General features: G+C 60.8%; 58 protein-coding genes and 3 pseudogenes (1 of these 61 only partly in view). 40 read left to right on the top strand and 21 right to left on the bottom strand.

The window, feature by feature from the left end; translation table 11 throughout:
* Positions 1-57 (bottom strand): annotated as a pseudogene (locus tag NKI17_RS10115) (hypothetical protein) (its annotated part extends 165 nt beyond the left edge of the window); the annotation flags it as partial.
* 113 nt (positions 58-170) lie between these two features.
* Positions 171-374 carry a cyclic nucleotide-binding domain-containing protein gene (locus tag NKI17_RS10120; protein ID WP_352905843.1) on the bottom strand — a complete coding sequence of 68 codons (204 nt, stop codon included), beginning with the start codon at positions 372-374 and terminating at the stop codon, positions 171-173.
* A 161-nt stretch (positions 375-535) separates the two neighbouring features.
* On the opposite strand from NKI17_RS10120, the pseudogene NKI17_RS10125 reads away from it, so the two are divergent.
* The 5 genes and pseudogenes from NKI17_RS10125 to NKI17_RS10145 form a co-directional block, all read left to right on the top strand.
* Positions 536-781: pseudogene (locus NKI17_RS10125) on the top strand (SAM-dependent methyltransferase); the annotation flags it as partial.
* Positions 782-857: 76 nt separating this feature from the next.
* Positions 858-1,154: a DUF718 domain-containing protein gene (locus NKI17_RS10130; RefSeq protein WP_352905844.1), complete on the top strand. Its 297-nt coding sequence runs from the start codon at positions 858-860 to the stop codon at positions 1,152-1,154.
* A 399-nt stretch (positions 1,155-1,553) separates the two neighbouring features.
* Positions 1,554-2,909, top strand: a complete 1,356-nt coding sequence (locus tag NKI17_RS10135; RefSeq protein ID WP_352905845.1) for a selenium-binding family protein — start codon at positions 1,554-1,556, stop codon at positions 2,907-2,909.
* Positions 2,906-3,277 (top strand): 2Fe-2S iron-sulfur cluster-binding protein, encoded by a 372-nt coding sequence (locus NKI17_RS10140; RefSeq protein WP_352449195.1) that lies wholly within the window; start codon positions 2,906-2,908, stop codon positions 3,275-3,277. The genes NKI17_RS10135 and NKI17_RS10140 overlap by 4 nt, the downstream gene beginning before the upstream one ends.
* A gap of 5 nt (positions 3,278-3,282) precedes the next feature.
* Positions 3,283-3,732: a CoA-binding protein gene (locus NKI17_RS10145; RefSeq protein WP_352905877.1), complete on the top strand. Its 450-nt coding sequence runs from the start codon at positions 3,283-3,285 to the stop codon at positions 3,730-3,732.
* Positions 3,733-3,805: 73 nt separating this feature from the next.
* Here NKI17_RS10145 and NKI17_RS10150 read toward each other — a convergent pair whose 3' ends face one another.
* Both NKI17_RS10150 and NKI17_RS10155 read right to left on the bottom strand, forming a co-directional pair.
* A complete protein-coding gene (locus tag NKI17_RS10150; protein ID WP_352905846.1) occupies positions 3,806-5,035 on the bottom strand; it encodes an NAD(P)-binding domain-containing protein in 1,230 nt (409 codons plus the stop codon).
* A 64-nt stretch (positions 5,036-5,099) separates the two neighbouring features.
* Entirely contained in the window at positions 5,100-5,702 is a 603-nt protein-coding gene (locus tag NKI17_RS10155) for an OsmC family protein (RefSeq protein WP_352905847.1), read from the bottom strand.
* Between the two features lie 1,287 nt (positions 5,703-6,989).
* On the opposite strand from NKI17_RS10155, the gene NKI17_RS10160 reads away from it, so the two are divergent.
* From NKI17_RS10160 to NKI17_RS10195, 8 genes are all read left to right on the top strand, one after another.
* Positions 6,990-7,601, top strand: coding sequence for a cupin domain-containing protein (locus NKI17_RS10160; RefSeq protein WP_352905848.1), 612 nt, complete (start codon positions 6,990-6,992; stop codon positions 7,599-7,601).
* Between the two features lie 116 nt (positions 7,602-7,717).
* Positions 7,718-8,656, top strand: coding sequence for an ABC transporter substrate-binding protein (locus NKI17_RS10165; protein ID WP_352905849.1), 939 nt, complete (start codon positions 7,718-7,720; stop codon positions 8,654-8,656).
* Between the two features lie 73 nt (positions 8,657-8,729).
* Positions 8,730-9,527 carry an ATP-binding cassette domain-containing protein gene (locus NKI17_RS10170; RefSeq protein WP_352841876.1) on the top strand — a complete coding sequence of 266 codons (798 nt, stop codon included), beginning with the start codon at positions 8,730-8,732 and terminating at the stop codon, positions 9,525-9,527.
* On the top strand, positions 9,524-10,528 hold the full coding sequence (locus NKI17_RS10175; protein ID WP_352474303.1) for an ABC transporter permease: 1,005 nt from the start codon (positions 9,524-9,526) through the stop codon (positions 10,526-10,528). Before NKI17_RS10170 ends, NKI17_RS10175 begins: the two co-directional genes overlap by 4 nt.
* Positions 10,529-10,532: 4 nt before the next feature.
* Positions 10,533-11,621 carry a phosphotriesterase family protein gene (locus tag NKI17_RS10180; protein ID WP_352905850.1) on the top strand — a complete coding sequence of 363 codons (1,089 nt, stop codon included), beginning with the start codon at positions 10,533-10,535 and terminating at the stop codon, positions 11,619-11,621.
* 27 nt (positions 11,622-11,648) lie between these two features.
* The gene (locus tag NKI17_RS10185; protein ID WP_352685652.1) at positions 11,649-12,419 is read left to right on the top strand and encodes a glutamine amidotransferase; all 771 of its coding nucleotides are present in this window, start codon (positions 11,649-11,651) and stop codon (positions 12,417-12,419) included.
* Positions 12,420-12,422: 3 nt separating this feature from the next.
* On the top strand, positions 12,423-13,331 hold the full coding sequence (locus tag NKI17_RS10190) for a ribokinase (RefSeq protein ID WP_352905851.1): 909 nt from the start codon (positions 12,423-12,425) through the stop codon (positions 13,329-13,331).
* Positions 13,328-14,158 carry a BtpA/SgcQ family protein gene (locus NKI17_RS10195; RefSeq protein WP_352905852.1) on the top strand — a complete coding sequence of 277 codons (831 nt, stop codon included), beginning with the start codon at positions 13,328-13,330 and terminating at the stop codon, positions 14,156-14,158. Before NKI17_RS10190 ends, NKI17_RS10195 begins: the two co-directional genes overlap by 4 nt.
* A 222-nt stretch (positions 14,159-14,380) precedes the next feature.
* Here the strand turns inward: NKI17_RS10195 and NKI17_RS10200 are convergent, their stop codons facing one another.
* From NKI17_RS10200 to NKI17_RS10215, 4 genes are all read right to left on the bottom strand, one after another.
* Positions 14,381-14,581: a PIN domain-containing protein gene (locus NKI17_RS10200; RefSeq protein WP_352679391.1), complete on the bottom strand. Its 201-nt coding sequence runs from the start codon at positions 14,579-14,581 to the stop codon at positions 14,381-14,383.
* Positions 14,578-14,823 (bottom strand): type II toxin-antitoxin system Phd/YefM family antitoxin, encoded by a 246-nt coding sequence (locus NKI17_RS10205; RefSeq protein ID WP_023679222.1) that lies wholly within the window; start codon positions 14,821-14,823, stop codon positions 14,578-14,580. The genes NKI17_RS10200 and NKI17_RS10205 overlap by 4 nt, the downstream gene beginning before the upstream one ends.
* Before the next feature lie 382 nt (positions 14,824-15,205).
* Positions 15,206-15,493, bottom strand: a complete 288-nt coding sequence (locus NKI17_RS10210) for a hypothetical protein (RefSeq protein WP_352905853.1) — start codon at positions 15,491-15,493, stop codon at positions 15,206-15,208.
* Positions 15,494-15,859: 366 nt separating this feature from the next.
* Positions 15,860-16,324: a hypothetical protein gene (locus NKI17_RS10215; RefSeq protein WP_245274788.1), complete on the bottom strand. Its 465-nt coding sequence runs from the start codon at positions 16,322-16,324 to the stop codon at positions 15,860-15,862.
* A gap of 236 nt (positions 16,325-16,560) precedes the next feature.
* Here NKI17_RS10215 and NKI17_RS10220 point away from each other — a divergent pair, with 236 nt between their 5' ends.
* Complete coding sequence (locus NKI17_RS10220) at positions 16,561-16,953, top strand: hypothetical protein (protein WP_031212493.1); 393 nt, start codon at positions 16,561-16,563, stop codon at positions 16,951-16,953.
* Between the two features lie 57 nt (positions 16,954-17,010).
* Here NKI17_RS10220 and NKI17_RS10225 read toward each other — a convergent pair whose 3' ends face one another.
* Positions 17,011-18,552, bottom strand: coding sequence for a caspase family protein (locus NKI17_RS10225; protein WP_352905854.1), 1,542 nt, complete (start codon positions 18,550-18,552; stop codon positions 17,011-17,013).
* 209 nt (positions 18,553-18,761) lie between these two features.
* On the opposite strand from NKI17_RS10225, the gene NKI17_RS10230 reads away from it, so the two are divergent.
* The 3 genes from NKI17_RS10230 to NKI17_RS10240 all read left to right on the top strand — a co-directional run bounded on the left by NKI17_RS10230 (position 18,762) and on the right by NKI17_RS10240 (position 22,415).
* Positions 18,762-20,711 carry an adenylate/guanylate cyclase domain-containing protein gene (locus NKI17_RS10230; RefSeq protein ID WP_156937424.1) on the top strand — a complete coding sequence of 650 codons (1,950 nt, stop codon included), beginning with the start codon at positions 18,762-18,764 and terminating at the stop codon, positions 20,709-20,711.
* Positions 20,712-20,737: 26 nt separating this feature from the next.
* Positions 20,738-21,496, top strand: coding sequence for a hypothetical protein (locus NKI17_RS10235; protein ID WP_352646158.1), 759 nt, complete (start codon positions 20,738-20,740; stop codon positions 21,494-21,496).
* A 457-nt stretch (positions 21,497-21,953) separates the two neighbouring features.
* Complete coding sequence (locus NKI17_RS10240) at positions 21,954-22,415, top strand: phasin (protein WP_352616184.1); 462 nt, start codon at positions 21,954-21,956, stop codon at positions 22,413-22,415.
* Here NKI17_RS10240 and NKI17_RS10245 read toward each other — a convergent pair.
* Positions 22,412-22,729, bottom strand: coding sequence for a hypothetical protein (locus tag NKI17_RS10245; protein ID WP_023679214.1), 318 nt, complete (start codon positions 22,727-22,729; stop codon positions 22,412-22,414). The genes NKI17_RS10240 and NKI17_RS10245 overlap by 4 nt on opposite strands.
* A gap of 367 nt (positions 22,730-23,096) precedes the next feature.
* Between NKI17_RS10245 and NKI17_RS10250 the strand changes: the two genes are divergently transcribed.
* Complete coding sequence (locus NKI17_RS10250; protein WP_352646160.1) at positions 23,097-24,236, top strand: FIST N-terminal domain-containing protein; 1,140 nt, start codon at positions 23,097-23,099, stop codon at positions 24,234-24,236.
* Positions 24,237-24,246: 10 nt separating this feature from the next.
* The gene (locus tag NKI17_RS10255; RefSeq protein ID WP_352646163.1) at positions 24,247-25,587 is read left to right on the top strand and encodes an ATP-binding response regulator; all 1,341 of its coding nucleotides are present in this window, start codon (positions 24,247-24,249) and stop codon (positions 25,585-25,587) included.
* A 714-nt stretch (positions 25,588-26,301) separates the two neighbouring features.
* Here NKI17_RS10255 and NKI17_RS10260 read toward each other — a convergent pair.
* From NKI17_RS10260 to NKI17_RS10270, 3 genes are all read right to left on the bottom strand, one after another.
* Positions 26,302-26,985 carry a response regulator gene (locus NKI17_RS10260; RefSeq protein WP_023679211.1) on the bottom strand — a complete coding sequence of 228 codons (684 nt, stop codon included), beginning with the start codon at positions 26,983-26,985 and terminating at the stop codon, positions 26,302-26,304.
* Positions 26,986-27,720: 735 nt separating this feature from the next.
* Complete coding sequence (gfa, locus tag NKI17_RS10265) at positions 27,721-28,290, bottom strand: S-(hydroxymethyl)glutathione synthase (RefSeq protein WP_352697755.1); 570 nt, start codon at positions 28,288-28,290, stop codon at positions 27,721-27,723.
* 71 nt (positions 28,291-28,361) lie between these two features.
* The gene (locus NKI17_RS10270) at positions 28,362-29,489 is read right to left on the bottom strand and encodes an S-(hydroxymethyl)glutathione dehydrogenase/class III alcohol dehydrogenase (protein WP_352700408.1); all 1,128 of its coding nucleotides are present in this window, start codon (positions 29,487-29,489) and stop codon (positions 28,362-28,364) included.
* A gap of 315 nt (positions 29,490-29,804) precedes the next feature.
* Here NKI17_RS10270 and NKI17_RS10275 point away from each other — a divergent pair, with 315 nt between their 5' ends.
* The 5 genes from NKI17_RS10275 to NKI17_RS10295 all read left to right on the top strand — a co-directional run bounded on the left by NKI17_RS10275 (position 29,805) and on the right by NKI17_RS10295 (position 34,352).
* Positions 29,805-30,980, top strand: a complete 1,176-nt coding sequence (locus tag NKI17_RS10275) for an ABC transporter substrate-binding protein (protein WP_502894470.1) — start codon at positions 29,805-29,807, stop codon at positions 30,978-30,980.
* Between the two features lie 60 nt (positions 30,981-31,040).
* The gene (locus NKI17_RS10280) at positions 31,041-31,967 is read left to right on the top strand and encodes a YVTN family beta-propeller repeat protein (RefSeq protein WP_352874832.1); all 927 of its coding nucleotides are present in this window, start codon (positions 31,041-31,043) and stop codon (positions 31,965-31,967) included.
* Positions 31,968-32,065: 98 nt separating this feature from the next.
* A complete protein-coding gene (locus NKI17_RS10285) occupies positions 32,066-32,854 on the top strand; it encodes a lanthanide ABC transporter ATP-binding protein PedB/LutE (protein WP_031212311.1) in 789 nt (262 codons plus the stop codon).
* Positions 32,855-32,865: 11 nt separating this feature from the next.
* A complete protein-coding gene (locus NKI17_RS10290) occupies positions 32,866-33,726 on the top strand; it encodes a lanthanide ABC transporter permease protein PedC (RefSeq protein WP_352905878.1) in 861 nt (286 codons plus the stop codon).
* Positions 33,726-34,352, top strand: coding sequence for a hypothetical protein (locus NKI17_RS10295; RefSeq protein WP_352646171.1), 627 nt, complete (start codon positions 33,726-33,728; stop codon positions 34,350-34,352). The genes NKI17_RS10290 and NKI17_RS10295 overlap by 1 nt, the downstream gene beginning before the upstream one ends.
* A gap of 27 nt (positions 34,353-34,379) precedes the next feature.
* Here NKI17_RS10295 and NKI17_RS10300 read toward each other — a convergent pair whose 3' ends face one another.
* The 4 genes from NKI17_RS10300 to NKI17_RS10315 form a co-directional block, all read right to left on the bottom strand.
* Positions 34,380-34,580 (bottom strand): hypothetical protein, encoded by a 201-nt coding sequence (locus NKI17_RS10300; protein ID WP_023678847.1) that lies wholly within the window; start codon positions 34,578-34,580, stop codon positions 34,380-34,382.
* A 294-nt stretch (positions 34,581-34,874) separates the two neighbouring features.
* The gene (locus NKI17_RS10305) at positions 34,875-35,690 is read right to left on the bottom strand and encodes an oxidoreductase (RefSeq protein WP_352646173.1); all 816 of its coding nucleotides are present in this window, start codon (positions 35,688-35,690) and stop codon (positions 34,875-34,877) included.
* A gap of 66 nt (positions 35,691-35,756) precedes the next feature.
* Positions 35,757-37,061: a beta-ketoacyl-ACP synthase II gene (gene fabF / locus NKI17_RS10310; RefSeq protein ID WP_352854893.1), complete on the bottom strand. Its 1,305-nt coding sequence runs from the start codon at positions 37,059-37,061 to the stop codon at positions 35,757-35,759.
* Between the two features lie 46 nt (positions 37,062-37,107).
* Positions 37,108-37,686 carry a TetR/AcrR family transcriptional regulator gene (locus NKI17_RS10315; protein WP_352646177.1) on the bottom strand — a complete coding sequence of 193 codons (579 nt, stop codon included), beginning with the start codon at positions 37,684-37,686 and terminating at the stop codon, positions 37,108-37,110.
* A gap of 79 nt (positions 37,687-37,765) precedes the next feature.
* Between NKI17_RS10315 and NKI17_RS10320 the strand changes: the two genes are divergently transcribed.
* Positions 37,766-38,128 (top strand): hypothetical protein, encoded by a 363-nt coding sequence (locus tag NKI17_RS10320; protein ID WP_023678843.1) that lies wholly within the window; start codon positions 37,766-37,768, stop codon positions 38,126-38,128.
* A 111-nt stretch (positions 38,129-38,239) separates the two neighbouring features.
* Entirely contained in the window at positions 38,240-38,698 is a 459-nt protein-coding gene (locus tag NKI17_RS10325; RefSeq protein WP_352646180.1) for a nuclear transport factor 2 family protein, read from the top strand.
* A 203-nt stretch (positions 38,699-38,901) separates the two neighbouring features.
* On the opposite strand, the gene NKI17_RS10330 is transcribed toward NKI17_RS10325, so the two are convergent.
* A complete protein-coding gene (locus NKI17_RS10330) occupies positions 38,902-39,861 on the bottom strand; it encodes a LysR family transcriptional regulator (protein WP_352905855.1) in 960 nt (319 codons plus the stop codon).
* A gap of 123 nt (positions 39,862-39,984) precedes the next feature.
* Between NKI17_RS10330 and NKI17_RS10335 the strand changes: the two genes are divergently transcribed.
* From NKI17_RS10335 to gph, 10 genes are all read left to right on the top strand, one after another.
* Positions 39,985-41,031 (top strand): class 1 fructose-bisphosphatase, encoded by a 1,047-nt coding sequence (locus tag NKI17_RS10335; RefSeq protein ID WP_352905856.1) that lies wholly within the window; start codon positions 39,985-39,987, stop codon positions 41,029-41,031.
* Positions 41,032-41,036: 5 nt separating this feature from the next.
* Positions 41,037-41,909 carry a phosphoribulokinase gene (locus NKI17_RS10340; RefSeq protein WP_023678839.1) on the top strand — a complete coding sequence of 291 codons (873 nt, stop codon included), beginning with the start codon at positions 41,037-41,039 and terminating at the stop codon, positions 41,907-41,909.
* A gap of 10 nt (positions 41,910-41,919) precedes the next feature.
* Complete coding sequence (tkt, locus tag NKI17_RS10345; protein WP_352905857.1) at positions 41,920-43,941, top strand: transketolase; 2,022 nt, start codon at positions 41,920-41,922, stop codon at positions 43,939-43,941.
* Positions 43,942-43,953: 12 nt separating this feature from the next.
* Entirely contained in the window at positions 43,954-45,033 is a 1,080-nt protein-coding gene (fba, locus tag NKI17_RS10350; RefSeq protein ID WP_352905858.1) for a class II fructose-bisphosphate aldolase, read from the top strand.
* A gap of 21 nt (positions 45,034-45,054) precedes the next feature.
* Entirely contained in the window at positions 45,055-46,548 is a 1,494-nt protein-coding gene (locus NKI17_RS10355; RefSeq protein ID WP_084641467.1) for a ribulose-bisphosphate carboxylase large subunit, read from the top strand.
* An 18-nt stretch (positions 46,549-46,566) separates the two neighbouring features.
* A complete protein-coding gene (locus tag NKI17_RS10360) occupies positions 46,567-47,001 on the top strand; it encodes a ribulose bisphosphate carboxylase small subunit (protein ID WP_023678835.1) in 435 nt (144 codons plus the stop codon).
* 7 nt (positions 47,002-47,008) lie between these two features.
* Entirely contained in the window at positions 47,009-47,947 is a 939-nt protein-coding gene (gene cbbX / locus NKI17_RS10365; protein ID WP_023678834.1) for a CbbX protein, read from the top strand.
* A gap of 62 nt (positions 47,948-48,009) precedes the next feature.
* Complete coding sequence (gene rpe, locus NKI17_RS10370) at positions 48,010-48,696, top strand: ribulose-phosphate 3-epimerase (protein WP_023678833.1); 687 nt, start codon at positions 48,010-48,012, stop codon at positions 48,694-48,696.
* A 21-nt stretch (positions 48,697-48,717) separates the two neighbouring features.
* Entirely contained in the window at positions 48,718-49,275 is a 558-nt protein-coding gene (locus NKI17_RS10375; RefSeq protein ID WP_352622115.1) for a thioredoxin family protein, read from the top strand.
* Positions 49,272-49,973 carry a phosphoglycolate phosphatase gene (gene gph, locus NKI17_RS10380; protein ID WP_352646192.1) on the top strand — a complete coding sequence of 234 codons (702 nt, stop codon included), beginning with the start codon at positions 49,272-49,274 and terminating at the stop codon, positions 49,971-49,973. Before NKI17_RS10375 ends, gph begins: the two co-directional genes overlap by 4 nt.
* A 61-nt stretch (positions 49,974-50,034) precedes the next feature.
* Here gph and NKI17_RS10385 read toward each other — a convergent pair whose 3' ends face one another.
* Positions 50,035-50,415 carry a c-type cytochrome gene (locus tag NKI17_RS10385; RefSeq protein ID WP_352578022.1) on the bottom strand — a complete coding sequence of 127 codons (381 nt, stop codon included), beginning with the start codon at positions 50,413-50,415 and terminating at the stop codon, positions 50,035-50,037.
* A gap of 364 nt (positions 50,416-50,779) precedes the next feature.
* On the opposite strand from NKI17_RS10385, the gene NKI17_RS10390 reads away from it, so the two are divergent.
* The 4 genes and pseudogenes from NKI17_RS10390 (at position 50,780) to NKI17_RS10405 (ending at position 53,521) form a co-directional block, all read left to right on the top strand.
* On the top strand, positions 50,780-50,989 hold the full coding sequence (locus NKI17_RS10390; RefSeq protein ID WP_023678830.1) for a hypothetical protein: 210 nt from the start codon (positions 50,780-50,782) through the stop codon (positions 50,987-50,989).
* A 42-nt stretch (positions 50,990-51,031) separates the two neighbouring features.
* Complete coding sequence (locus NKI17_RS10395; protein ID WP_352646194.1) at positions 51,032-52,018, top strand: ABC transporter substrate-binding protein; 987 nt, start codon at positions 51,032-51,034, stop codon at positions 52,016-52,018.
* The gene (locus NKI17_RS10400) at positions 52,015-52,812 is read left to right on the top strand and encodes an ABC transporter permease (RefSeq protein ID WP_352854902.1); all 798 of its coding nucleotides are present in this window, start codon (positions 52,015-52,017) and stop codon (positions 52,810-52,812) included. Before NKI17_RS10395 ends, NKI17_RS10400 begins: the two co-directional genes overlap by 4 nt.
* Positions 52,781-53,521 (top strand): annotated as a pseudogene (locus NKI17_RS10405) (ABC transporter ATP-binding protein). Before NKI17_RS10400 ends, NKI17_RS10405 begins: the two are co-directional and overlap by 32 nt.
* A 102-nt stretch (positions 53,522-53,623) precedes the next feature.
* Here NKI17_RS10405 and NKI17_RS10415 read toward each other — a convergent pair.
* Both NKI17_RS10415 and NKI17_RS10420 read right to left on the bottom strand, forming a co-directional pair.
* Positions 53,624-53,977, bottom strand: coding sequence for a hypothetical protein (locus NKI17_RS10415; protein WP_023678826.1), 354 nt, complete (start codon positions 53,975-53,977; stop codon positions 53,624-53,626).
* A gap of 346 nt (positions 53,978-54,323) precedes the next feature.
* Positions 54,324-54,578 carry a hypothetical protein gene (locus NKI17_RS10420; RefSeq protein WP_352646198.1) on the bottom strand — a complete coding sequence of 85 codons (255 nt, stop codon included), beginning with the start codon at positions 54,576-54,578 and terminating at the stop codon, positions 54,324-54,326.
* Positions 54,579-54,714: the final 136 nt, after the last annotated feature.

Here is a 54,714-nt window from a genome sequence, read left to right on the forward strand (position 1 = left end):
CACCCGGAGCGATGCATAGATGCTGTCGGTCGCCTCGGCCACGGTCGGCTCGCTCACGGGTGTACTCCTTTGGCTATTCGGGCGGCGGCTTAGCACAGATCAGCGGCTTCGCCGATACCGATAATACGGCTAGATGGGCGGCAACAGTGTCCCTTGGGGTCGGTTGTGAATCATGGGTTCCGCCTGAGTCGGAGATCGGGGACTTCGATCTTGCCGGCGAGAACCGCAAACAGCGCGGCCTCTCCACCCTCGTGAATCGCGAACTCTCCGGGGCTGAGGTGAAGATCGGCCGCTGTCCGCGCCAGCCGCTCCAGCTCTGCCGCCGGCAAACCCGAAAACAACGGGATCGCTCCCACTTCATCACTTGTCAGCATGGCCCCTCGCGGGAGCCAGTTAGCGTTGTTTTTTTGTCGTGATCAATAAAAAAGCGAGGCGGAGCCGCGTTTTGGCAGAGAGCGCAACCTCCCCGTTGTTGTACCGTTGTTGTGGGGGAGATCGGCAGCCTCGACGCCATGCCACGCATGCTCGTAGCTCGCTCAAGCCGGACGGCACGTGGATGATCGTCGAGCCCTTCGCGCACGATCATCTGGCTGTTAACCCCGTCGGGCGCGCCTATTATGCCGCCTCCGCCTTTGTGTGCACGCCCGCGTCGCTGGCGCAGGATGTCGGGCTCCGGGGCTGGCGCCCAGGCCGGAGAGGCAAGGCTGAGGGAGGTCGTCACCAGCGGTGGCTTCACCGCTTCCGCCGCACCGCGGAGACGCCGTCCAACATGATACTGGAGCCCCCCGTAGTAGGATGGCTGCCGCAGGAAGATTGCTGCTCAAAAAGGTTGCTGCTCCAATCGATCGGAGGAAGCTATGACCGCCTGCAATGTAGTCCGCTTTCGCACAAAGCCAAGCATAGAAAAGGCCTTCGTCGAAGCGCACAAGACTATCGCGCTCAACGCGACAGGCTTTCGCAAGGGCGCCCTGATCAAGACTGGCGAGCCCACATTCTGCTTTGTCGGCGAGTGGCAGGACATGGACAGCCTCGCCGCCGCGCGGCCGTCGATGATCGGCATTCTCGACACGTTCCGCGATATGCTCGAAGACCTCGGCGGCGACCTCGGCCTTACCGACCCGGTCTCGGGGACAGTCGTTGCTGAGGTAAGCTGAGGCAGGCTCGAGTTAGCGAAGGCCGGCCGAACTCCCAGGCGATCAACCAAAAAAGGCAGAGCAGGTTTTGGCGGATGTAGCCAAGCGACAGAGGTTCGTGCCGGAATTGGTCGGGCGTCTGACGGGCTGTAGCGGCTGAGCCGGAGGCTTGGGTGGCCTCAGCCCGCTGCGTGAGGATTCACCGCGCGCTACGGTTTTTCTCTCTCCGATCACTCCGCCAAAGTTCCCTCGGGATAAGAAGCTGGCGTTGGGTGGTCCCACGGAGGCTCTGTCGCCAAGTTGTACGTCACGTGCGCACTTCACAAGCCACCCCGGCCATAGCGCCAATGCCAAGTATGCACTAACATTCCAGCTTGCCCCTTTGGGGCTGGCCAGTGATCTGTTCAAAGGGAAGTACCCATGACCAATCATTGCTGTGGACCGGGCTATGCTTCTCCAGCCGAGGCGATGACGGCACCTCGCGAAAAGCTGCTCTATACGATTGCCATCTACACCGGCACGGGCATTCAGAAGCCGGACTATCTGTGCACCATTGATGTCGACCCGGAGAGTTCGACCTACAGCCAGGTGATTTCGCGTTTGCAAATGCCGGGTATTGGCGATGAGCTTCATCACTCGGGCTGGAATGCCTGTTCGTCGTGCCACGGCGATGCGAGCATGGAGCGGAAATATCTGATCGTGCCGGGTGTGCGCTCGTCAAATCTGCATATTGTCGATTGCGGTACCGATCCGCGCAGCCCGACACTGTTCAAGGTGATAGACGGCGCTGAAATCAAAGCCAGGACTAACCTGTCGGCGCCACACACGGTGCATTGCCTCGGCTCGGACATCATCGTTTCCATGCTTGGTGACGCCCAGGGCAATGCCCCCGGCGGCTATTTGCAACTCAGCAAGGAGTTCGAGATTGTCGGCCGCTGGGAAAACTCCATGGGCAGGATCAAGTTTGGTTATGATTTCTGGTACCAGCCGCGACACAACGTAATGGTCAGCTCGGAATGGGCCGCGCCCAATACCTTCATGCCTGGCTTTGACCTGGAAGAGGTTGGTCATCTGAAATATGGACGAGAGATCCATTTCTGGGATTTTGAAAAGAAGGAGCCAAAGCAAACATTCTATCTCGGTGAAGATGGCTTGATCCCACTGGAAGTGCGATTCCATCATAACCCCGACAGCAGTCACGGCTTTGTTGGCGCGGCCCTTTCTGCAAATATCATCCATTGGTGGAAGGACGCGGCGGGTGACTGGCAATGGGAAAAAATTGTCGATGTCGGCAATGAGCCGCATCCCGAATGGCCGATACCAATACCGGGCGTGATCTCGGTCATTCTGCTCAGCATGGACGATAGATACCTCTATCTGTGCAACTGGTTGCACGGCGACATTCGTCAGTACGACATCTCGGACCCTCACAACGCCAAGCTTACCGGACAAGTGTGGATGGGCGGACTTCTCGGCCGTGCGCCTGAGGTCAATGGCGTGAAAGTGACTGGCGGGCCTCAGATGATACAGCTCAGCCTCGACGGCAAGCGCCTTTATGTGACGACCTCACTCTTCTCGACGTGGGATAATCAGTTCTATCCGGAAATCCGCACCAATGGCGGATGCATGCTGATGGTCAATTGCGATACGGAAAACGGCGGCATGGAAATCGATCCGCTATTCGTTGTTGATTTTGGTAAGGAACCAAATGGACCAAGCCGCTGTCACGAAACCCGTTATCCCGGGGGTGATTGCACAAGTGACATCTGGGTATGACCTGCTTCACCATCATTCTCGCCAATCAAGGCGGTGCGGCCTTTGACGTCGATCACCGCAAGCCCCTCTTGCAAAGCTTGCGCGAGCAGGGCGTGGATCTGCCGTATGGGTGCAAGTATGGCGGCTGCATAACCTGTGCGGCCAAAATAATCAGCGGCAAAGTCGATCAAAAAGCGCAGCGGGCGCTGAACAACCGCCAGATCAACAATGGCTATATAATCCTCTGCGTCGCCCGCCCTATGAGCGACTGCACGCTGGAGGTCGGCGTTGAGAGCCACGACAAGCTCTATCGCAACCCCTTCCTTGACCCGCTGGCCGCTCATGAATTGAAAGCCGATATTGCGACCCCGTTGGAAGCAAAGAAATGACCCATATGAATCATGATGAGCCCTATTCGGAGGCTTATCTGCAAGACATTCTGAAATCGGTCAAAACCATCGCGATGGTTGGAGCCAGCCCCGATAGAACTAAATTTTCCTATGGGGTACTCAGGGTGCTGCACGAAATCGGCTACGACATGATCCCGGTCAACCCCAGTCCCGGTCTGGATGAGATTCGAGGGCTTAAGGTGTACGCGTCACTAGCGGCCATCGACCGGCCTGTGGATATGGTTGAGGTTTTTCGCCGCTCCGAAGATCTGTTGGAAGTTGCACAGGAGGCCATCGCAATCAATGCCAAGGTTCTGTGGGGTCAGATTGGGGTGCGCGATGACGCTGCCGCCCAGTTGGCGGAGGAAGCGGGCTTGAAAGTGGTGATGAACCGCTGTCCCAAGATTGAGTTGTTCCGCCCCTTCTGGAAGCCAAAGCTGCATTTGGGAATATGACTGCAGGGGCGCAGAATTCGGGGTTGCCGCGGCAACCAACCTGTTCCCTCTGGAGTCTCAGACGTTGATTCTGCTAGCAGATTGAATTTTGCCCGAGGTACGATGCCAGATGATCGCTGAGATCACGCGCGTCGTCGCCAGCGCCGTCGATCAGAGCAGACTTGCGGCGGCGCAGAAACTGCGTCCCCATCAGGTACAGGCCCGGATGTTCCGCTACACCGCCGTCGTGACGGACGTGGCCCTTGCGGTCGAGGACCGGCAGTTCCAGCCAGGAGTAGTCCGGCCGGTAGCCGGTGGCCCAGATGATCGTCCTGATAGCGCCTCCGGCAAGATCGAGGCCGAGCGGCGGGTTGTCCTCGACACGGGTCGGCGGCGGACGATCCGGCGGCCCGACCGTAGCATCCAGGCCGTTGGCGCGCGCCCATTCGTCGATGAGGTCGAGCAGCCGGGCCATCTTGAGATCGGAAAGCGCGCACATGTTGCGCAACGACCCCGCAAACTGGGCCTTGCCGTCTTCGGTGATGCCGGCAAGACGACCGATGAGCCGGACGCCGAGGTCGTCGAGCGCATTGAGGTCGAGGGTGATGCGGTCGGGCGTGCCGGCAAGCTGTAGCGAAGGAACCCGTCGCGCCCGCCTGATGTCGTCCACCTCGTCGTAACGCTCGTCGAGCACGCCGGCGGCGTCCATCCACCATTCCAGGTCCTTGCCGCGATAGACGCGGGGCGCCCGGATGTGCTCGCCCACCGACAGGGTCACTTGACGCCCCGAACGCTGCAGCTCTTGTGCGATCTGGGTGCCGCTCGACGACGCGCCCACCACCATCACGCCACCGTCGGCGACCTGACCCGGATTGCGGTAGGACTGTGCCGTCAGCATGGCGACCGACGGCGGCACGCGGCTGGCGACGTCGGGCAGGCGCGCGATGTTGCACGCGCCCGACGCCAGCACGACGGTCCGACACCGCCACTCGCCGCGGTCCGTGCGCACAAGATATCCCGCCCCGTCGCTGCGAACCGAGGTAACGGTCGTGTGGGTTCTGACCGGAGCCGAGATCGCCTTGGCATAGTTCCCGAGGAAGTCGATCACCTCAGGCATCGTCCGGTAGCCGTCGGGATCGTCGCCGTCATAGCGAAAGCCCGGCAGCCGGCTCTGCCAGTTCGGGGTGAGCAGCCGCAGTGAATCCCATCGCTCGGTGCGCCAGGTATGGGCGATCTCGCCGCGCTCCAGCAGCACATGGTCGATAGAGCGCTCTGCGAGGCAGCGGCTCATCGCGAGCCCCGCGTGCCCTGCGCCGACGATCACGGTGGTGACGGAACTAATCGCGCCCTCACATCAGGAAAGTCTACGGCTCGAAGCGCCCTTCAATTCACCACGACCGTGACGTTCGTCGGATTGGTGACAATGTCATAGACCGCCGACCGCTTCTGCGACTGAGCGACGAGAGCCTCGATGTCCTCGGGCTTGGCGTCGGCGTCGATGTTGACTTCACCGTGATACCGCTGAAGCCGTTGCGGACATCGCTGTCGATGCCGAGTATGCCCGCAATATCCATGTCGCCTTCGATGGTCGCCTTCACCGACTTCAATTGAATGTTCCGGTTCTGGGCGACCGCGGCGATGCCGGCGGTCAGGCAACTGGCCAGCCCGACCAGCACGTATTCGACAGGCGTGGCGCCCTGATCCAGGGAAGCGAAGACCTCCGGATGGTCGGCGTCGAATGCGAAGGTGGTCTTGCGATGCTGGTCCTGGCCGAGGCCGTAGAAACTCTCGACCGTCGAGTGGCTGTGGGTGCCATCCTTCCATTCGCAGGCCGCGCGCCACTTGAACTGCGCGGCCTCCGGGGCGTTGGTAAGCGCTTCTTTTGCGGCGAGCAGCGCCTCTACGTTAACGCCGTTGTTTGCCTGTACTTCGGAAGCCATAATTATTATCCTCCCTACCTTGCACTGGCTCAAAAACCCGACCGATCTCACTGACCTCCCGATCAGATTTCACCATGGCGCGGCATGCTATGGGTCGCGAAGCGTTTCTTCAAGTTGTTTCCGCAGCGGAATGTTCGCCCTCGTGTGCCGAGTTGTGCCTTTGCAGGCTCTGGCGCGACCACGACCTTCAGCGTGGTCAATTGCAGTGTCTGCTTCCGGGCGGAGGCAAAGTTCGCCTCTATGGCCGACATCAGGCGCAGAGCAGACGGTCGGGTTTCCAACCCGGAGCAACAAGAGCTGACCTTTGGTCGGCGCAAGTGTCGTCCTGACGTGACCCAATGCGGTCTTCCGTTGCGAGCGTCGCTTGCTGGAGCTGCGTTAAGTCCGTCGGAGGCCAATGGTATTTTCAATGGAACGCTAATATACATGGAAACCCCAACGAGCAGCGCCTGCCAGATACTTGAGGAATGCCATGCGAAGGCTCATCTTCACGGCGATGTGTATCGCCGCCGCAACAGCCGCTAACGCCCATGATTGGTACGAAGATAAGATTGACCCACAGACCAAATTCAAGTGCTGCGGCGGTTCAGATTGCCGCGCCATACCTCGGTCTTCGGTGCGGTCCAGGGTAGACGGCGGGTACACTTATTTGCCGCATAATTTCACCATCCCACGGGACCGTGTACAGGAATCCCCGGACGGGCAATACCATATCTGCGAAAATAAATATGTTGTAACCAACCAGCTGTATTGGCGTTGCTTCTTCGCACCTCGTGTCGACGTGTCTATACTTCTAAAGCATTAACCGCGCGTCGCTTCCGCAACTTACATAAGCAAGGTGCTAGTCCATTAATTCTGTTGGACTTTCTTCAAAATTGCCGAAGCTCAAGCGGTGCGCGACTGCCCCAGGGATTTCATTGGATACGTCGCGGCTATCGAGAGCCTGCGCGCCCTGGGCGTAACTCCATGCGGTGCTGCCGCGGGTGACTTCTGGGCGCGCTCCGCAATTCGGTGACAGTCCAGATTTTATCGTGTCGGCGCGGCCGTGGTTGTGTAGATTGGCTGCGTGGCCCGCCTTGCCCGCATTGTCGTTCCAAGTCCACTCGCCACGTGACGCAAACGCGGTAACGGCTGGCGATTTCGACCACGATGGACAGCCAAGCGATAGGGGATAACTGGCGCGGGATCATCAGCACGGTTCATGCGGGAGCGGCATTCGCCGGATGAGATAGCTGCGGCTGCAGTCTCGAATTTGACGCATCAGCACTTGCAAATCGTCAGCCGAGGTCTTTTGCTCGCGCGATAGTTGCCCTTGACCGTTGAATGGTTGGCGAACAGATGAACAAAATCGATCGACGGCGGCCAGAGTCAGAAACGGACGCCACCGTAAATGCCTCAAGACTTGGAACTCGGCTGCGCCTCGCCCGCCAGACACGCGGCATGACGCTGAAGACGCTGGCCGCGGCTGCGAATTGCTCGGAAAGCCTGCTGTCCAAGATCGAGAACGGCAAGGCTTCGCCATCCCTGCCCATGCTTCACCGTCTGGTCGAGGTTCTCGACACCAACATCGGCTGGATGTTCGAGCAAGTCGACGACGACGAGGCGATCGTATTCCGGGCGGGCGCAAGGCCTTTGATTGCGCTCGACGCGCTACGGCGCGGCGAGGGCATCTCGCTCGAACGCATCATCCCGTATTCGCCCGGCCACCTCTTACAATGCAACATCCATCACATCGAGGCAGAGGGCTCGAGCGAAGGTCCGATCCAGCATGCCGGCGAGGAAGTCGGCTACGTGCTCGCCGGGCGGGTCGAACTGATCGTCGACGGCAAGAGCCATGCTCTCGCCACGGGTGATGCCTTCGTGTTCAGGTCGGAGCTGCCGCATCATTACCGCAACATCGGCGAGGAACGCGCTAGCATTTTCTGGGTCAACACGCCGGCGACTTTCTGAGCAACGCTCTGCCTTCATTTGGATTGACAAATATTCAAGTCTCTTGAATGCTTGCTTCGTGCCTGTAGCACCAACGGGACCAGCCGAGGTCTGGTCCGCAAGCAAGGGGAACCGAAATGCGTCTGTTCAAACTTCTCGCCGGCTGTGCCGCCGCCATTACCATGGGCTCGGCAGCCATGGGATCGGCGCTTGCCGATACGTTCGCTCTCGTCAACATCAACCAGCAGGCTCTGTTCTTCAACCAGATCAACGAGGGCGCGCAAAAGGCAGCCGACGCCGCTGGCGCCAAGCTGGTCATTTTCAACGCCAACAATGTGCCGAGCGCGCAGAACGACGCGATCGAGAACTACATCACGCAGAAAGTCGACGGCATCATTCTGGTCGCCATCGACGTCAACGGCGTCAAGCCTGCGATCACTGCAGCCAAGGCGGCCGGCATTCCCGTAATAGCCATCGACGCGCAGATCCCCGACGGCGACAATATTTCGTTCATCGGCGTCGACAACACCAAGGCCGGCGAGGACATCGGCAAATTCTACGCCGACTATGTGAAGACCGATATGGCCGGCAAGGCCAAGATCGGTATCGTCGGCGCACTCAATTCATTCATCCAGAACCAGCGCCTCGACGGCTTCAAGAAGGCGGTGACCGAAAGCGGCCAGGCCGTCACCTTCCTCGACACAGTCGACGGCCAGAACGTTCAGGAGACCGCGTTGAGCGCTTCGGAAAACCTGATGACGGCCAATCCGGACATGAACTCGCTCTATGCGACCGGAGAGCCGGCCTTGCTCGGCGCCGTTTCGGCGGTGACCAGCCAGGGCCGCACCGGCGACGTCAAGGTGTTTGGCTGGGATCTGACCAAGCAGGCCGTTCAGGGCATCGACGACGGCTGGGTGGTGGCGGTCGTGCAGCAGGATCCGGCCGGCGAAGGCAAGGCCGCGGTCGAAGCGCTGGGCAAGCTCAAGAAGGGCGAGAAAATCGATCCGATCATCAACATCCCGGTGACGATCGTGACCAAGAAGAATGTCGATCAATACCGCACGATGTTCAAGTAAACTGCGTCGGCGACCGAGCCGCGGCGCCGTCTGAGGCTGCGCCGCGGATGACTGCAATCGCGTGGAATCCCAGATGAGCAGTGGCCAGACCTATCGGGTGCGGATGAGCGGCATCTCAAAGCGCTACAACGCCATCCAGACGCTCGATGACGTGTCGCTGACGCTGAAGCCGGGCGAGGTGCTGGGGCTGGTCGGCGACAATGGCGCCGGCAAGTCGACATTGAGCAAGGTGCTGTCGGGGGCAGTGGTTCCAGACGCCGGCACCATCGAGATCGACGGCGAGCCGGTGATCTTCAGCTCGCCGGCGGACGCACGTGCGGCGCGCGTCGAGATGGTCTACCAGGACCTGTCGCTGTGCGACACGGTCGATGTTGCCGGCAATCTGTTTCTCGGCCGCGAGCCGCGCCGCCGCATCGCAGGCATTTCCTTTCTCGACAAGAAGCGCATGCACGACGAGACGCGCCAGATGCTCGATCGGCTCGGTATCGTCATTGCAGACACGCGGCTCAAGGTTGAAAACCTCTCAGGCGGGCAGCGCCAGTCGATCGCGATCGGCCGCGCCGCCTCGTTCGAGCCGGCGGTGCTGATCATGGACGAGCCGACGGCAGCGCTTGCCGTGGCCGAAGTCGAGGCGGTGCTCGAACTGATCCGCGCGGTCAGTGCGCGCGGTGTCAGCGTCATTCTGATCACCCACCGGCTGCAGGATCTCTTCCTCGTCTGCGACCGCATTCAGGTCATGTATGAAGGGCGCAATGTCGCCGAGCGGCTGATCGGCGACACTAATATCGAAGACGTGGTCAATCTGATCGTCGGCCGCAAGTTCAGTGCGCGTTCCGCCACCAATGGCTATCGCGGTGGAGCGCCGGCATGAGCGACGCGATCCACACCGCCCAGCCCTCACGAGTACGCAGGGGCACCTGGCGCGATGCGCTGCTCGCCAATGGCAGCGTCGTCTCGATCGCGCTGTTCTTTCTGGTCGTCTGCATCATCTTCTCGGTTGCGACCGACGCGTTTCTGACATCGCCCAATCTGTTGAACATCCTGCGGCAGTCGGCACCGCTGCTGATCGTCGCCGCGGCAATGACTTTCGTCATCACCACTGGCGGCATCGATCTTTCGGTCGGCTCCGTGCTGGCGCTGGTGGCGACGCTGTCGGCGACGCTTTTGCAGTTTGGCCTGCCGTGGCCAGTCGTTATCCTCGCCATGTTGGCGCTCGGTGCCCTGCTTGGGGCGGTACAGGGCTATTTCATTGCCTATGAGGGCATCCCGTCCTTCATCGTCACGCTTGCCGGGCTTTCGGTGATCCGTGGCGTGGCGCTGCTGATCACCGGCGGCTATTCCATCCCCATCGAGCCCGGAAGCGCTTTCACCGTGCTGGGCCGCGCCTGGTTTCTTGGCGTGCCGGTGCCGGCGCTCATCGCGCTGGCGATCCTGGCCATCGCCTATCTCGCCTTCAACGAGACGCCATTCGGCCGCTATGTCACCGGCATTGGCGCCAACGCTGAGGCGGTGCGGCGCGCCGGCGTCAACACGCGGCAGACGACGCTCTTCGTCTATGTGATTTCCGCCACCGCGGCCGCCCTCGCCGGGATCATCATTGCCGCCCGGCTTGGATCGGGATCTTCGAATGCCGGACAGGGTTTCGAGCTGGAAGTCATTGCCGCCGTCGTGCTCGGCGGCACCAGCCTGTTCGGCGGCCGCGGAACGATCATCGGCACGGTGCTCGGCGCGCTGACCGTGGCCGTCATCGGCAACGGCCTGATCCTGGCGCATCTGTCGCCTTTCCTGACGCCGATTGTCACCGGAACGATCATCCTGATCGCCATCTGGCTGAACTTCCGCCTGTTCCGCGGCGCCGTGCGGAGCCGTTGAGCCGATGAGCGGTCTGTTCGATAACGCAGAGCCCGGCCAGCGGCTGGCGATCGGGGTCGAAACCGGCCATGTGATGACCGTGCTCGGCCCGGTTCCGGTCGAGGAGATGGGCATTACGCTGATGCACGAGCACATCTTGCTCGACGGCGCGCGCAGCTGGAAATGCCCCTGCCATCCCGATGGCATGGCGATCGCCGAGCAGCCGGTGAACATCGAGATCATCGGCGAGTTGCGCATGAACCCATACGTCAACCGCGACAACGTCTCGCTCGACGACGCCGACCTGGCGCTGTCTGAGCTGCAGCGCTATCGCGCGTTGGGCGGCCACACCGTCGTCGATGCCACCAATATCGGCATCGGCCGCGCCCCCGAAAAGCTCGCTCGCATCAGCCGCATGTCCGGCCTGAAGATCGTCATGGGCACCGGCTTCTATCTCGAGCACACCCATCCCGAATGGCTGAAGGCGATGGATGTGGACGCCGTGACCGAGTTCATCGTCAACGATGTCGGCGGCGGCGAGACGCAGCCGCCGATCATGGCCGGGCTGATCGGCGAAGTCGGCGTCAGCAAGGATTTCACCGCCGAGGAACGCAAGTCGCTGCGAGCTTCGGCGCGCGCCTCGCGCATCACCGGCGTGCCGCTGTCGATCCATCTGCCTGGCTGGGAGCGGCTGGCGCACGAGGTGCTCGATATCGTCGAGGCCGAAGGCGCCGATCTTCGCCACACCGTGCTCTGCCACATGAACCCGAGCCACGACGATCCCGACTACCAGAAAAGCCTCGCCCGGCGCGGCGCGTTCCTCGAATACGACATGATCGGCATGGACTATTATTACGCCGACCAGGACGCGCAATCGCCCTCCGACGAGGAGAATGCACGCGCCATCGCCGCCCTTGTCGAGGCGGGCTTCGGCGACCGCCTGCTGTTGTCGCAGGATGTGTTCCTCAAGATCATGCTGACGCGCTTCGGCGGCTTCGGCTATGGCTATATCCTGAAGCATTTCATACCGCGCCTAAAACGCCACGGCGTCGAGCAGCCGGCCATCGACCGCATGCTGATCGCCAATCCGAAAAGCGTATTCGCGCGGCTCTAAGCGGCCTGGAATTACACTGGAGTTCAAATGTCCAAGAAGAAGATCCTGCTTGCCGGCGAATCCTGGGTGTCGACCGCGACCCATATCAAGGGTTTCGACCAGTTTCCGACCGTTACCTACCACACCGGCGCAGACGAGTTGCTGGGCGCATTGAAGGCGACCGACTTCGACGTCACGTTCATGCCGGCGCATGAGGCGCAGCGCGGCTTTCCACAGACCATGGAGGCGCTGTCGGCCTATGACGCGGTCGTGCTCTCCGACATCGGCGCCAACACGCTGCTGCTGCATCCCGACACCTGGGTCCACTCCAAGCCGACGCCGAACCGCCTGCGCCTGCTCCGCGATTACGTCAGCGGCGGCGGCGGTCTATTGATGTTCGGCGGTTACTACAGCTTCCAGGGCATCAATGGCGGCGCGCGCTACCGCAAGACGCCGGTCGAGGACGTGCTGCCGGTGAATTGCCTGGCCTACGACGACCGCGTCGAGGTTCCCGAAGGCTTTGCGCCGGTGCCGAAACCAGGGTCGAGCCATCCCATCCTCAGGGGTCTCGGTTCGGACTGGCCGATCCTGCTCGGTTTTAACGAGGTGACGCTGAAGGATGGGGCCGAGGTCCTGGCCAGCGTGTCGTCGGATTATGGCTCGCTGCCGCTGCTTGTCACCGGCCGTTACGGCAAGGGCCGCACCGTGGCCTGGACATCCGATGTCGGGCCGCATTGGCTGCCGCCGCAATTCATCGCCTGGCCAGGCTACAAGACCCTGTTCGAACAGATGCTGGGCTGGGCGACAGGTGAGAGCTGAGCCATGCATGTCCACGTCGTCGGCAATGCCTGCGTTGATACCGTGTTTCGCGTCGGCCGCTTCCCTGCCGCGGGCGAGACTTTGAATGCTGTGAGCTATGCCGACGGGCTCGGCGGCAAGGGCGCCAACCAGGCGGTCGCAGCAGCACGGACTGGTGCAGAGGTGACGTTCTGGACGGCGCTCGGCAAGGACCCCGCTGGCGCGTGGATGAGGAGCCGCCTCGACAGCGAGCTGTCAAACCTTGAGGTGAGCGAATTCGAGCTGCCGAGCGACCGCTCGACCATCGTCGTCGATAAAGGCGGAGAGAATCTCATCGTCAGCGGCGTCGCCTGCAGCGAAGCCTTCGATCCGGTGGCGCAAACAGCACTTGTCCGCTGGATCGCCCCCGGCGACATCCTCGTCTGCCAGGGAAATTTGCGGAGTGCCGTGACCAATGCCTGCCTCAGAGCAGCTAAGGAAAACGGTGCGCGCACCGTTCTCAACGCCAGCCCGATCGACACGGCCTCGCTGCCCGATCTCGGCCTGGCGGAGGTTCTGGTGGTCAACCAATCCGAAGCGCAAATCTTGACCGGCCGGGATGACATGACAGCAGCCGCTGGCGCGCTGGTGGCCAAAGGCGCAGGCGCCGTCGTCATCACCCTCGGTGCCGCAGGCTGTATCGTGCTTGGCACGGACCGGACGGAACCGCTTCGCTTGACAGGGCCGCGAGTCGAAGCGCTCGACACCAGCGGCGCGGGCGATGTGTTCTGCGGCTGTCTGGCCGGTGGGCTTGCCCGGGGGATGCCGGTCATCTCGGCGCTGAAGCTGGCGCTCGCCGCCGCCGCAATCGCCGTGACACGGCCGGGCACGCTGGCATCCTGTCCTTCCGCCTCCGAGATGGCGGCGCTCATCGATCAAATGGAGCTCTCATGACCCAGCTCGGCCAATCCGGCGCCGACGCGCTCGTGGACCTTTTCGGCCGCACAAAGGTGGTGATCGGCGTCGTTCATCTGGCGCCGCTGCCCGGCGCGCCGCGCTATGACGGCGAGGCTATCGAGGCGATCTACCAGCGCGGGCTCGACGACGCCAAGGCCTATCTCGACGGCGGCTGCGACGGCGTCATCGTCGAGAACCATGGCGACATCCCCTTCGCCAAGCCTGATGATATCGGCCCGGAGACGGCGGCCTATATGGCGGTCGTTTCCGACCGCATCCGCCGCGAACTCGGCAGGCCGATCGGCATCAATGTGCTGGCCAATGCCGCGATCCCGGCCCTGGCGATCGCCAGCGCTGCCGGCGCCGGTTTCGTCCGCGTCAATCAATGGGCGAACGCCTATGTCGCCAATGAGGGTTTTGTCGAAGGCGAGTCGGGCCGCGCGGCGCGCTACCGCGCCCGGCTGCGCGCCAACGGCATCCGCATTTTCGCCGATGCCCACGTCAAGCACGGCGCACACGCCATCGTCGCCGACCGCCCGGTGGAGGAACTGGTCAAGGACCTGGTCTTCTTCGACGCCGACGCCATCATCGCCACTGGCCAGCGCACCGGTCACGCCGCGGATTTGGGCTACATAAGTATGATCAAGCAGGCCGCCGGCCTGCCGACGCTGGTCGGCAGCGGTGTCACCCCGGATAACGCCAATGATATCCTTGCCATTGTCGACGGGGTCATCATCGCCAGCGCGCTGAAGCACGACGGCGTCTGGTGGAACCAGGTCGACTCTGCTCGAGTAAAGGCGTTCATGGGTGGTCTGAAGCGATAGCTGGACTACCCTACCGAGGGGCTTGGGGTCCAGCTTGATCAGAGACGACGGACGGGCCTAGGATACTGCTCGACCAGATCGTCGACGGTCAGCAAAGTAATGCCTTCTACAATCGATTGAGCAATCAGGGTCCGATCGAATGGGTCCTTGTGGATGGGTGGAAGCCCCTCCACTGCAATGGCATGCTCGCCGGTGATGGCAGCTTATCATAGCCATTGTCGATCAGGCCCCGACGGAAAGACGCGCATCGACCTCCAAGTCAAGGCGGCCCAGACCGCGTTTAATGGCAATCTCCCAGGGAGTTGCGGCGCTGAACGTCAAGTGGTTATCGGCATTCTCGATCTCAGCGAGGGCTGCGGGCGGGAGCTTTTCGGGCTCGCCCGCCGCCCAGAGCAGAAGGTGGGTATCGAGAAGAAGTTTCATGCATCGCCGCCAAACAGCTTCTCGATTTCGTCATCGGCCATGCGATCAAAATCGTCCGGAACTGCAAACTGCCCGGCCATAAACCCCACCCGACGCATTTCGCCGGCCGCAGGTGCGTCTATGGCAACGACCTTGACCATCGGCTTGCCGGATTTGGCGATAATGAAGGATTCGCCTTTGGCCGCCCTGTCGACAAGACGAGACAGATGCGTCTTGGCCTCGTGGATATTGACGGTGCGCATTGCGGCCTCATGACTTAGTCCATGCAACTTAGTCTACACGGCCCGATTTTCGAGCGTGTTTCAGTCAGTGAAGGTGAAGGATGCCGGATGCGGCTGATCCTTTCGGATCGGCCGCATGGCACGACTTCAACAAAGACGCGTAATCGACTGTCTGAACTGCATGTTTGTTGGGACTGCGTCTCACCTGATGTTGGCCGAACCTGTTGGTCCGCCATGCGACGTCGGAGTTCACAGGAGCGATTTTTGCCCAGCAAATGCTCTACATTGCGCTAGGGGCCGAAAGCGAAACGTCCGCTTTTAGGGCGCTGCACCACGGCGGCGACGAGCCCGACACTGTACCGAAGGCGATCGACGCGACGGGCGCCAAGGGCCTTACCGGACTCTATGTTCCCTTCACGATTCTCGGCTTAGTCGGTCGGCGGGATTGAGCCGCGCTCTCGAGGGCCAGGGCCAACCGCTTCTCGTCTTCGATGGCGCGATCGACTGCCTCAATTTCCTCTTGGAGCACCTTCAGCTCAGCTCCGTAGCTGGAGCCGTCGCTGTCCCCGATCTGAAAGCCACTTGCCCGCATTGCTTCGCGAGTATGGTGCACGTTACGGACTCCTTCGCGCCGCGTCGCGACCAAGATTTCCCTAAACTCTCCAAGACGTTCAACGTGATTGCGAGCCATTGCGTTCTCCTATTTCGTCTTCATCGTCGCCGACGGCGATTCAGAACGGCTAAAACCTACGGAGATACTCTCGACAAAGCATGAGTGCGGAAGCTCAAATTTGAATGTCTTGCAATAGCGTGAAGCGCGGCAGGCAGAAATTGGCTTCGACCCGATCGATCTCAGACCAAATGCCAGACACTTTCGGCCAAGCGCGTCTGCGGCTCCCCCAACGGGGGGCCATCCGCTCATGTAATCAGTAAAAAGTCGAGTCCGAGAATGGCCCGGGCCATGGACGTCCCGCCATTCTGGAAAGCGCGTTGAGTAATGCTCCTCGACAAACAATCATGCTGGCACACTGGCGTCGAAGGTCCGAGGCGAGGCCGGCTAATTCGTGCCGTGTTCGCTGGAGGTATCACTCCTCTCTGAATCCTGCAGTGAGGCGTGGCGAAATCCGAACTCGCCCCGTAGATGCTTGACGTGGGCTTTCACCCCGGCCTGACCCATGGTCGCCGGCCGCTTTATGCCCTTCGGCGGTGGCCCGGCGTGCTCTTGGACACGCTTCCACAGCCGTTCGCGCATCTCCTGGTTCAAGGTGATGAAGGCCGAACCGGCATATTTTCCGGTACCGGGCTTCGCCAGCAAGGCGAATGCCGCCTTGCCCGGCTCGCGCTCGACGCCCAATAGTTCGTATTCCTGGACTGTGAAGCTCTTCGTCTTCAGCCAATTCGTCGTCGGGCCGCTTCGATACGGGCTGTCGGCGCGCTTCGAGACGATGCCCTCAAGGCCCGCTTGGTCGGCAAGATAGGCGGCGGTAAGTGCAATGAGGCTCGCAATCCAAACACCGCGCATCACACGCTCGGGCGGCCTGCGCATTGTAAACACTGAGAACGCGTTGGCTTAAGCGCAAATCCTAGGGAACATGCTAGAATGTGCGGCTTCGCTCAACTTGAGCAAATGTCCCCAACGACATCTAGGACGCGCTGATTTCCGCTTCTTGAAAGCTTGTTATCATGATAATTTTCAGTCTCCTCGCTTAAGAATATATAGACATGTCAGTCAAACCGGCGGGGGATGGGGAGGATAGGATGAAACTGTTATCGCTTGTTGTCGCAGCTACGTTTTCACTTGCTATGTCCGCTTGGGCCGAGGATCTACCAAGTAGCGCGAAGAAAGCATCGATGGAAGAATTTAAGACTTTTGCTAATGGGAAAAAGGTAAATGTAATTATATACGACGCTGGAGCTGCCATAACTGCCACTCTTGTCTGGAACTGGAAGAAAAAACAGATCATTGGCGAAGCTTTGGTGAACAACAAAACTAAGATAAAGGTCAAAGTTCCCTTGACTTTCGACGGTGACAAGGCCTGTTCACAAGACCAAGGTAAACCAGTTTGTCATCTTATCTACATTGACAACGACAAATTTTACGAGGTGCGCGACGACGGCAAAGTCCACGCGACTTCGACGTTGGTTCAATGAGACGGACCACGTCCGAATGGTTTGGTCGGCGTTTGCACGGACCCGCAAATGCCGGCCCTATTCAGTACGCTTGTCAAGTCTTACGACACCTGCACACTCGCCTCCGACTCGAGAAAACTCACCGCTGCCTTTCGCACCTTGAAGCCTGCCGATGATATGGTTTTGCCTTGGCGCACCATCGTCATCGACGAAACTTAAATAGATGTCGAATGCCCCGTCGGCGGTGATTGTTCCGGCCAAAGGCACCATCGCGGAAATTTCCGTTCCATCGATAAAGATTGTCGTTGACTGTTCAGTGTAATCGCAGGCGGAATTACCTGCGCGCCGCGTCAGTGCCCACGCGCCATCAAAAGCCTTTACCTTGACCGGAGCGCAGACACGTTCTGGGATATTCTTGATTGCGCGCAACACCTCTTTCGTCGGCTCCAGGCTGGCAAGCTTCAATCCCCGCTGCTCGGCAAAGGCTTGAAGAGCTTTCCGACTTCCCGGTCCCCATTTGCCGTCTGCCTGTCCGACAAGGCAGCCGACTCGCGTTAGCTCTGTTTGCGTTGCCTTTGTCAACGCGCGCGGATCAGCCAAAGCTTGCGTCATATCTAAATCAGGATGAGCTTCTGCAACCTCCACGCCCTCGATGGAAATCGAGGGGGCTTTGCCACGATCTGTTGCTGCCTGTTCGATCTCGTCGATCTTCAAGCTGGCTAACGCCGCAAAGGCGCCGCTTGGATACTGTCTGAGATAGGCCTCAAAGAAGCGCTTGTCCGTTTTTTCCTTGATGGTCTCCCAATAGGCGACTTCTACGTCCCCTCCTTTCGCACCCGCCGTGACAGCGGTGTTTCCGGACAACGGTTGCAAAATGACGTCGCCCGTCAGCGAGGAGTTGTCCCATGGCACTTGCTTGCCGTCGGTTGCTTCAAGCACATCCCTACGGACGTTGATGAGGTCGCGGGAGATGTCCTGGCCAGGCGTACCAAGATTCTTCAGCAGCGCAGATGTGAACGGCGAGTTCCTTCCCTCGCCGTCCAGCGCAACGTTCCCGGGCTGCGTTGCAAAGGCTATGAGCGATCCAACGCCCGTGCCTAGCTTTGCCAAGCCCCGACCGACCGACCCTGATCGCGTACCCATCGAGCGCCCAAGGTTCTGTGAGAAAGGACTGTCCCGGCAAGCATCCAAAAATACCAGGTTGACCTTCGTGGTTCGCTCCATGGCCGACAAGACGAGGTCCATGGGCACGGCTTCGAAGTCGAGGTCGTTATATGTGGATAGCCGCGCATCAACGGGAGCCATGTAGTTGGTGCCGTTCACCTGGACGCCATGGCCGGCATAGAAGAGAAGCGCCATGTCGGCACCATCCAGCTTGCCGATGAAATCTCGAACCGTGCCGCGCATCCCGCTCAGATCGAGGTCCTCGCCTGCAACCACCTCAAAGCCCAACGCCTGCAGTTTTGCGGTCATATCCACCGCATCATTTTTTGGATTGGAAAGTGGAACTGCGTATCTATAGGCAGAATTACCGATGACCAGCGCGACGCGCCGTTCTGCCCACGCTTGGGCGCTCAGCGAAACTAGAAGAAGCGCAATGGCGAAGCGAAGCGCCATCATGGCTGTATATCCTTAGTCTCAGCTCATGCAGCGGATTCACCAGTCGATGGACAGGATAAAACCGGAGCAGTCTTGCGAGACTGAGCCCGGTGCTTCGCAGTGTCAAGTCCAGCGGATCTAGCGAAGGGCCCACCGCTAGCCCACAGTTCGTCAGCGGTCTATGCTGTGTAGATTCACGCCGATAGACACCGAAACGAATTGCACGCAGCTTGGCCGTCTTCACGCCGATCGGAATGGTTCAAAAAGGGCGCCTTCTCGCGTCGCTCGGATTCTTTTTCATTCTGGGCGCCTGCATTGCCACATTCTCTCCCTCAGGCGAGAAACTGCTGCGCGACGTCTTGATGACGACCATCTCGCCCTTCGTCGCGCCCCCGACAGACATCGTGATCGTAACGATCACAGAGCAGACATTGGAAAGGTTTCCCTATAGATCGCCGCTGGATAGGGGTGCCTTGGCCGACCTTGTGCAGAGAATCGATAAGGCTCATCCGAGAACAATAGGCATTGACTTGCTTTTCGATCAGCCAACCGAGGCAGAAAAGGATCGGCGCCTAGCTGAGGTTATCGAGGCGGCCGAAAGTCCGGTAATTGTCGCATCTGCATCACACGACGACGACCTTACCGACAAGCAACTGTCGTATCTTAGTCGCTTCGCGCCAAGCGCCATCCGCGGACTGGCCGCCCTGTCTCATGATAGGGTCGACGCGGTTGTGCGGGAAGAATTTCCAGGGCGCGTGGTGAATGGCAACTGGCAACCTAGCTTTGCATCAGCGCTCGCGCAGACCGCCGGCATATCGGCATCGCAAGCTGCGGAGAAGATGGTCTACTATCGGGCTACAGGCATTCATCCGGCACGATGGACAATATATCCGGCACACGCCGCCGCTTTCGCGCCCCCGGCCTGGTTCGCCGGGAAGTTCGTTTTGATCGGCGTCGACCTCCCGCTGCAGGATCGTCATGCAACCCCCTTTGCCGTGCTGAACGGCTCTGTTGCCGGAGCGCTGCCGGGTGTCGTTATTCATGCCAATGCGCTGGCGAGATTGATCAAGGGCGACAAAATCATTACGCCAGGGGCGGTGGCGGCGTTTGGGCCCTTCGTTCTCGCGACGGCGCTCTGCATCTGGGTCGCTTGGCTCCGCATATCAGTGCTGGTGAAACCTATGGTCATCATCGGCGCAGTCGTTTCGGTTTTGATCTTAGAAGCAACCGCGTTTGCCAAGGCCGGGATTCTGTTACCAATGGTCGCGCCGTCGATGCTGCTGCTAGGGCTCTCCGGATTCGTCGCAATTCTGGCATGGCACCGGGACTCGAAAGAAAGGCGTTTCGTCCAGAACGCGTTCTCTCAGTATCTCAGCCCGGCAGTCGTGGCAGAGCTAGTCAGCAAGCCGGCGTCACTGCGCCTCGGCGGATCCGAACGCTTGATAACGTGCGTGTTCACCGACCTTGAGGGGTTCACCAGTTTGGGCGAACGGACGGAACCAGAGGTATTTGCTGCGGTTCTGAATGAATACCTCGATGCGGTTTGTGGTCTCTTCATTGAACATGGAGCCACGATAGACAAACTGATAGGCGATGCAGTCATTGGTTTTTTTGGTGCACCGGGTGTGCAGGAGGACCAAGCCGAAAGGGCCCTAAAACTAACGCTCGCTACCGTCGCGATGTCTCGAAGATTTCGGACAGATGTAAAGTCTAGAGGCCACGACGTTGGCGTCACTCGTATCGGCGTCCATCGAGGACCTGCAGTTGTCGGAAATTTTGGGGGCAATCGATTCTTCAACTACACGGCCATGGGCGATACGGTGAACACCGCTGCCAGGCTCGAAGGCGCGAACAAGTTTCTAGGTACCATGAACTGCATCAGCGAGGAGGTGGCGAACTCTTCCGATGACTACCTGCTTCGGCCATCCGGTGTGTTGTGTCTGAAAGGCAAGACTGAGTGGATCTCAGCCTTCGAGTTGCTGGAGGACGGGCGTATGAATCGCGAGATGGTGGAGGCTTACTCGCAAGCTTATTTGCTGATGTCCGCGCGTGACAAGACTGCCGCTGCTGCCTTTGCATCGCTGGCCATTCAATATCCCAACGATGGCCTCGTTGCTTATCACCTTGGAAGACTGAAGCAGGGTGAGGCTGGCGATAGGATCTATCTTGAAGGCAAGTAAAACAAGCGTATGGTTGAACGTGCGTCATGTATCGGCAACCCAAAATCATTTTCCTACTGGCTGCGGCCATCGCAGCAGTTGGTTCTTGCTCGAGCGCTCTTGCGGCCAGCGAGTATGTCGTTGTCGCTGTCGATCCTCCCGCGGACAGGCCTCAGCTCGGCAAACTGTTCAGACTGGGCGACCTCGTGCATATCGAGGGTGGATCGACTGTCACTTTGATGGGTGACGATGGCTCGGTCACTGCGTTGCCGGGACCTGCGGATGTTGTGGTGACTGACGACGCATCGGGTTCTGGATCAACCTCTAACGGGGCGGCGGGCGCTTCTTCGAGTTTGACTGCGATTTCGGATCTATTGGGGAATGCCGCTGGTCAGCTCCAAACCATAGGTGGGTCTCGTGGCGTTTCCGACACGACGGCCGCCACCTTGGAACCTTGGATGGTGCCGGTCGAAAATCGTCTGACAGGCTGCGTTTATGACCTCAAACTGGAGCTTTGGCGCCCACCGGGGCACAGGGCGGATGTTTCGGTTGCCTATAATGAAGAGTCGCTGGCGACAAGCTTGGTCTGGGACAAGGACACCCCAATTTTGGCAATTCCCGGAAACGTGCCACCGGATCTTCGATCCGTTGAGTTGGTGATCGACGATGAGTCGGTTCGAATGCCTATCGTGCATTTGCCCACCGGCCTCAGCCCGTCGGATCATGTGGGACTGTATGCCTGGATGATAGAAAGCGGTTGTCTTCTTCAGGCATCCGCACTGATCCGGAACTTGGCTAACCGATAGACCACCAGGGGTGGTCACTTCACGGCGCACTGGAAGCGGTAGAGGCGCGCCTTCGCGTCAACCACCGCCATATCGAGGCAACTTCTCGATGGCGCGCTAAGGAAAGCGATCGCCTTGTGCCCAGCGGGTACGCCGACTGAAAGTTTGCGGCGCACGAATTTAACGCTTTCGTTGACGTAGACTTGGACGGTTGCCGAATAGCGGCTGAAGTAGATACCCAGGTGGCAAAACGTCGTGCTCTGTTGCGAGGCTATGCTGGATCAGGTGGTCCGTCCAGAAGAGTTCTTCCTGCAGAACCGGCGATCTCGAGATGCCACCGACCCTCCGCATGCCCCCTCGGAACGCTGGAAGAGGGATGGTGCGTCGCACAAAAATATTGCAATGCACTATAAATGCCGTAACGTCAGTTTCGTAAATGAACGAGACGGCTTTTGTGAAAGGCCGTCCACCGGAAAGGATGGAAACTATGGCCAAGACCGCTGACACCGTTGAAAATACCTCATTCCCCACCTTCGACGCGTCGAAGGCTGCCGACCAGGTCCGCGCTGTCGCCGAAAAGGGCGTCGAGCAGTCGAAAGAAGCCTATGCGAAATTTGCGTCAGGCACCGAGACGACCCAGAAGGCTCTGCAGTCGAGCTTCGAAACCGCCAAGACCGTCGGCAACGAGTTGTCGCTGAAGACAATTGCTGCTCTGCGCGCCAATGCCGAAGCCGGCTTCTCGCACCTCGAAGCCCTGGTTGCCGTGAAGTCGCCGTCCGAGTTCATCGAACTCCAGACTGCCTTCTTGCGCACGCAGCTCGAAAAGACCGTCGAGCAGGCCAAGGAATTTCAGGCCGTGACGACCAAGGCTGCCGAAGATGTATCGAGGCCGATCAAGGATGTCGTTGAAAAGGCGATGAAAGATCTCAAAGTCGCCTAATTGAGTCTAAGCGATCGGAAATAACCGCGAAACAACACCTTCTCCAGCCGGTCTTTTTCCTTTTGGCTGGATGCTCTTTGGTGCCTGCGTTGCCATGGCGGTGCGGGCATAGCTCTCTCGGCTGCGATCATCCGCACAATCTGACGGCGGCGAGCGACGAGCCCGGCCAGGGCCTCGGCTTCGGTGCCGCGCAACGGGCACTTGCCGCTTGCTCGACCCAACGAAGGCAGCGTTACAGCAGCATCGGTGGTGTCGGTCCTGGCCCGCTTGCCGAGCGCATTGGCGTAGGCTGTCACCTGCCCCGGATTGACCACGACAACCGCCAGGCTAGACTGGCACCCTGTCCAAAGCGGCAACCGCTAAGCGCGATATCCTGCCCCATTCTTGGCACGTCGAGCCTGCCAGCCGTGATCCGTGGACATTCGCCTGCGGCAAATTCAGCTGGGCCTTCGTTGCACGGATGGCGGTGCGATGCGGCCTTTCGTCTGTGAGTGGCTGCGCGGACGCCGTCAAACGGCAGAAACTTCAAATCCATCATGTTGGCTCATTGCCAAAGCACCGCTTCAAGACAACAATGACCTCGACGCCGGCGCGCCAGACGCGCACAAAAAAGAGCGTTGGAGGAAATGGAGGAGGAAGCCGCTGGCCAAGTCACGGACGCGCTATGCATGCGGCCTTTCGGTGCTCACGACCGACGAATCTGACGCGGATGCGTTCGCCCGGGCGGTGGCAGCGGAAGCAGCGGCCATTGACGCCGGGTTTGCCCTCCTGTTTTTCTCGCAGAGCCTCATAGAGGCCGTCGCCCTGTCGGAAGCGCTGAAGACCCACGCGCCGGCGCTCCACTATGCCGGCTGCTCGACAGCCGGTGAGATAACGCCCAAGGGGCTGGAGGAAGGCCAGATCCTGGCTATGCTGCTTCCCTCCGTATCGTTTTCGGCAGCCAGCACCATGATCGAAAATCTGTCCTCATCAGGCATGGACGGGATTACCGGCGAAGTCGAGGCGCTAAGGCGTTCGTTACACGAGCGCCTCGGGCACGAGCGAGCCGACACCACTTTCGCGCTCTGCTTGATCGATGGCCTGTCTTATGCCGAAGAAGCGGTGACCTCCGCCATCCATTGGGGGCTCGACGACATCCCACTGATCGGCGGGTCGGCTGGCGATGATTTGAAATTCGAGACAACGCGGCTGATCTCGAACGGCAAAGTGACCTCCGACAGCGCCATCATCGTGCTGATCACCACGGAAATTCCTTTCCACGTGTTCAAAACCGACAATTTCGTTCCCACCGACGAGAAGCTGGTGGTGACGGCATCCGATCCCGACCACCGCATCGTGCGCGAATTCAACGCCACCATTGCCGCCGAGGAATATGCCGCCTCGGTCGGCGTCGTCGCGCAGATGCTGACGCCACTGAGTTTTGCCTCACACCCGGTGGTGGTGAAAGTCGGCGGCGAATTTTACTGCCGTTCAATCCAGAAGATGCACGCGGACGGCTCGCTGTCGTTCTTCTGCGCCATCGACGATGGTGTCGTGCTTGCCGTCGCCCAGCCTAAGGACATGGTCGAGGCGACCCGCGCCGCGCTCAGCGACGTCAGCGAAAGGCTTGGCGGCATTGACCTGATCCTCGGTTTCGACTGCGTGCTGCGCCGGCTCGACGCGCGCAATCGGCAGGTCTATCGCGAGATTTCGGAACTCTACAAGGTCAACAACGTCCTCGGCTTCGGCACCTATGGCGAACAGTACCGTTCGATGCATCTGAACCAGACCTTCACCGGCATCGCCTTCGGCGAACGCAAGGCGGCCGAAGCGGCGGAGTAGGAAATCCGGGATGCCGCTCAGGAACATCGACGACCTGGAAAGGCTGAAGAAGATCAACGCCGCGCTGATCAGCCGCGTCGAGCGTTCCATGGACCAGCAAGGCAATGCCTTTTCGCTGTTCCAGACCGCCATTTCGCTTGAGAGCCGGGTGCGCAGCCGCACCGAAGAGCTGCATTCGACCTTGCGCCGGCTGGAGCAGTCGAACATCGACTTGAACGCAGCCAAGGAAAACGCCGAGCTGGCGAACCTGTCCAAGACCAGGTTCCTGGCGGCCGCCAGCCATGACGTGCTGCAGCCGCTGAACGCCGCGCATCTGTCGGTCTCGGCGCTTGCCGAAGTACAGACCAGCGAGGAAGGCAGAAAGCTGGTCCGCCAGGTCGAGCGATCGCTGGAGACGATGGAGGACCTGCTCCGCACCTTGCTCGACATTTCCAAGCTCGATGCCGGCGTCGTGCAGCCCGACATCACCGATGTCAGCCTGGAGACGCTGTTTTCGTCTCTGCGCTCGGATTTTCAGCCGGTCGCGGAGATGAAGGGGCTGACGCTGAAGTTCCGGCCGGTCGATGCGCTCGTTCGTTCGGACCGAACCTTGCTGCGCCGCATCCTGCAGAACATCCTGTCCAATGCACTGCGCTATACCCGCTCGGGCGGCGTGTTGGTCGGCACCAGGCATCGCGGCGACACCATCCGCATCGACGTCGCCGATACCGGCTGCGGCATCCCCGACGACCAGCGCGAGGCGGTGTTCGAGGAATTCCATCGCGGCGTGATCCCGACCGATGCCGGGCTTGCCGCCGGCGGGCTGGGGTTGGGGCTGGCCATCGTGCGCCGCATCGCCGCGGCCCTCGGCCATCCCGTCACGTTTTCGTCGAAGGTCGGACATGGCACGATTTTCCATATCGACGTTCCGGTCGGGATCGGCGACACGGCCGATCCAATCGCCAGCACCGTCGACATGGAACGGCCGCGCGGCTACGGTCTGTTCGGCACAAGGGTGCTGCTGGTCGAGAACGACATCGACGTGCTGCAGGCGATGACCTCCCTGCTCGAGCGCTGGCAATGCCTGGTGCGCCCCGCCACCTCGACCGGTGACGCGCTCGACATGCTTGGCGATACCGACTGGTTGCCAGATATTGTCATAGCCGACCAGCATCTCGACGGCGGCGACCTCGGCACCACCACAATCGCCGAGGTCCGTGATTATCTCGGTCGCGCCGTGCCGGCGCTGATCGTCACCGCCGACGGTTCGGAGACAGTCGCCAACGCCGCCCGCGCCGCCGGCATCGAGCTGATGCGCAAGCCGCTGAAACCAGCGCAATTGAGGGCGTTGCTGGCACATCTGCTGGCTTGAACTGGTCGTATCTTCCCAGCATACGGGTCACCGTATTCCAGCCATTACTTGTGCCTAGGCGGTAATTCATATGAAGCAGATTCACTTCTTCGCGCTAAAGGACGATCTTCTTCCCGTATTGGAGGCAGTAGAACGTGAAATTTCGATAAAATACATCCTCATGGGTCATTTTCCCAAGATGGAATTCGACTCTTTTTAGCAATAGAATGCAAATTCCAACTCTTGGGCAATCAACCACTGAATCGGCTTCTAGCGGTCGATCATTTCTTGTCACTGGCCACGCTGTGCCCATTGAGGTGAGGCCGATAAAAACACCTTCCGGCATCCGGTATTCGCTAGATCAGCTTAGCAATCCGGACACAGTAACTTTTTCCCCTGGTGGGCGATGGGCTGAAGATGTTGTGATAAATGGCCGCGTGGCTACGGTCTCCGACACGCCGCTCGCTCAGGAGCTAATGAAGCTTTTAATAGAGCATTCAAAAAGCAATTTAGTAAAACTAAAGCATTCTACGTTGGACCGGGGGCCGCCATTTTACTAGACGCGGGAAAGCGGCTAACTGCTGCAGAGCAATCGCCGCGTGAATTTGATCTGACTAGAGAGGCGCGGGTTGCTTAGCTGGTGTCAGGAACGTGAGAGCCGTGGCTAGTCTAGTTCGATTGCGGTGACACGAGTGCGGTCGACTACAGTGACAGTGCGCTTTTTAGCGAGCGCTCTCAAAACCCCGCCGGATCGCGAAAAAGCTCGGCATTGTCGAGCTTCGAGACCTCGATCACCGCCTGTGTGCGGCTGTAGACGTTGAGCTTGCGCAGGATTTCGGAGACATGCGCCTTGACTGTGGTCTCGCCGACCTGCAGCTCATAGGCGATCTGCTTGTTGAGCAGGCCCTGGCGCAGCATCTGCAGCACTTTGAGCTGCTGCGGCGTCAGCGTAGCCAGGCGCTGCACCATCTCGGCGCGGTCGGTGCTGTCGGCGTCGCGCGGCCGGCCTTCATAAGTCTCGGGAACATAGATCGCGCCTTCCATCACCGAGCGAATGGCGGCCGCAAGGTCGCTCTTGCGCGCCGATTTCGGGATGAAGCCGGCCGCACCGTAGGACAGCGCCTCGGAAATGATCTTCGGTTCCTCATAGCCGGAGACGATGACCACCGGCAGGCGCGGATAACGCGTCCTGAGCTGCAGCAGCCCGTCAAACCCATGCACGTCGGGCATACTGAGATCGAGCAGCGCCAGGTCGAACGGCTTGGCATCCGTCAGAAGCTCGAGCGCCTCGGCAATCGAGCGCGCCTCCACCGTGTCGACCTCCGGATAGGCCATCTGCACGGCGCTGTGCAGCGCCTCGCGAAACAGCGGATGGTCGTCAATGATCAGGAACCTGGCGCGATCGGTCATCAGCTTCATTTCGGTTTGGTCTGGCCTAGAATAGTCCTGCAACCATGGCCAGCTTATTGGCAAATAGTACATTGCCATCTTGGCCGGCTAAAGCAGAATGTGCCCATGATTTCCGCGGCGCCACGCGGCAGATGTGGCCGTTCTGAAATGCAATGCCTTGCCCGGTGGCCCAAATCGGCCGAATGTGCCGGCGACAGATCCATTGAAACAGAGACAGGTCGTGACCGACTTCCGGCTTCGCGTGACAGCCAGTGACCGCCGGCTTTCGCACTGTTGCCGGCCGCCACACGACGCTTCCCCGACGCCCGCCTTGTTCGCGGCCGCACCGATGGTATCGGCTGGTCTGGGGTCGCGCTGGCATACGGGCTGGTTTCCTGGACAAAACGCAGCAAGCTGATGGTGCTGCCGTTCAAGCCCCGCTAGGCGCTCGATATCGTACTGGTAAGGAGCACCACCTTGCCGTCATCGCGCTTTGGGCGCGACTTTGCCCGCGATATCCAAGCTAGTCCACGATCTGGGCCGCGCCAAGCCAGAACCAACTGATCGCAGTCGCTGATCTTGAAGCTGTACGATCCGGTTGGACCAATTTCAGCGTATTCCCGTTGAGCCCAGCGCCCCCCGAGGCTGACAGCACGTCGGCAATGACTTACGAAGCGTGTCCGTCTACGCGCTCGCCTGCGTTCGTTCCAACGCCTGGGACCGGGCGATTTCGTCCGGCCCCCAAGGATAGTGTCTGATCAGTCGTTAGGCCGGCAACGCGCCGGATCTCTTGGCCGTCCAGGTGGCGATATAGTCCATCAGTCCTGGATTGAGGCAATCATAAGGTTCGAGCCCGATCGACTTCAGCTGTGACCTTATGCCGTCCATGCGGCTCGGATCGACACCGGACTCGATGATCGAGGAGACAAAGGCGGTGAAGCCCGGCGGCGCCCAGCCGTCTTCCTGGAAGCGTTCGGGATGGATGAACGACAGCCCCTTGAAAGCGTGGTCGCGCTCGACCGGGCCGTGCATGTGGACGCCGCAGCCGGTGCAGGCATGGCGCAGGATCAGCGCGCCCGGATCGACGATCTTCAGCTTGTCGCCGTTTTCGGTCACCGTCACGTCGTTTGTACCGGCAACCGCCACGACCGAGAACAGTGCGCCTTCCGGCTTCCAGCATTTGGTGCAGCCGCAGGCATGGTTATGGGCGATCTGGCCCTTGACCTTCACCTTGACCGGGTTGCTGGTGCAGGCGCAGACCAGCGTGCCGCCGGCAAAGTCGGCCTTTTCCCGTGGCAGTCCATTGTCGATTTTAGGATGCAGTTTTTCCGGCATTTTTGTCTCCTCCCGTGTTGAACATCTGCATTTTTCGGCCGCTGGCTGGTTTGCCGGCGGCTTTCTCGTCCTCAGTAAACCACGACGCTCCTGATCGACTTGCCTTCATGCATCAGGTCAAAGCCCTTGTTGATGTCCTCGAGCTTCAGCGTGTGGGTGATCATCGGATCGATCTCGATCTTGCCGGCCATGTACCAGTCGACGATCTTCGGCACGTCGGTGCGGCCGCGCGCGCCGCCGAAGGCGGTGCCCATCCAGGTGCGGCCGGTGACCAGCTGGAACGGCCGCGTCGAGATCTCCTGGCCGGCGCCGGCAACGCCGATGATGACCGACTTGCCCCAGCCGCGATGCGACGATTCTAGCGCCTGCCGCATCACCTTGGTGTTGCCGGTGCAGTCGAACGTGTAGTCGGCGCCGCCGATCTGGTCGGCGCCGCGCTTGGTCATGTTGACGAGATGGGCCACGACATCGCCGTCGATCTCCTTCGGATTGACGAAATGCGTCATGCCGAATTTCTCGCCCCAGGCTCGTCTGTCGTTGTTCAGGTCGACGCCGATGATCATGTCGGCGCCGGCAAGGCGCAGGCCCTGGATGACGTTGAGGCCGATGCCGCCGAGGCCGAACACGACCGCCGTCGCGCCTTGCTCGACCTTGGCCGTGTTGATCACAGCACCGATGCCGGTGGTGACGCCGCAGCCGATGTAGCAGATCTTGTCGAACGGGGCGTCGGCATTGACCTTGGCCACCGCGATCTCGGGCAGCACGGTGAAGTTGGAGAAGGTCGAGCAGCCCATGTAGTGGAACAGCTTGTCCTTGCCGATCGAGAAGCGCGAGGTGCCGTCCGGCATCAAGCCCTGTCCCTGCGTGGCGCGGATGGCGGTGCACAGATTGGTCTTGCGCGACAGGCAGGACGGGCACTGCCGGCATTCCGGCGTATAGAGCGGGATGACATGGTCACCCTTCCTGACCGAGGAGACGCCCTTGCCGACGTCGACGACGATGCCGGCGCCCTCATGGCCGAGGATCGCCGGAAACAGGCCTTCCGGGTCGGCGCCCGACAGCGTGAACTCGTCGGTGTGGCAGATGCCGGTTGCCTTGATCTCGACCAGCACCTCGCCATCACGCGGACCTTCGAGGTCGACCTCCATGATCTCCAGCGGCTTTCCGGCGGCGACGGCGACAGCGGCGCGCGTTTTCATCAGGCAATCCTCCCATGACGACCCATAGAGTTTCTCATTTCGCCATTGCTGCGGATGAGACCGCAACACGCTCATTCATCGCCGTATCCTCGAAAAGGCATAGGACTAAAGCAGACACGTAAGTCCACTTGCACGGCTTTGATAAATCTTGTGGCGTCCGCTAAGCTCATTGTGGGCACCTTGAATTCGCGCTGGTCCGGGAACAATCGGACTTTAGTGCAAGAATGGGCAGTTTTATCGATGACGAGCGCGGTGCCAGGCACTCTCGCGGCCTTTTTGTGCTTTTTTTTCCAGACCGCCAACGTTACAGGCGTGATGGCCCAGGAAGTGACGGGCAAGCAACCGCTCGCAGCCGACAGGCCGGAAAGAAAGATAACCGAAATCAGAATAGGTTATTTGCGGGCCTACGCGCCGCAACTGGCGCTTTCCCTGCTGGACCTGCCGCCACGCGACGAAGGTGTCGCCGGCGCCAATGTGGCGATCGGCGATAACAACACGACAGGAAAGTTCCTCAGCCAGAAATTCAGCCTCGACATAGCCGAGGTCAAGCCGGACGCCGACACGGTTCAGGCGTTCAACGATCTGATTGCCAAAGGTGACCGCTATGTTGTCGCTGACCTCTCGGCCAGGCAATTGCTGTCGATCGCCGACATCGCCCGCGACAAGGGCGTTCTGGTCTTCAATGTCGGTGCCACAGACGACAGCCTGCGCGAGGAAGACTGCCGCATAAATATTTTCCATGTCGCGCCGACACGAAGCATGCTGGCCGACGCGCTGGCGCAGTATCTCGTGGTAAAGAAATGGCCGAATTGGGTGCTGCTCTACGGTTCGCATGAGCAGGATCATCTCTATGCGGACGCGTTGCGCCGCGCGGCGGCCCGCTTCGGCGGTCAGATCGTCGCCGAGAAGGAATTCAAAGACACCGGCACGGCGCGCCGCACCGACACCGGCGCCACGCAGATACAGCAGCAGATCTCCGTGTTCACGCAGGATCTGCCGGAGCATGACGTGGTGCTTGTCGCCGATGAGAGCGAGGTGTTCGGAACCTACGTGCCCTACCGCACCTGGACACCGCGGCTGGTCGCCGGCACGGCCGGTCTTGTCGCATCGTCCTGGCATCCCGCGAGCGAGCAATGGGGTGGCATTCAAATGCAAAGCCGTTTCCTGAGGACGACCGGCCGGCGAATGCTGTCCAAGGATATGTCGGCCTGGACGGCGGTGCGGGCGGTGGGCGAAGCCAGCACACGGACTAATGGCGACGATCCGAAGAAGATCAGCGACTACATCCGCTCGGACGATTTCTCGGTCGCCGCCTTCAAAGGACAGAAGCTGACCTTCCGCAAGTGGAACCATCAGCTTCGCCAGCCAATCCTGCTCGGCGACACCAAATCCGTGGTCTCGACATCGCCACAGGAGGGTTATCTTCACCAAATCTCCGAGCTCGATACGCTCGGCGTCGATCAGCCGGAAACGAAATGCGTTCTTAAGTAGAACCAATCGGGAGGAATTTTCGTGCAGAGACGAGCTTGCGCACTCGCCATTCTCGGCTTCATGGCCAATCCGGCGTGGGCTTACACCGTTTATGTCTCCAACGAGAAAGACAATACGATAACGGTCGTCGACACGGCGACGATGCAAGTGGTGAAGACCGTCGAAGTCGGCCAGAGGCCGCGCGGTATCACCATCTCGCATGACGGCAAGTTCATCTATTTGTGCGCCAGCGATGACAATACGATCGAAATCATCGATACCGCGACGCTGCAGATCGTTGGCACGCTGCCATCAGGCCCCGATCCCGAACTGTTCGTGCTTTCGCCCGACGGCAAGACGCTCTACGTCGCCAACGAGGACGACAATCTCGTCACCGCGATCAACGTCGAGAGCAAGCAGGTCATGACCGAGATTCCCGTTGGGGTGGAGCCTGAAGGCATGGCCGTCAGTCCCGATGGCAAAACCATGGTCAACACCTCCGAAACCACCAGCATGGCGCATTTCATCGATACCGACAGCCATGAGGTGACCGACAACGTCCTGGTCGACACGCGTCCGCGCTTTGCGCAATTCAAGCCCGACGGATCACAGATCTGGGTCAGTGCCGAAATCGGCGGTACCGTCAGCGTCATCGACAGTCTCAAACGCGAGGTGGTGAAGAAGATCCAGTTCGCGATTGCGGGATTGCGGCCCGAAACCATCCAGCCGGTCGGCATCGCAATCAGCGCCGACGGCAAGAAAGCCTATGTCGCGCTCGGCCCGGCGAACCACGTCGCCGTCATCAACACCGAAACCTACGAGGTGGAAAAATACATCCTGGTCGGCCAGCGCGTCTGGCATCTCGACTTCACCCCCGATCAGAAGACGCTGATCACCACCAACGGCAATTCCAACGACATCACCTTCATCGACACGGCGACGGACGAGCCGGTTCAATCGGTTACGGTGGGCCAGCAGCCTTGGGGCGTGGCCATATCGCCCCACTAGACCGCAGCAATGATCAGGGAGGCCGACGTGATGAATATTTGCCGCGGGGATGTTGCAAGTGCACTAGATAACCAGCGCGCCCCAAAGGAGCCAGCGGCATGCAGCATGTGAGGACAAGCGGAGCTGGAGAGGAGGTGGCAGCGCTCGATGTTGCCGGCATCAGCCATTCCTATGGTCCGAAGCGAGCGCTCCAGGACGTCTCATTCTCGATCGCGCCGGGAACTTTCACCGTTCTGCTCGGCCTCAATGGGGCCGGCAAGACAACTTTGTTCTCACTGATCAGCCATCTTTACGGCACCCGCCGCGGATCGATCCGCATCTTCGGCCATGACGTCAGCCGCGCTTCGGGCGAAGCGCTCAGGCGTGTCGGCATCGTATTCCAGGCACGCACGCTCGACCTCGACCTCAGCGTCCACCAGAACCTCTCCTACCACGCCTCGCTGCATGGCATTGGCGGACACCAAGCCCGGCAGCGCATTGCCGCGCTGCTCGATACAGTCAACATGCAGGGCCGTCAGCATGACAAGGCACGCAGTCTTTCCGGCGGCCAAATGCGGCGCATCGAGATCGCGCGGGCGCTGCTCCACCGCCCTTCCCTGCTGCTGCTCGACGAGGCGACGGTCGGTCTCGACATCCAGTCGCGTGCGGGCATTTTGGCCACCATCCGCAAACTCGTCGAAACCGAGGGCATCGGTGTGCTGTGGGCGACGCATCTGATCGATGAGGTCGAAGACGGCGACCACGTCGTCGTGCTGCGGCAGGGCGACCTGGTTGCCAAGGGTAAGGTGGCCGACGTCGTTGCGACGAGCGGTGCCAGTTCGATCCGCGACGCCTTTTCCAGGCTCAACCGCATCGAAACAAGCGGCATCGCGGAGATGTCGCCATGAGCGCTCCCGCAATGCCCGCAAAAGTCGCCGCCCTCACGCCGGTGAAGTTCGAACAGTTTGGGCTCCACCACTACCTCGTTTGCCTCAAAGGGATCGTCGTGCGGGAGTGCCTGCGCTTCCTGCATCAGCGCGAGCGCTTTATATCCTCGCTGGTTCGGCCGCTCGTCTGGCTATTCATTTTTGCCGCCGGATTCCGGCAGGTGCTCGGCGTATCGATCATCCCGCCCTACAAGACCTACGTGCTCTATGAGATCTACATCACGCCGGGCCTGTGCGGCATGATTCTGCTGTTTTCGGGCATGCAGTCTTCGCTGTCGATGGTCTATGATCGCGAAATGGGCAACATGCGCACCCTGCTGGTCAGCCCCTTCCCGCGTTGGTTTTTACTGATCTCGAAGATGCTCGCCGGTGTCGCCGTGTCGATCGCGCAGGTTTACGCGTTCCTGATCGTTGCCTGGTTCTGGGGCGTCAAGGCGCCGCCGCTTGGCTATCTCACCGTGCTGCCGGCGCTGTTCCTGTCAGGCATGATGCTGTGCGCGCTCGGCATGCTTCTGTCCTCAATGATCAAGCAGCTCGAAAACTTCGCTGGCATCATGAACTTCGTCATCTTTCCCGGCTATTTCGCTTCTCCGGCACTCTATCCCTTGTGGCGTATCCAGGAGGCTAGCCCCCTGCTCTACAAAATCTGCCTCGCCAATCCATTTACTTACGCCGTCGAACTGATCCGCTTCGCCTTCTACGGCCAGGTTGACTGGCTGTCGCTGGGCGTCGTTGCCGGCTGCACGCTGCTGTTCCTTGCCGCCGCCATCATCGCCTACGACCCTTCGCGCGGCCTGATGACCCGCAAACAGGACACGGGAGGAAATGCCTGATGGCGCGAATGATCCATGTTCGCAGTCTGGCTCTGGTCGCCATGCTCGCGCCGGGCGTCAACGCCATGGCAGCCCCCGATCCAGACTGGCCCTGCATGCAGCGCAAGGTGCCGCAACTCTCGCTCGGCCAGATCTGGAGCGGACCGGACCTTCCTTCAGCCGCGAAGGACTGGTCGAAGGACCCCACCATCTCCGCCCTGATCGAGGAAGTGGCAGCTCGCCGGATGCCGATTGCGGAAGCTCAAAAGAAGATCAGGGATTTCGCGGCCTCCTTGCCGGCCGAGCAACTTGCACCCAAAATGGCGATGATGGTGCAAGGCATGTTCGACCACCTGGACGCCGAGCGCTCGCAGGTGATCTCCGGCATTTCCCGCTACGCCCACAAGCAGCTCGAAATGGCCGCCGCGTTGCGCAAGGAAGCGTCCGATGTCGATGCATTGCGGGCAAAGCCGGATGCAGATCCCGAAGAGATCGATCGGCGAACCGAACAGCTGAAATTCGCAACGCGAATTTTCAATGAACGCGTCCAATCACTGACCTACGTCTGTGAAGTGCCGACGATAATCGAGCAGCGGCTTTATCAATTGTCCAAGGCCGTCTCGGAAACGCTCGCCGCGAAGAAATAGAACCTCATTCGATCTTCGCGGCGGATATCACGATCCACGGCCGGGCAGCACGCGCCAGCGCTGAACGAAATAACCGGGATGCGTCTCGATCCACTGGGCTACCAGCGATTGCGCCTGCATGAAGGCGGTCCCGGGATTCATCGCCAGGCCATCCACCATCTGTTCGCGTTGTTCACAGGTCTGCGGCACATCCGTCAGGCAGACCATCATAACGAGCGTGTAGAGCATTACCCCTTGTCCCCTTCGATTCCCGAACCCCATGCCCGGGAGTTTCCGTGATACCGACCAGTCTGCAGGGATCGCACATACGGATCACTTACGGGTGTGAAAGGAACGTGGCCCCCGCTCTTTCGCGCCGCAATATAACATGGCGCTAATCTAACGCCAACGACCGCAGGGCTCGGTCGCGGACGCGCGCGCATCGAAGATGCGCGTCCGGCTGTGCCAGTGCCAAAAAATGTGACTCCTGGAACGCGCTCTCGCATGGGCTCGACCGAAACAGGAATATCATTGTTGTCGACCTCAGACCGGCAGTCCGTTCTGCTTTCGCAGGCTCTTGTCGAAAGCGGATGCGGGGACGAAACGGCGCAGGAAACTGACCTGGCGCGCCATTTTTCCAGCCGCATAGCGCCTCTTCGGAGCGGGATCGGTCGCAGCCACCAAAACGGTCCTGGCCACCACTTCCGGCGCATCGCCTTTTTCCATCGCTTTCCGCACAGCTGCATTCATGCCGGCGCGCGCAGAGTCATAGATGTCAAGCAACTGATCCGGCCTGGCGAGATTTTCTTCAAATGAGGTGCGGGTATAGGCGGGCTCCACCAACACGACGCGAATTCCGAAAGTACGCAGTTCGTGGTCGAGCGATTCGGAATAGCCCTCAACGGCATGCTTGGTCGACGAATAAAGCGCGAAATAGGGAGCTGGAATGAACCCCTGCACCGAGCTCAAATTGACGATTCTGCCCTTGCCTTGGCGGCGCATTGTCGGCAACACCGCTTTGGTTACTCGCATAACGCCAAAGACGTTCACGTCAAACAACGACTTGGCCTGGGCCATCGAGGACTCCTCCGCGCCACCAAGCAGGCCAACGCCGGCATTATTGACAAGCAGGTCAATGCGCCCGGTCTCGGCCAGCACGTCCTGGACAAGTTTCGCCACGGAAGTGTCATCGGTCACGTCACAGGCCAGCATGGTAACGCCATCGGATCGGTCGACGACCGCGCGACGGCTGGTTCCGAACACGCGAAAGCCCGCGTTCTGCAGGGCTTTGGCCGTTGTGTGCCCGATACCGCTGGATGCCCCCGTCACCAGGGCGACGCCTAGATTGGTCTTGTTCATGGAGGTCACTTCTTTCTTCGTTTTGGATTGGCGTGGGAGAAGCACGACAGGTCGGAGCGAAAGGCGTCAATCATGAGCGCCTCCGGTACTCGCGCCGGCCAGATCATCCGTCCAGCGCCGGAACAGCGCGCTGGCATTAACGCCTCCGAAGCCGAAGCCATTGGAGATTGCATAGCCCATCGTCATCGGCCGGGCCCGGTTTGCGACGAAGTCGATCCCGTCGCCGGCCGGATCGGGAGCGCTCAGATTGAGGGTCGGCGGTGCCATCTGATCCCTGAGCGCCAGGATTGCGAAGATTGCTCCGAGCCCGCCGGCGGCTCCGAGCAGGTGTCCGGTCGCCGATTTCGTTGCACTGACAGCTATCGCGAAATCGCGCCCGAAGACGCTCTTGATCGCTTCGATCTCACCCAGGTCGCCCACCGGCGTGGAGGTCGCATGGGCATTGAGATGACGAACCTCGCGGGGCGAAATCCCTGCTTGGGCGATTGCGATCTCCATGGCCCGGCGCGCACCGTCGCCGTCCTCGGGACCGGCGGTGACGTGATGAGCATCCGCCGTCGTGCCGTAGCCGACAAGCTCGGCCAGCGGTCTTGCGCCGCGCGCCAGCGCGTGGCTCAATTCCTCGATGACCAGCATGCCGGCTCCTTCGCCCATGACGAAGCCGTCCCGCGACTTGTCGAACGGTCGGGAGGCCTCATCAGGACGGTGATTAAAGGACGTCGAAAGCGAGCGTGCCGCGGCAAACCCACCGAGGCTGACAAGATTCATGCATGCTTCCGTCCCGCCGCACACGGCAATATCGGCCTCGTTGGCGCGGATTAGGCGAGCCGCATCGCCGATCGCCTGAATGCCGGCCGCGCACGCCGTCACGGGTGCACCGAGCGGACCTTTGAAGCCATAGCGGATCGAGACGTGGCCTGCCGCGAGGTTCACCAGGAAGGACGGCACCGTAAAAGGTGATAGACGGCGGACGCCGCGCCGGTCGACCGTGCGCACCGCCTCGGTTATGGCCGGGAACCCGCCGACGCCCGAGGCGATGATCGTGGCCGTGCGCAAGCGATCCGCTTCCGAGACGGGGGCCCATCTTGCTTGGGCGAGCGCCTCTTGTGCCGCGGCCAGCGCAAAGAGAATGAACCGGTCTACCTTGCGCTGATCCTTCGGCGGAAGGATGGCTTCCGGATCGAAACCAGCGTCCGGATCTTCTTCTGTGGAGGGCACCACCCCGCCGACCTTCGCCGGCAGGTCGCACACCACATCATCCGCAAGCCTCCGGATGCCCGAGCGGCCGGCCAGGAGACGCGACCAGGACGTTTCAACATCGGCAGCAAGGGGCGTAACCGCTCCCATGCCCGTAACAACAATCCGTCGCATCTATTTTCCTGTCAGTTTGGGCGCGCCGCAGGCGCCGCGACGCCGTTCAAGTGCCGGCTGATTCACGAACTTGATTGGCCGCCGCATCCAGAAAGGCCTGCGCGAGGTCAGGATCGTTGATGACGCGCGATAACATCAGCGCACCGACCATCGTCGAGAGAATGGCCATGGCCCTGCCATCGAACTCCCCGTCACTGGTCTCAGCAATGAAACGGCCGAGGATCTCGAGATGCTCCTTGATCCCGGCTTCGAACGGCGCTTTCACGTCCTTGCCCTGTCTGGCGGCATCCGAGCCGAGCGCCACGATCGGGCAGCCGTCCATCTTTTCTCCGCGATGGTCCATACTGAGGTAGAACGCGATCACCGCGCCAAGCGGATCATCAGGGTTTGCCGCAGTCGCGGCCGACCATCGACGGGTGGCGCTCTCCATCGCCCGCCTGGACGCCTGCGCCGCCAGGTCGTCCTTGGATGCGAACTGCTTGTAAAACGCGCCTTGGGTCAGTCCGGCACCCTTCATCAGATCCTTAAGGCCGATACCATCAAAGCCGCGCTCCCGAAAAAGGCGGCTTGCCACGTTGATTACCGTTTCTCGGTTTTCCGCTGCCTGAGTACGACTTACGCGCATTGTTGACCTCTTTTTTAGATTGCGTTCGTAATCTATAGCCTATATAGAGTTCGAACGCAATCTAAAAAGGAGATACGAAATGATCCGCAAAACCTTAAGCGCATCGCTCCTGGCTGCGCTGTTTCTTGCGGCCCCGGCTTTTGCCGAGGAGGCCACCATCGGACGCCCGATCGAGGGCGGCAGCCTGCACGAGGGACACCTTGACATGGTAGTCTACTACGTCCCGGTCGACGGCGGCCTCCTGGAGGTCACCGCCACCTTCGCGCCGAAGACCGGGGGCGATCCGCTGCGCGTCGTCATGGGTCTCGCCGACGACGACTCCGTGGCCTTTTCCATGCCGGGCCACCAGGACTCGCTCTACGCGTTCTCAAGGTCCGGAGATGAGGTGACGGTCTCGACCGAGACTGACATGCATCTGCGAGCCGACGCGACAATACGCTGAGCCGAAGTTCAGACCGCAGCCGGCGTGCTGCTGGCCGTGGGCTCTCGCGTCCGCTCGGCTCGCCACACGGTGCCTCGATCACGCCATCGAATAAGTTTGGGGAGAGGTCAAATGCTATACAGTTATTTTGTCGAGAAATCGATCCGAGAGAGCTTCGACCACGTCAACAACCATCGCTGGGATGAGGCGGTGAAGGCACTCGCGCTGCATGTCCATCACCGCGTTTCCGGCGCCCACGCGCTTGGTGGTGAGCGCCACGACAAAGAAGCCATGCGCCGCTGGTTTGAGCGCCTCGGCCGCGTCCTGCCCAATCTCCATCTCACGGTCAACCACATCTGGGTGAAGGGCTGGCCGTGGCATACTACCGTGTTTGCCCAGTGGGACGGCACCGCAACGCTGCTCAATGGCGACGCGTCGTACGTCAACCGTGGTCTCCACGTGTTCACCCTGCAGTGGGGCAGAGTCTATGCACTTGAGGAATTTTACGATTCACAAGCAGCGGCCCGCGGTCTTGCCGCCCAAGCGGCAGCTGGCCTCGAAGAAGCTGTCGCCGAACCAATTGTAGGCTAGCAGACGCTCAGTCAAAGCCCACCCGTTCCGTGAACGCGGGGGCGCTACCCCGTGGCCCAGCACTTGGAGGGCGGTCGCCTCGGCTCCGCAAATGCGTGCCACCAGCGATGCCTCGGCTCGTGAACATCGGTCAGGAGGTCACAGCCGATCAGCCGCTGATACACACCATCGTTTGTCTGAAGCGTTTGCCTGGACCGCGCGCCCTAACTCGCGCGACCTCTACTGTTCAGTTCCTCGTGCGGATAGAGCTTGCCGAACAGTGGCAGGTACATCGCGCCCTTGCGCATCAGGAAATCGTGGAAGGTCGCCATCGCCGGCGAGATCGCGTGATCGCTGCGCATCACCGAAAACCATTGCCGGCGGATCGGCATGCCGACGACGTCGAGGATGACCAGCCGGCCAGCCTCGATTTCCGCGGCGATGGTGTGGGCAGAGATGAAGGCGATGCCGAGCCCGGCCATCACCGCCTGTTTGATCGTCTCGTTCGAGCCCATCTCGACGCCGAGATCGTCGATGCGGCCAGGCACGTCGCTCAAAAATATTTCCAGCGAGATGCGCGTGCCGGAGCCGGACTCGCGAATGAGGAAATGTTCCTCGGCGATCCGCTCCTTGGAAATGTCGCGTGCCGACGCCAGCGGGTGGTCGGGCGGTGCGATGATGACCAGCGGGTGATCGCCGAAGACCGAAGCACGCACCGGGACTTCCTTCGCCGGGCGTCCCATCAGCGCGATATCGATGTCGTGGTTCCTCAGATTGTCGATCGTCTCGGCGCGGTTGCCGATGGCAAGGCGCATGTCGATATCGGGATGTTCCTTCATGAAGGCGGCCATCAGCCGCGGTGCGAAATATTTGGCCGTGGAAACGACGCCGAGCCGCAAGCTGCCGGCGCGCACGCCCTTGATTGCATCCATCTTGTCTTCGAGCAGACGAAGCCGCTCCTCGATGGCCTGTGCCGTCTCGACGAAGGCCAGACCTGCGGCAGTGGGACGCATGCCGTCCGACGTCCGGTCGAACAAGGCCAGTTGGAACTCCTCCTCCACCTGCCGCAACTGGATCGTTACCGCTGGAGGAGACAGGCCTAACACCTTGGCCGCGCTGACGATTTTTCCGTGGCTGATGATTGCCTGAACGGTCTTGAACTGCTTGAGCGTGAGGTTTCTCATATGGCATACTAAAATTTTTTTACTGCCTGAGTAAAGTTATTGAATTTTACTTATCCAGCGTCGTTTGTTCTCCTTTCCCAATCCGGCCGACCCGAGGAGAGGCGGCTGGATCGGGAGGTTACGATGCCAGCGGCAACGCTCGACGCTTTTCTGAACTCCTATCTTGGCGAGCCGGACGAACTGCGCTCCGCCGTCGTAGCGACCATCCGTCAGCTGACGCAGGCGGCCACCACGATCCGTAACACCATCAATCAAGGGGTGCTCGGCACGGCCTTTGCGGGAACCCGCGGCGTCAATGCTGACGGCGACATCCAGAAGGATCTCGATGTCTTCGCCGATGACATCTTCCTCGATGCCATGCGCCACGCTCCGATCGCGCTCTACGCTTCCGAGGAACTGGAGCAGCCGGTGCTGCTCGACAGGCAAGCGGCTCTTGCCATCGCCATCGACCCGCTCGACGGCTCATCCAACATCGACACCAACGTGTCGATCGGAACGGTCTTCTCGCTTCTCCCTGCAATTGGCGCGCCGGATGGGGATCCGGCCGCCTCGTTTTTGCAGGCAGGGGTGAACCAGCTGGGCGCCGGTTTCTTCATCTACGGCCCGCAGCTGGCGCTGGTTCTGTCGCTCGGCAGCGGCACCCATGTCTTCGTTCTCTCGACCCGGCTCGGCACCTTCGTCCAGGCCTATGAGAGCCGGGTCATCCCCCAGCGTACCCAGGAGTTCGCCATCAACGCCGCCAACTACCGGCATTGGGACGAGGCGGTGCGGCTCTACATCGACGACTGCCTTGAAGGCACCGAAGGCCCACGCGAGAAGGACTTCAACATGCGCTGGATCGCCTCCCTGGTCGCGGACTGTTATCGCATATTGATGCGCGGCGGCGTGTTCCTGTATCCAGGCGACAAGCGCAAGAGCTACAGGCAGGGGCGACTTCGCCTCGTCTATGAGGCAAACCCGATCGCTTATCTCGTCGAACAGGCGGGCGGTGCCGCCACCGATACGATCACCCGCATCCTCGAAATCGAACCCGAGAGCCTGCACCAGCGCGTGCCCATGGTTTTCGGATCGGCGCGGGAAGTCGCGCGCATCACCCGCTACCACACCGAGCCGAGCGCCATCGGCGAGCGCGCGCCGCTGTTCAGCCGCCGCGGCCTTTTCAGGGCCTGAAGACCATGTCGGCAAAGCACCCCATCATTACCATCACCGGGTCGTCGGGCGCAGGCACCACCTCTGTCAAGCGCATCTTCGAGCTGATCTTCCGGCGCGAGAACATCGGGGCCGCCTTCATCGAAGGCGATGCTTTCCATCGCTACGACCGCGCCACGATGAAGGCGAAGGTGGCCGAGGAGGAAAAGGCGGGCAATCCGAATTTCACCCACTTCCATGCCGAGGCCAATGAACTGGCAATCCTCGAAGAGGTATTCGAGGAATATGGCCGCCGGGGAACCGGAAAGACCCGCACATACATCCATGATGAGGATGAGGAGAAGCAGTACGGCACGCCGCCGGGACATTTCACCGAATGGCGCGAATTTCCGCCGAGCGACCTGCTCTTCTACGAGGGCCTGCATGGCTGCGTCGTCACCGACAAGATCAACCTGGCCAGGCACGCGGATCTCAAGATCGGCGTGGTGCCGGTCATAAATCTCGAATGGATCCAGAAGATCCATCGCGACCGCGCAACGCGCGGCTATTCCACCGAGGCGGTGATGGACGTGATCCTGCGTCGCATGCCGGACTATGTCCGCTACATCGTCCCGCAGTTTTCGCAGACCGCCATCAACTTCCAGCGCGTGCCGATCGTCGACACGTCCAATCCATTCATCGCGCGCTGGATACCGACGCCCGACGAATCGATGCTGGTTATCCGCTTCGCCAATCCCCGCGGCATCGATTTCCCCTACCTGCTTTCGATGATCCACGACTCGTTCATGTCGCGGCCGAATTCCATAGTGGTGCCCGGCAACAAGCTCGACCTTGCCATGCAGCTGATCCTGACGCCGCTCATCCTGCAATTGATCGAACGCAAGAACCGTGTGTCGTGAGGAGGACGCCATGAACAGCCAAGCAGCAGCACTGAAGCCCGTCGCCGCCGTCTCGGAGCGCGACATGGCCAACGCCATTCGCGCACTGGCGATGGACAGTGTCCAAAAGGCCAATTCCGGTCATCCGGGCATGCCGATGGGCATGGCCGATGTCGCAACGGTGCTGTTCAGCCGCTTCATCAATATCGATCCGTCGGCCCCCAACTGGCCCGATCGTGACCGCTTCGTGCTGTCGGCCGGGCACGGCTCGATGCTGCAGTATGCGCTGCATTACCTGCTAGGCTTTGAAGACATGCCTATCGAAGAATTGCAGCGGTTTCGCCAGCTGGGCAGCCGCACCGCCGGACATCCGGAATATGGCCATGCGCTTGGCATCGAGACGACGACCGGCCCGCTTGGACAAGGCATTTCGACCGCTGTCGGCATGGCGCTGGCGGAGCGCATGCTTGCGGCCCGCCACGGCGCCGATCTCGTCGACCATTTCACCTACGCGATCGCCGGCGACGGCTGCCTGCAGGAAGGCATCAGCCACGAGGCGATCGATCTTGCCGGTCACCTGAAGCTCTCCCGGCTGATCGTCTTTTGGGACGACAATGCGATCTCGATCGACGGGCCCACTTCCCTGTCGACATCGATGGACCAGCCGGCGCGGTTCAAAGCCGCTGGATGGCATGTCCAGTCGGTGAACGGCCACGACACCGAAACCGTTGCGGCGGCAATCGGAGCGGCGCAGCAATCGGACCAGCCGTCTCTGATCGCCTGCCACACGGTGATCGGCAAGGGAGCGCCCAATCTGGGCGGTTCGGAAAAGACGCATGGCGCGCCGCTGGGCGATGCGGAGATCGCCGCGACGCGCGAAAACATCGGCTGGGCCTTCGCGCCGTTCGAGGTGCCGGACGATATCCTTTTCGCCTGGCGCGAGATTGCCGGCCGCGGTCAAGCGGCACGCCGCGCCTGGGAGCAGCGGCTTGCCGCCTCACCACGGCGGCAGGCCTTCGAGAGCGCGGTCGCTGGCGCCCTGCCCGACGCGGTCTTCGAAGCGCTCGGCGCTTTCCGCAAGGAGCATGTCGGGAAGGCCACCAAGGTTGCAACGCGAAAAGCCTCGGAAATGGCACTCGCTGCGATCAATGGCGCAACCGAACTGACCGTCGGCGGCTCCGCCGATCTGACGCATTCGAACCTGACGATCACCAAGGGTATGAACCGCATCGCGCCGGGCGACTACGCCGGCCGCTACATCCACTATGGAATCCGCGAGCACGGCATGGCCGCAGCCATGAACGGCATCGCACTGCATGGCGGCTTCGTGCCTTATGGCGGCACGTTCCTGTGCTTCGCCGACTATGCGCGCGGCGCGATGCGGCTCTCGGCGCTCATGGGCCAGCGCGTCATCTATGTGATGACGCATGATTCCATTGGTCTCGGCGAGGACGGCCCGACCCACCAGCCGGTCGAGCACCTGGCGATGCTGCGGGCGACGCCAAACCTCAACGTCTTCCGCCCGGCCGACATCATCGAAACGGCGGAGTGCTGGGAACTGGCGCTGAGAAGCGAGAAGCGGCCGAGCGTGCTGGTGCTCTCGCGCCAGAACCTGCCGATGCTGCGCCAAGCACCTAGCGGCGAGCCACACAGCGACGAGAACCGGTCGAGCCGGGGCGCCTACATCCTGCGCGAGCCAGCCGGGCACCGCGCGGTGACGCTGATCGCCACCGGCTCGGAGGTCGAAATCGCGGTTGCCGCCGCCCTACGGCTGGAGACCGAGCACGGCGTCGCCGCCGCGGTCGTCTCGATGCCGTGCTGGGAGCTTTTCGAGGAGCAGGACGCCGGCACCCGCAAGGCCGTCCTCGGCTCGGCGCCCCGCATTGCCATCGAAGCCGCAGCACGGCTCGGCTGGGACCGCTGGATCGGCGACACCGGCACTTTCGTCGGCATGGCCGGTTTCGGCGCCAGCGCCCCTGCCCCGGATCTCTACCGGCATTTCGACATCACGCCCGAAGCCGTCGCGGCAGCGGCGCTGAAGCTCATCATCTAGGAGAAACCGACAATGGCCCGCATCACCCTTCGCCAGCTTCTCGACCATGCCGCCGAGCACGGCTACGGGGTGCCGGCATTCAACATCAACAACATGGAACAGGGCCTCGCCATCATGGAGGCCGCCAGGGCCTGCGATGCGCCGGTCATCATCCAGGCCTCGCGCGGCGCCCGCTCCTATGCCAATGACATCATGCTGGCCAAGATGATGGAGGCTTTGACCGAAATCCATCCGGCCATTCCGCTCTGCATCCATCAGGATCACGGCAACAACGAGGCCACCTGCCTGTCGGCGATCCGCCACGGCTTCACCTCGGTGATGATGGACGGGTCATTGATGGCGGACGCCAAGACGCCGGCGAGCTACGACTACAACGTCGCCATCACCGAACGTGTCGCACGCATGGCGCATTGGGTCGGCGCTTCAGTCGAAGGCGAGCTTGGCGTGCTCGGCTCGCTGGAAACCGGCCAGGGCGAGGCCGAGGACGGGCACGGCGCTGAAGGTGCGCTTTCCCATGACCAGCTTTTGACCGATCCCGATCAGGCGGTCGACTTCGTGATCGCCACCCGGGTCGACGCGCTGGCGATCGCCTGCGGTACCTCACACGGTGCCTATAAATTCAGCCGCAAGCCTGACGGCGGCATCCTGGCCATGCAGGTGATCGAGGCGATCCACGAAAAGCTGCCCAACACGCATCTGGTCATGCACGGGTCTTCCTCCGTGCCGCAGGAACTGCAGGACATCATCAACAACTATGGCGGCGAGATGCCCCAGACCTTTGGCGTCCCGGTCGAGGAAATCGAGCGCGGCATCCGCTACGGCGTGCGCAAGGTCAACATCGACACCGATTGCCGAATGGCCATGGCCGGGCAGTTCCGCCGCGTTGCGACGGAGGACCCGCGCGAATTCGATCCGCGTAAATTCCTGAAACCCGCCATGGACGCCCTGCGCGACCTTTGCCGCGATCGCTTCGAACGCTTCGGCACCGCAGGCCACGCGTCGAAGATCAGGGTGATCGCCATGGATGAGATGGCGAAACGTTACGCCGCAGGAAAGCTCGACCCCCAAATCGCAACCGCGAAAGCCGCCTGAGCGGCAAACAGGAGACCTGCCATGAACAAGATCGACATGCCCTCAGCAGGCACGCTCAAGGAAGGCAAGGAACGCTACAGGTCCGGCGTCATCCCCTACAAGAAGATGGGCTACTGGGAGCCGGACTACCGGCCCAAGGAGACCGACCTGATCGCCATGTTTCGGATCACGCCGCAGCCCGGCGTCGACCACGAGGAGGCGGCCGCCGCCATCGCCGGTGAATCCTCTACCGCGACATGGACCGTGGTGTGGACCGACAGGCTGACCGCCTGCGAGCTCTACCGCGCCAAGGCATTCAAATCCGAGCCGGTGCCGAACACAGGTCCAGGCACCAGGATCGAGCAACAGTACTTCGCCTATATCGCCTACGACCTCGACCTGTTCGAGCCCGGCTCCATCGCCAACCTGACTGCATCGATCATCGGCAACGTGTTCGGCTTCAAGGCCGTCAAGGCCTTGCGGCTCGAGGACATGCGCATCCCGGTGGCTTACCTCAAGACCTTCCAGGGCCCGGCGACCGGCATCGTGGTGGAACGTGAGCGGCTCGACAAGTTCGGCCGGCCGCTGCTCGGCGCGACGACGAAGCCGAAGCTTGGCCTGTCAGGCCGCAACTACGGCCGCGTCGTCTACGAGGCGCTGAAGGGTGGCCTCGACTTCGTCAAGGACGACGAGAACATCAACTCACAGCCCTTCATGCATTGGCGCGACCGTTTCCTCTACTGCATGGAGGCAGTGAACAAGGCGTCGGCCGCCACCGGCGAAGTCAAGGGCCATTACCTCAACGTCACCGCCGGCACGATGGAGGACATGTACGAGCGCGCCGAATTTGCAAAACAGCTTGGCTCCTGCATCGTCATGATCGACCTCGTCATTGGCTACACGGCGATCCAGTCGATGGCCAAGTGGGCACGCCGCAACGACATGATCCTGCACCTCCACCGGGCCGGCAACTCGACCTATTCGCGCCAGAAGAACCACGGCATGAATTTTCGCGTCATCTGCAAATGGATGCGGATGGCCGGCGTCGATCACATCCATGCCGGCACGGTGGTCGGCAAGCTGGAAGGCGACCCGCTTATGATCAAGGGGTTTTATGACACGCTGCGCGAGGAGCGCACGCCGCAGAACCTCGAAACCGGGCTGTTCTTCGATCAGGACTGGGCCTCGCTCAACAAGGTGATGCCCGTCGCCTCCGGTGGCATCCATGCCGGCCAGATGCACCAGTTGATCCATTATCTCGGCGAGGACGTCATCCTGCAGTTCGGCGGCGGCACGATCGGCCATCCGGACGGCATCCAGGCCGGCGCGACGGCCAATCGCGTCGCGTTGGAGGCGATGATCCTCGCCCGCAACGAGGGCCGCGACTATCTGCGCGAAGGGACCAAAATCCTCGAACAGGCGGCCAGATGGTGCACGCCGCTCAAGGCGGCCCTGGAGACGTGGAAGGACGTCACCTTCAACTACGAATCGACCGACACGGCCGACTTTGTACCAACCGCAACGCCGAGCTTCTAGACGAAAGGAACCGTCGCCATGATGACCAATCCCGGAAACAAGGTCACGCAGGGACAGTTTTCGTTCCTGCCCGAGCTAACCGATGAGCAGATTTCAGCGCAGATCAAATACGCACTGAAAAACCACTGGGCGGTCAGCGTCGAGTACACGGACGATCCACATCCGCGAAACACCTATTGGGAAATGTACGGCAACCCGATGTTCGACCTGAGGGACCCGGCGGGCATCCTGCTTGAAGTCAACAATTGCCGGAAAGCTATGCCCAACATGTATGTCCGGGTCACCGCCTTCGATTCGACCAAGGGCTGGGAAGCACCGCGCATGTCATTCATCGTCAACCGGCCACCCAATGAACCCGGGTTCCGGCTGCTGCGCCAAGAGCGTGACGGCCGCAGTCAGGGCTATTCGATCGTGCCTTATGCGACCGACAGGCCCGAAGGCGAACGGAGCTAGGCGAACCATGCTGGACGCGATAGCAAAGAGCGCTGCCGCGCAGGGCGAATCGGTTGATCTACAGGCCGAGTTCGAGGCGTCCAACATCGACGAGGTGATGGACAAGCTCGACCGCGAACTCGTCGGCCTGAAGCCCATCAAGAACCGCATCCGCGAGATCGCTGCGCTGCTCCTGGTCGACCGGCTTCGCCGCAAGTTCGGGCTGATCTCTGGCGCACCGACGCTGCACATGAACTTTACGGGAAATCCCGGTACCGGAAAGACCACCGTGGCGCTCAGAATGGCCGAAATCCTGCATCGTCTTGGCTATGTCCGCGAAGGGCACATGGTCGCGGTGACGCGCGACGATCTCGTCGGCCAGTATGTGGGCCACACCGCGCCCAAAACCCGCGAAGTGATCAAGCGCGCCATGGGCGGGGTGCTTTTCATCGACGAGGCCTACTATCTCTACAAGCCCGAGAACGAACGCGACTACGGCCAGGAATCGATCGAAATCCTGCTGCAATGCATGGAAAACAACCGTGACGATCTGGTTGTGATCCTTGCCGGCTACAAGGACAAGATGGACCGCTTCTTCGACAGCAATCCCGGCATGCGCTCGCGCATCGCCCATCACCTCGATTTTCCGGACTACGGCGTCAGCGAACTCAAATCAATCGCCGAGATCATGCTGGCGGAACAGAATTACCGTCTCAGCGAAGCGGCGGCCAAGGCGCTCGAAGAGTATCTCCCGATCCGCATGCGGCTGCCGCATTTCTCCAACGCCCGCTCCGTTCGCAATAGCCTCGACCGGGCGCGGCTTCGCCAGGCCAGCCGGCTTTTCGCATCGCGCGACCGGGCGTTGACGAAAATCGATCTTATCACCATTGAGGAATCCGATATTCGCGGCAGCCGCGTGTTCGCGGAAGGTAAGCTCGAAGGCGAACCGGAGACGAAGGCGCGCTGACAAGATGACGGCGGTTGGTGTGCAGCGACCGGAAACGGACGACAGAATGGGAGCCGACGACCATGGATACCAAGACAATCATCGCGCCCTCGGTGCTTTCCGCGGACTTCTCGCGGCTCGGCGACGAGGTCGAAGCGGTCGTCCGGGCGGGTGCCGATTGGATCCATCTCGATGTGATGGATGGCCATTTCGTGCCCAACATCACCTTCGGTCCGCCGGTGGTCAAGGCGATCCGTAATCGAACGGACAAGGTCTTCGACTGCCACCTGATGATCGCGCCGGCCGACGCCTATCTCGGCGCCTTCGCCGATGCCGGCTGCGACATCATTACGGTGCATGCCGAGGCCGGACCGCATCTCGACCGTTCGCTGCAGGCAATCAGAAATCTCGGCAAGAAGGCCGGCGTGTCGCTGAACCCGTCAACGCCGGAAAGCGTCATCGAATATGTACTCGACCGGCTCGATCTGGTGCTTCTGATGACGGTCAATCCGGGCTTCGGCGGCCAGGCCTTCATTGCGGCGGTCGTCGATAAGGTCAGGCGGGTCAAGGCGCTGGTCGGCCATCGTCCGATCGACATAGAGATCGACGGCGGCGTCACGCCCGAAACCGCTCCGCTTGTCACCGCGGCCGGTGCCAGTGTGCTGGTCGCCGGCTCGGCCATCTTTAAGGGCGGCACCGAGGCGGCCTATCGCGCCAATATCGGCACCATCAGGCAGGCGGCCGACGGGGCGATCCGGAAAGCGGCGTAAACCATTTCATCGGAGGAAATCTTGGCGGCAATCCCACCTGTCTGCGATTTCGGCTGGCGAGCCATCGACGCCGTTTTGCCCGGCGTCGACGGCACATCGCATTCGATCTTAAGCCACGCCGGCCCGAACGGGCTGGTGGTGGCTTTCATCTGCAATCACTGCCCCTATGTGAAGGCGGTGATTTCACGGATGGTGCGCGACGCCAATGACCTCAAGGCCGAAGGCATCGGCTTTGTCGCGATCAACTCCAACGATAGCGACGCCTATCCAGATGATTCGTTCGACAACATGAAGCTCTTTGCCAGGACGAACGGCTTCACTTTCCCCTATCTCCACGACGAGCACCAGACGGTGGCGCGCGCCTACGGAGCCGTTTGCACCCCGGATTTCTTCGGGCTCAACAGCGAGTTGACGCTGCAATATCGCGGCCGGCTGGACGCGTCGCGACGCGACGCCGAATTGCCCGGGCTGAGGCGCGACCTGTTCGAGGCGATGAAGCAAGTTGCCCGAACCGGGGACGGACCGCTTGACCAGATCGCTTCGATCGGCTGTTCGATCAAGTGGAAGGGTGCCGCATGAACGTCGGCGCAGGCAGGCCGTTTCGCTCGCCCAAGGCGATCCTGTTCGATCTCGACGGCACACTGGTCGATTCGGCGCCTGATATTGCGGCCGCCGTCAACGAATTGCTGGCCGGCCGCGATCTGCCGCCGCTGCGGCTGGATCAGGTCAAGGCCATGATCGGCGGCGGCATCAGGAAACTGGTCGAAAGGGCCGTCGCGGCTTCCGGCACGCCGCTCCTCGGCATCGCACTCGATGAGGCCAACCGCGTCATGGCGCCGATCTATCGCAGGCATCTGACCGGCCGCACGAGGCTGATGCCTGGCGTCAGGGAGGTTCTCACGCACTTGCATTTGAGCGGAATAGCCATGGCCGTGGTGACCAACAAGCCGCAGCTGGCGGCTCGCGAAATCCTGCTGCATTTTCGGCTGACGGAATATCTCGGCGCGATCGTCGGCGGAGACGCGGTGACATCATTGAAACCGGCGCCAGACGCGCTGTTGCTGGCGCTCGACCTGCTTCAGGTCGAACCTCGTGACACGCTGATGGTCGGAGACAGCAGCGCCGACGTGGCCGCCGCCCGCGCCGCCGGCATGGCCGTCATTCTGCTGCGTGGCGGATACAGCCAAATTCCCGTTGAAGAGCTTTGCGCCGACCTCGTTTGCGACAGCCTGTTCGATCTGCCGTCAGCGATGCAGAGGCTGCAAGACGCTGCGTGACCCCATGCGCAAAGCCGAGCCAACGCCGGCCGAGCGCAGTCCAACGGCCGGCGGTACCGCGTTATTTTGAGAATTGTTTCAGATAAGCAATGACGTTGGCGATGTCCTCGTCTTTCTTGAGGCCGACAAACGCCATCTTGGTTCCTTTGACCATCGCCTTGGGATCGCGAAGGTAGGTCGTCAGCGTGGCCTCATCCCATTTGACGCCGGACTTGCCGGCCTCGGTCATGGCCTTGGAATAGCTGAACCCCGGATGCGTCCCGGCCGTTCGGCCGATAACGCCGTTCAAGGACGGACCGATCTTGTTCTGATCCTTGTCTGCGACGTGGCAGACCTTGCATTTGGCAAACACCTTCTCACCCGCCGCGGCATCCTGTGCCTGAGACTGGGTAGTGACAAAGGTGGCGACGGACACGGCGGCGAAAAATGCGACTGCGCGCATGGCATTTCCTCATTGATCGTGTGAGTGCCCGGGACACTTTACGCGTGTCGATGCCTTGATCGCCGGCATTCGTTTTAAAGCGGGAGAGCGAACTATTCGTCCTTCCTCCCCGGACTGGCAGCACCTGCACGCCTCGAAAAGCTAGACTGCCGATGAAAGAAGTCAATCGTACAAAGGTCCTGTTTCGTTTCCCGACTGCGCGAAGGGAAGTGTGTAGCGACACGCGGTCCACATCATTGACGCCTGTTGGCCGAACGCGTAGCCTCACTCCAACCGGTTTGCTGTTTGGGCACCTTCAGGAATCCGCGCAACTCCAAAGCACGAACTCTGGAGAGTTCGCCGCGCAGGCGACGATAAGTGCCAAATGGACATGGTCGATCTCATATTAACGGTGTGCCTTAGCGCCAATCCGGGCAATTGCCGAGATGAACATCTCTATTTCGAGAGCCGCGGCTCTCTGTTCCAATGCATGTTCCTGGCGCCCGCCGAGATCGCAAAATGGTCTCAGGAACATCCGAGTCTCAAGGTCGTGCGCTGGAAATGTGCCGTTCCGAGCAAGGAACGAGCAATTTGATCGACATTCCTGGTTCGTCAAGACCCTAAAAGAGGAGACGCCATGATGATTTCGCGGCGCACGACGCTGCGCTTGGCGGCTCTGGGGGCCATCCTCGCCTCAAAGCCGGTTGCCGTCTTTGCGGCCGCTAAAGTCCGAATTGGTGTCCTGAAGTTCGGCACCGTGAGCTGGGAACTCGACACGTTGAAACGCCACAAGCTCGACGAGGCCAACAGGATCGATCTGGAAATTGTCTACTTCGCCGGGGAGGATGCGACCAACGTCGCGCTGCTGGCCGGCGCGATCGACATGATCGTGACCGACTGGCTGTGGGTCTCGCGCCAGCGCTCCGAGGGCGGCGATCTTACATTGGCCCCTTATTCGACCGCCGTGGGGGCAATCATGGTGAAGGACGAATCGCCGATCCGGACGCTCGCCGACCTCAAGGAAAAGAAAATCGGTGTCGCCGGCGGCCCGCTCGACAAGAGCTGGCTACTGGTCCAGGCGCTGGCCAGACGCGATCACGGCCTCGACCTGCCGACAGCCTGTGACGTCGTCTTTGGCGCGCCGCCGCTGATTTCTGAAAAGGCGATGCAAGGCGAACTCGATGCCGTGCTCAATTTCTGGCATTTCTGCGCCCGGCTCGAGGCCAATGGCTTTCGTCGGTTGATCGGTGCGGATGACGCGACGAAAGCGCTTGGTGCCTCAGGCCCCGTGTCGGCACTCGGCTACGTCTTCCACGAACATTGGGCGAGCGACAATCCGGATGCCGCCCGGGGCTTCGTCAAGGCATCCAAGCAGGCCAAGGACTTGCTAGCCAAATCCGATGATGAATGGCTGCGCCTGGCGCCACTCATTCGCGCAGAAGGCAAGGAGCTGGAAAAACTGCGCGACCGCTATCGCCAGGGCATCCCAAGACGGCCGGTCGCCGAAGAAGCGGGCGATGCGGGCAAACTCTATCACGTGCTGGCCGCGATAGGCGGCGAGAAGCTGGTTGGCAGGGCGCCCGAGATGGCGCCCGGCACGTTCTGGCCGGAACTCGCGAAATGACCGCAACGGAAGACAAGTCGGGTCGATCCGGCTTTGCGACGGCGCTGACGCCAGCGCTGACGGTAACGGTTTCCCTGATTGGACTTTGCCTGCTGTGGGGCCTCGCGGCTCATCTGTGGCAAAGCCGTGCTTTCCCCCCACCAGGGCAGGTCTGGCAGGTCCTGCTCAGGGAAGCGGCGAGCGGTGACCTTTTTTATCATCTTGGCGCGACGCTCGGACGAGTTGCTGCGGCGTACGTCGTCGCAATGATTATCGGCTCGGTCATCGGCGTCATCCTCGGCAGCTACCGCGGTGCGGACCGGTTCTTCAGTCCGTGGGTGGTCCTGTTTCTCAACATTCCAGCGCTGGTGGTCATCGTGCTCGCCTATATCTGGTTCGGCCTCAACGAGGCGGCGGCGATTGGCGCAGTTGCCGTGAACAAGATCCCGAATGTCGTGGTGACGATGCGCGAAGGCGCCAGGGCGTTTGATCCGCGTTATGCCGAAATGGCCGCCGTCTACCGCTTCGCCCCACTCGAGCGCATCCGCCATGTCCTGCTGCCGCAACTGCAGCCCTATTTTGCCGCGGCCTCGCGGTCCGGCATCGCCCTCATATGGAAGATCGTCCTGGTGGTCGAACTGCTCGGCCGCTCCAATGGCGTCGGTTTCCAGATCTATCTCTATTTCCAGCTCTTCGACGTCGCCGCCATTCTTGCGTACACGCTGGCTTTCGTGGCGGTGATGCTTGTCATCGAACTTCTCCTGGTGCAGCCCATTGAACGACATGCAACCCGTTGGCGCCGCCGTCCCGCTTAGGGTCGACATCGCCGAAAAGACCTTCAGGTCCGCGCAAGGCGTGTCGATCACGGCGCTACAGGGTCTGTCCTTCGAGGTCCGGCCGGGCGAATTCGCTTGCCTGTTTGGGCCGTCGGGCTGCGGCAAGACCACGACGTTGCGCATCCTGCTTGGACTGGACAAAGACTTTTCCGGCTCTTTCCAACTGCCGCAAGGCGGCTCGAACCGCATCGCCGCCGTGTTCCAGGAGCCTACTTTGCTGCCATGGCGCACGGTGGAGCAGAATGTCAGGCTGGCGCTGCCGAAAAGCCTAAGAGCGAAGAGTCTCGACGAGCTGTTTGACACTCTCGGCCTCGCTGGCATGCGCTCGCTCTATCCGGCGGAGCTTTCGCTCGGGCTTGCGCGCAGGGCAGCGCTTGCCAGGGCCTTCGCCACCGAACCGGCGGTACTTTTCCTGGACGAACCCTTTGCCTCCCTCGACGAACAGACCGCCGAGCGGCTTCGGCAATTGCTTTTGACCGTGTGATCGGCGCGGCCTACGACCGCCCTGATGGTAACGCACAATCTGCGCGAGGCACTGATGCTGTCGGACCGCATCATCGTGCTTGAGCAGCGCCCAGCCCACGTGCTCGGCATGTTCGACGTAAGAGTGCCGAGGCAGCATCGCAATCCACTGGTGATGAGCGACCTTTTGCGGTCATTCCAGCAAAAATTTCCGGGTGTGGCCTGATCGCCTTACGGCTCGAATGCGGATTGCAAGGTATTTTGCAGCCAATAGCCAATAGAAACGGCGAGACTGTGAGGCACCGCCACGCGCGCCTGTTTCGCCTGATTAAAAGCAACGTACGTCGGCTTCAGCCTGCGCGCGTTTCAGTTCCGTGCGCGCCGCCTTCGCTGGCGCGCTTTCGCGAAACAACCCTGCGGCCTCCCCTGTCGTCAGCGACATGCTTTTGAAGGTCTCCGCCCTCTCATAGTGATCGTAAGGAAGGATCGAGGCGATAACATCGATCGAGCAGGAACAGCTTTCAAGCGCCTGACGTGTCTGGCCATTTGTTTGCATGCAGCCGAGCACGTAGTCGGCAATCGTTGCCGTCGGGTAGTCTCCCGCGGCGTTGGCCAAGTTCGCAAAAGCCAGCGTCGCCGCAAAGGCCACCGGCAAGGTGAGAGATCCAACAGACCTTATCATGAGGAACCTCCAGTTGGCCTGGACACCATGCGTCCAGACGGGATCATCGCTCCAATTGGCGACGTGCCGCAAAGCCAGTCAAGCTCCCATGGCCTGCGTATAGGACCAAAGGAGGAATGCCCTATCGACCGACAAGAGCCAGCTTCATGCCCCCCTGCGCACCCTCCTTCACGCGTTCATTTCATGCGTCGCTCACTATCGGCAGCCAGCGAGACGCCCGCATACTTACTCGTAGGTGCCCCGCAGAATATATCGAAATAAAGTCAAATGTGTATCACCTCGAGAATACGCGAACAATATGTTTGCTATATATATCGCGGCTGGCGGTCATCCTCTTATTAGTTTTTCACGCGGCGCTTATTTTAATTATTTCTAAATATTGCATCGCACCATATCGATATTGCAGCGCAGCGACCCATTGTAGGTTTTTGCTTGCCTGGCCTTTTACGATGACATAGCTTTTTCCTGTTTCCGGCTTCAAGAGCGCCACCGTCATCAGGGAGCGGCGGCAGTCTTTCGAAGACCAAGGGGGGCGGGCGGTAACGGTGCCCTCTGCTTCGGGGTAGGTCGTGACAGCTGCCGGAAAATAACTTCCCAACATGAATTGCTTGGGCAAGCCCTTGTGGGGCTTGACGGTCGATTCTTCACTGCGAACCCGGGAGGATTTTGGATGCGTGTACTTGCGAAAACTACCTACATTCTGACGACCGCGGCGTTTTTATCGCTCGGCGCTGCCT

This window comes from Mesorhizobium sp. M0816 (assembly GCF_040320005.1).
In the GTDB taxonomy this organism is placed as follows: domain Bacteria; phylum Pseudomonadota; class Alphaproteobacteria; order Rhizobiales; family Rhizobiaceae; genus Mesorhizobium.

Coding starts and splice junctions, on each gene's coding strand:
- NKI17_RS10130 (WP_352905844.1), top strand. CDS start 858: ATGACCGCCTGCAATGTAGTCCGCTTTCGCACAAAGCCAAGCATAGAA.
- NKI17_RS10385 (WP_352578022.1), bottom strand. CDS start 50,415: ATGCGCGCAGTCGCATTTTTCGCCGCCGTGTCCGTCGCCACCTTTGTC.
- NKI17_RS10160 (WP_352905848.1), top strand. CDS start 6,990: ATGAACAAAATCGATCGACGGCGGCCAGAGTCAGAAACGGACGCCACC.
- NKI17_RS10120 (WP_352905843.1), bottom strand. CDS start 374: ATGCTGACAAGTGATGAAGTGGGAGCGATCCCGTTGTTTTCGGGTTTG.
- gfa (WP_352697755.1), bottom strand. CDS start 28,290: ATGCCGGAAAAACTGCATCCTAAAATCGACAATGGACTGCCACGGGAA.
- NKI17_RS10175 (WP_352474303.1), top strand. CDS start 9,524: ATGAGCGACGCGATCCACACCGCCCAGCCCTCACGAGTACGCAGGGGC.
- NKI17_RS10420 (WP_352646198.1), bottom strand. CDS start 54,578: ATGTTGGGAAGTTATTTTCCGGCAGCTGTCACGACCTACCCCGAAGCA.
- NKI17_RS10225 (WP_352905854.1), bottom strand. CDS start 18,552: ATGATGGCGCTTCGCTTCGCCATTGCGCTTCTTCTAGTTTCGCTGAGC.
- NKI17_RS10280 (WP_352874832.1), top strand. CDS start 31,041: ATGGCCAATCCGGCGTGGGCTTACACCGTTTATGTCTCCAACGAGAAA.
- NKI17_RS10340 (WP_023678839.1), top strand. CDS start 41,037: ATGTCGGCAAAGCACCCCATCATTACCATCACCGGGTCGTCGGGCGCA.
- NKI17_RS10255 (WP_352646163.1), top strand. CDS start 24,247: ATGCCGCTCAGGAACATCGACGACCTGGAAAGGCTGAAGAAGATCAAC.
- NKI17_RS10325 (WP_352646180.1), top strand. CDS start 38,240: ATGCTATACAGTTATTTTGTCGAGAAATCGATCCGAGAGAGCTTCGAC.
- rpe (WP_023678833.1), top strand. CDS start 48,010: ATGGATACCAAGACAATCATCGCGCCCTCGGTGCTTTCCGCGGACTTC.
- NKI17_RS10360 (WP_023678835.1), top strand. CDS start 46,567: ATGATGACCAATCCCGGAAACAAGGTCACGCAGGGACAGTTTTCGTTC.
- NKI17_RS10300 (WP_023678847.1), bottom strand. CDS start 34,580: ATGCTCTACACGCTCGTTATGATGGTCTGCCTGACGGATGTGCCGCAG.
- cbbX (WP_023678834.1), top strand. CDS start 47,009: ATGCTGGACGCGATAGCAAAGAGCGCTGCCGCGCAGGGCGAATCGGTT.
- NKI17_RS10220 (WP_031212493.1), top strand. CDS start 16,561: ATGAAACTGTTATCGCTTGTTGTCGCAGCTACGTTTTCACTTGCTATG.
- NKI17_RS10205 (WP_023679222.1), bottom strand. CDS start 14,823: ATGCGCACCGTCAATATCCACGAGGCCAAGACGCATCTGTCTCGTCTT.
- NKI17_RS10240 (WP_352616184.1), top strand. CDS start 21,954: ATGGAAACTATGGCCAAGACCGCTGACACCGTTGAAAATACCTCATTC.
- NKI17_RS10295 (WP_352646171.1), top strand. CDS start 33,726: ATGGCGCGAATGATCCATGTTCGCAGTCTGGCTCTGGTCGCCATGCTC.
- NKI17_RS10395 (WP_352646194.1), top strand. CDS start 51,032: ATGATGATTTCGCGGCGCACGACGCTGCGCTTGGCGGCTCTGGGGGCC.
- NKI17_RS10260 (WP_023679211.1), bottom strand. CDS start 26,985: ATGAAGCTGATGACCGATCGCGCCAGGTTCCTGATCATTGACGACCAT.
- fabF (WP_352854893.1), bottom strand. CDS start 37,061: ATGCGACGGATTGTTGTTACGGGCATGGGAGCGGTTACGCCCCTTGCT.
- tkt (WP_352905857.1), top strand. CDS start 41,920: ATGAACAGCCAAGCAGCAGCACTGAAGCCCGTCGCCGCCGTCTCGGAG.
- NKI17_RS10165 (WP_352905849.1), top strand. CDS start 7,718: ATGCGTCTGTTCAAACTTCTCGCCGGCTGTGCCGCCGCCATTACCATG.
- NKI17_RS10390 (WP_023678830.1), top strand. CDS start 50,780: ATGGACATGGTCGATCTCATATTAACGGTGTGCCTTAGCGCCAATCCG.
- NKI17_RS10210 (WP_352905853.1), bottom strand. CDS start 15,493: ATGGCTCGCAATCACGTTGAACGTCTTGGAGAGTTTAGGGAAATCTTG.
- NKI17_RS10180 (WP_352905850.1), top strand. CDS start 10,533: ATGAGCGGTCTGTTCGATAACGCAGAGCCCGGCCAGCGGCTGGCGATC.
- NKI17_RS10145 (WP_352905877.1), top strand. CDS start 3,283: ATGAATCATGATGAGCCCTATTCGGAGGCTTATCTGCAAGACATTCTG.
- NKI17_RS10320 (WP_023678843.1), top strand. CDS start 37,766: ATGATCCGCAAAACCTTAAGCGCATCGCTCCTGGCTGCGCTGTTTCTT.
- NKI17_RS10195 (WP_352905852.1), top strand. CDS start 13,328: ATGACCCAGCTCGGCCAATCCGGCGCCGACGCGCTCGTGGACCTTTTC.
- NKI17_RS10315 (WP_352646177.1), bottom strand. CDS start 37,686: ATGCGCGTAAGTCGTACTCAGGCAGCGGAAAACCGAGAAACGGTAATC.
- NKI17_RS10235 (WP_352646158.1), top strand. CDS start 20,738: ATGTATCGGCAACCCAAAATCATTTTCCTACTGGCTGCGGCCATCGCA.
- NKI17_RS10335 (WP_352905856.1), top strand. CDS start 39,985: ATGCCAGCGGCAACGCTCGACGCTTTTCTGAACTCCTATCTTGGCGAG.
- NKI17_RS10170 (WP_352841876.1), top strand. CDS start 8,730: ATGAGCAGTGGCCAGACCTATCGGGTGCGGATGAGCGGCATCTCAAAG.
- NKI17_RS10355 (WP_084641467.1), top strand. CDS start 45,055: ATGAACAAGATCGACATGCCCTCAGCAGGCACGCTCAAGGAAGGCAAG.
- NKI17_RS10270 (WP_352700408.1), bottom strand. CDS start 29,489: ATGAAAACGCGCGCCGCTGTCGCCGTCGCCGCCGGAAAGCCGCTGGAG.
- NKI17_RS10275 (WP_502894470.1), top strand. CDS start 29,805: ATGGCCCAGGAAGTGACGGGCAAGCAACCGCTCGCAGCCGACAGGCCG.
- gph (WP_352646192.1), top strand. CDS start 49,272: ATGAACGTCGGCGCAGGCAGGCCGTTTCGCTCGCCCAAGGCGATCCTG.
- fba (WP_352905858.1), top strand. CDS start 43,954: ATGGCCCGCATCACCCTTCGCCAGCTTCTCGACCATGCCGCCGAGCAC.
- NKI17_RS10200 (WP_352679391.1), bottom strand. CDS start 14,581: ATGAAACTTCTTCTCGATACCCACCTTCTGCTCTGGGCGGCGGGCGAG.
- NKI17_RS10215 (WP_245274788.1), bottom strand. CDS start 16,324: ATGCGCGGTGTTTGGATTGCGAGCCTCATTGCACTTACCGCCGCCTAT.
- NKI17_RS10140 (WP_352449195.1), top strand. CDS start 2,906: ATGACCTGCTTCACCATCATTCTCGCCAATCAAGGCGGTGCGGCCTTT.
- NKI17_RS10330 (WP_352905855.1), bottom strand. CDS start 39,861: ATGAGAAACCTCACGCTCAAGCAGTTCAAGACCGTTCAGGCAATCATC.
- NKI17_RS10285 (WP_031212311.1), top strand. CDS start 32,066: ATGCAGCATGTGAGGACAAGCGGAGCTGGAGAGGAGGTGGCAGCGCTC.
- NKI17_RS10135 (WP_352905845.1), top strand. CDS start 1,554: ATGACCAATCATTGCTGTGGACCGGGCTATGCTTCTCCAGCCGAGGCG.
- NKI17_RS10305 (WP_352646173.1), bottom strand. CDS start 35,690: ATGAACAAGACCAATCTAGGCGTCGCCCTGGTGACGGGGGCATCCAGC.
- NKI17_RS10290 (WP_352905878.1), top strand. CDS start 32,866: ATGCCCGCAAAAGTCGCCGCCCTCACGCCGGTGAAGTTCGAACAGTTT.
- NKI17_RS10415 (WP_023678826.1), bottom strand. CDS start 53,977: ATGATAAGGTCTGTTGGATCTCTCACCTTGCCGGTGGCCTTTGCGGCG.
- NKI17_RS10185 (WP_352685652.1), top strand. CDS start 11,649: ATGTCCAAGAAGAAGATCCTGCTTGCCGGCGAATCCTGGGTGTCGACC.
- NKI17_RS10190 (WP_352905851.1), top strand. CDS start 12,423: ATGCATGTCCACGTCGTCGGCAATGCCTGCGTTGATACCGTGTTTCGC.
- NKI17_RS10400 (WP_352854902.1), top strand. CDS start 52,015: ATGACCGCAACGGAAGACAAGTCGGGTCGATCCGGCTTTGCGACGGCG.